Origin of the sequence: Sphingomonas sp. SKA58 (genome assembly GCF_000153545.1) — a bacterium.
GTDB classification, from domain to species: Bacteria; Pseudomonadota; Alphaproteobacteria; order Sphingomonadales; family Sphingomonadaceae; genus Sphingobium; species Sphingobium soli.
The window spans coordinates 1,172,329-1,227,451 of the sequence record NZ_CH959307.1 but is presented as its reverse complement, the minus strand read 5'-3'; the positions used below and the strand labels follow the sequence as shown (position 1 = coordinate 1,227,451).

Genomic DNA, 55,123 nt, shown 5'->3' with positions numbered 1-55,123 from the left:
AGAGCCAGGCGGACATCTTCATCGGCGGCCGCGTGCTCGATCCCCATGCGCTGGGCCTTTACGCCGAAGCGCTGTTCCTCACCCAGATTTTCGTCAGTAAATTCGTGCCCCCTCTCAACGACGTCGCCTTTCCCGCCTATGCGCGAATGCAGAAGGATGTGAGCCGCGTCTCCTGGTCCTTCTGCAAGGCGGTAAAGCTGCTGCTGCTGCTGACCTGCCCCATTTACCTTGGCATGGCGGTGACGGCAGGACCGCTGGTGGAAACGCTGTTCGGGGAAAAATGGCTGGCCATGGCCCCCTTCGTCACCATATTGGCGCTCGCCATGCCGTTCATGACGGTGCAGGTGATGTTCGCGCCGGTCAGCAATGCGCTCGGCCGCCCCGGCACCACCGCGCGAATCGCCGGGGTCGGCGCGGTGCTGATGCCGGCGGCCTTCCTGATTGGCATCCAATATGGGGCGATCGGCCTGGCCTGGGCCTGGCTGGCCGCCTTTCCGCTGCTGACGCTGGTGACCGCGCGCCTCGCTGGCGCGCCCATGGGCCTGCGCCTTGCCGACCTCGCACTGGCGGCGGCGCCGGGCCTTGGCTGTTCGTTGCTGATGGCCGGCGTCGTGCTCGCCATCGATTCTGCGCTGCCGGTTCTCCCTGCCCCGCTGCGGCTCGCCATTCTGGTTCCGGCCGGCGGCCTCGCCTTTCTGGGCGCGCTGCTGCTGTGTGCGCGCGGGACACTTCGGGAACTGATCGCGCTGGTGATCCGCCGCAAGCCGCCGGTTCAGGCCGCGGCCTGACCCGGCAGCCCTCCGGCGATCAGACGGTCTGGATATAGTCGCGCATTGCCGCGGCTTCCGATTCGATGCTGTCGATTCGGAATTTGACCAGATCGCCGATCGAGATCATGCCCGCCAGTGCGCCATCGACCACCACCGGCAGGTGACGGATGCGCCGCTTCGTCATCAGCGACAGGCCCTGCATGACCGATGTCTGTTCATCGATGGTGATGGCGGGCGCGGTCATCACCTCGCCCACACTATGGTCCAGTGCGGACGGTCCGTCCTGCGCCACGCGATAGACCAGGTCGCGCTCCGAAAAAATGCCTACGACCTGGCCATTGGCGACCACGGGCACGCAGCCGATTCGCTGGTCCGCCAGCAATCGGACGGCGCTCAGCACGCTGTCGCTGGGCTCGACCTGGATGACGTCGTTCCCCTTGCGCTGCAAAATCGTTGCAATGGTCATGGCCTGCTCTCCTTGTTCGCCTGCGTCCGCCGGTCCTGTTATTCTGTTGCGCGATGAACGAGCCGCCAGCCGGGCGTTGGCGACCCAAATCGCGTCCGGCGCTTGATGATCCCACGATCGCACCCCAAAGAAAAGGGATGACACGCAAGCAAGCGCTCGACGACCCGCAGATCGCCGCGACCGCCTGGGGCCGGTTTCGCCGGATCATGGCCTGGATGGCGGCCGGCGGCGCGGCCTGCGTCGGCGCGGCGCTGCTGTTTCTCTATTGGTGGACGGGTTCGCTGCCGATCCATATGGCGATCGCGACCACATTGGGCGTATGGCTGACCTTCATGCTGGGGACGGGGCTGATGGCGCTCGTCTTCCTGTCCAGCGGGACCGGGCATGACGAACAGGTAATTGACAGGGCGAAGGACGAGGTGCCGCTGGATGACTGAAACTACGAAAGACGACCGGGGCGAAGCCGTGCTGCGCGTGATGCCGCGATTGGCCGATATCAACGCCAACGGCCATATTTTCGGTGGCTGGGTGCTCAGCCAGATGGATATCGCCGGCGGCATCATCGCCCATCGCCTGGCGCAGGGACCGGTCGCCACCGTCGCGATAGAAAGCATGAAGTTCATCGCCCCGATTTTGCTGGGCGATATCGTGTCGGTCTATGCGCGCGAAGAGCGGCGCGGACGGACATCGCTGGCGATCCGCATCGACGTCGTGGCGACGCGCGGAATCGCGCAGGAAGAAGTGCCGCTCACCAGCGGCGTCTATACCTTCGTGGCGCTGGACGCCGATCACCGACCCCGGCCCTTTCCGACCGCCTGACGGTTCAGCGGTCGAGCCGCTCATCATAGCGATAGTCTGCCTTGCCTTTCGCCGGCACGACTATGCGCCAGATCCAGCCACTGCCGCGCCGCTCCAGCCCTTTTGGCCGGGGCGTAATATCCTGCGCCAGGGTGACTTCGGCGGTCACGGGCTGCGCCCGCGCATTGCTGACGCTGACGATCCAGCGTCGGCGCTTGGCGCTTTCCTGCGCGATTGTCGCGGCGATCCGCACATCGGGGCTCTGCATCAGGTCATAATCGATCCGCTCGCCCGCGGCCTTGTCCGCCACGTCCGCCTCCCCCGCCAACAGCCGTTGCCCCGCCACGTGTTCGAACAACGCGACGCGGCCTGCGGGCATGGCGATTCCCAGGCCATCCTCCGCCCGGTTCCGCAAGCGCAGGCGCAGCGTCATCGGCAGCGATGGCGTCGCCCCGCGCACCGTGGCGGCATAAAGCCGCTCTGCCGCCACGCCCGGTTGCCTTAGCAGGGCCACCTGCTTCTGCCCGCTCGGCGCGACATCGACGGCAAAGGGAATGCGGTAGAGTTTCAAATCGCCGACATCTTCGGGCGGAGGCGGAGGTGGCGGAGGTGGCGGAGGTGGCGGCGGTGGAGCCGGCGCCGCCAGCCGCGCGCTCGTCACGACGATATCCTCCGCCCGCTCCATCCGCTGCGCCATCGCCACCGGCGGCAATCCCCAGCGCGGGTGGGTGCTGGTGCCGTCCATCGGCCAGCAGCGTAAGCTGAGCGCACCGGCTGCCTGCCGCCGCAGCAACGCCCGCGCCTCCCGGTTGGGATGCCCGGCGATCACCGCGACCTTCGCATCGGCAAAGCCCGTCACGCCCCCATTGGCCAGCGTCAGCCACGCCATCAGGTCGATGCGACCGTCCGCGCGCCGCTCGGCGACATAATTGGCCGCCCAGTCGAACCCCTGCGCCAGATAGGTGAGCTGCACGGTCGCGCGCGTCGGCCGATCGGCAGTCGCGATCACCGACAGCGTCGGGCGCGCCGACAGGTCGGCGGGGGCCTGCGGGTAAAGCATCCGTTCGGGCAGGCCACTGCACCCCAATGCCTCATAACCCTGCGCCGTGCGCACGATCACGCCGCCCGCCGGCCCTGCGGTGATGACCGCATCCTGCTGCGTTACCTTGCCCGTGGCGCGATCGGTGCGGCGCAGCGTCACGCTGCGCTTGAGATAGGCGTCGACCAGTCCTGCGGGCGACAACAGCCGGTCGTCGCGATTTTTCTCCCACACCCCCTGCGGCAAGCCGGACAGCACGGCCGTTTCCGGCATCAACCCTTCGGCCACGCCCTCGAACCGGATCACGCTTTCGCCCTGCGGCAGGTCGATGGTGCGGGTTTCCGTGACGAGCGCATAGCCGCGCGGCCATTGCGGGTCGATCGCGCCGCGCACGCGGCCAGGCTGGCGATAGATGGTCAGCGCCACCGTATCGGGCCGTGGCGACACCAGCGTTTGCGCCCGCGTCATCGCTGGCACCACCGCCGCTAACGCCAGCGCAAGGACAAGGATCAGCCGCCCGGCCATCATGTCGTCGCGCTCAATAGCGCGAATCGAACGTGACCAGCAGTTCGGCCGACCCATTGGCCGCCACAGGCACGCTCCATTCCATCCGCTCCGCCGACACGCGCCGTCCCTCCAGGCTCTGCTGCACCACGCGGGTGTCGCCCCACAGGCCCAGCTGCGCCAGGTCAACCGTCACCGCCTCCGGTCGCGCGTTCGTCAGCGTATAGCGCATGCGCGTTTCCCACCGGTCCGCGCCCTTGCGGGTGCGCTGCTCGACGGTCGGGCGGACCTTGACGTCGAAGGCCTCGCCGGTGCGCAGCGCCATGGATGATCCCATCGGCGTATGGTCGATGCGATTCTCGCCGATGAACTGCGGATCGCCGCGCGCATCGCGCATATAGACGCGGATCGTCCCGGCGGGCAGTTGGTCGCCCAGGCCGCCCTGTCTTGACGTTGAAAATTTGAGCACGCTCGACGCGCTCATCGGCTCGGCGGAACTGCCCAGCCACCCGTTTACATATTCATAGGTCGCCCGCGCCGGTGTGCCCTGCACATCCAGGAAACTCACCTGCTTCTGCTGCGCGTCGGCGATCGTCGTGCGGGCGGCCAACGGATAGAGATAATAGTCACCCAGCCGCTCGCGCGTCCCGCTTTCCGTTCCGGCGGCATCGATCGCGCCCGCGCCAGCAGCAAAGCCGCGTTGCCGGCCGCCGCCATTGGCGGGGTCGCCCGCCACCAACAAAGTGCGCGCGTTGGTGAAGGTCGTGCCCGTATTGTTGGTGAGCGTCACCCATCCCTGCATGTCCATCGCCTGCTTCGCCGCGTCGAACATCGCGACATAATCGGCGGTCCAGCCCAGATTGGGGGTCAGGTAGGACAGGCGGGCAGGCACCGTGCCGGCGCGGTCCGCTTCCACCGTCACGGACAATGTCGGGCGCGCGCGCAAATTGGGCGGCACCCGGTCGAATACCACCCGCACCGGCAGGCCGTCGTCGCGCAGCACTTCGATCCGGCTGCCGATCTGGAGCACAATGCCGCCATTGGCCGCCAGCACCTTCGCCCGTTCGCGCGTTTCCGCCCCGGTCGCGACATTGGTGCGCACCAGCGTCACCTCCTGCCCCACCGCCTTGTCCATCAGCTTGTCGGGCGACAGCAGGTCGAAATCGAAATTCTGTTCGACGATGGACAGGCCCGGCCCCGACAGATTCACCGTCTCGGGCCGGATGCGCGCCGATACATCGGGAAATTCGATGCGGTTGCGGCCCTGCGTGACCGGCAGTCGCCGTTCATCCTGCACCAGCGACTGGCCGCCATTATAGATGGTGACGGCAATATCCCCCTGCGCGCTGGCGCCCACCGGGTCGCTTGCGACCTGCGCATGGGCGCTTGCCGACATCAGGGCCAGCAGCAACGGGACGGGCAGGCGCGCAGCGATCATCTCTCTCTCCGGTCTTTGCGTCCGCCTTGTGCCGGATCGCGCGCGACTTGGAAAGCGGGCAGCAAAAAGGGGACGATGCGCGCTCGCATCGTCCCCCGATGTCGCCGCCAAATAGCGGGCGATGCTGTTATTCAGCGGCCTCGGCCGCCTTCGCGCGCGGCCGGCGCGTGCGCTTCTTGGGTGCGTCTTCGGCTGGCGCGTCTTCATCATTGTCCGCCCGCGCGATCGAGGGCGGCAGGATCGTGGCGTCCATCCCATGCGCGTCATCGGCGGCCTTGGCGGCATCGACCTTGCGCGGACGGCCGCGACGCGGCTTTGGCGCTTCGGTTTCAACGGCAGAAGCCGCAGCGGGCGCGGCCTGCGCAGCCTCGCTCATCGCGTCGGCGGGGGTGCCGGTCGGGCCTTCGACGCCGCGTTCCATCCGGGTCGATGCATCGACGTCACCGCCCTGCTGATCGCGGCGGGTGCGGTCGCGCCGGTTGCCGCGCGCCTCGCGCTCGTCATCCTGCCGACCGTCCTGGTCTCTGGCCTGATCCCTGCCCTGATTGCGCGATTGATCGCGGCCCTGATCCCGCGCCTGGCCACGGCCCTGATCGCGCGATCCGCGCTCGGACTGGTCGGCGCGTCCATCGTCGCTACCATAATCGGCGCTGTCGAATTCATCGCCGTCTTCGCTATAGTCATCGTCATTGCGACGATAACGCTGCTGCTGTTCTTCCTGGCGGGCGCGATTGTCGGCCAGCACGCGGAAATAATGGTCGGCGAACTGCAAATAATATTCGGCATTCACGCGGTCGCCGGCCATCTGCGCATCGCGGGCCATATTCTTGTATTTCTCAAGAAGCTGGGCCGCATTGCCGCGCGCGCGGTTGTCGATGCGGTTGCCATTGTCGCCGCCGCCCCGGTTGCCACCATTGGGTCGACCGTTATTGTTCCGGCCGCGATTGCGACGGCCGGATTGCCGGTTGTTGATCAAGACATGGTCCTTGCGTTCGCTATGTCAAAACTCACTGAAGACACTGTTCAGTCGCCATCCCCAAGCACGGCCATCCATTTGGCCGAATATGGCTCCGCCGGGCCTGCCCGGATGATCCGGGCCAATTGCCTGGCCGCCACCGGCGCTAGCGCAGCGAACGCCGTCATGACTTTAAGGAGCGTAAAAAACGGCCTTTTCTGTCCATGGCCATAGTAGCCAGATCACGAGATGGAGCCGTTCCTAAACCCGATGTAGTGGCTTTCCCGGCATAAACCAAGCGATTTTCGTTTTCCTGCGCGTAAATCGCCCATTGCCGATCATGTCCGCGTAGCGATGACGCAGCGATCAAGCCCCGCCAGGTCACGGCGGATCGCGACGTTCAACCCCTGCGCCGCCACCAGCGCGCCGACGCTGTCGCCCTGCCTGTGGCCAATCTCAATCGCCGCCATGCCGCCCGGCGCGATCAGGCGTGGCAGGTCGGGCGCGATGCGGCGATAATCGTCCAGCCCGTCCACCCCTGCAAACAGCGCGCTGGCCGGTTCGCGCAATACATCGCCGCTCAGTGGCTCATCCACGCCAATATAGGGCGGGTTGATGAGCAGCAGGTCGAACACCCCCTCCACCCCCGTCGCCCAGTCCCCGGCGCGAAATTCGGCGCGCGCGTCCAGATCCAGCCGCGCCGCATTGCCCCGCGCCACCAACAGCGCGCCCGCCGACGCGTCGATCCCCAGCCCGCGCGCCTGCGGCCATTGCGCCAGCGCCGCGAGCAACAGCGCGCCAGACCCGGTGCCCAGGTCCAGCACCGTCTGCGGACCCTGCGCCCCGAAATAGTCGACCGCCGCCTCAATCAGCGTCTCGCTGTCCGGGCGCGGGATCAGCGTGTCGGGCGTCACAGCCAACGTGATCGTCCAGAAGTCCCGCATGCCAATGATATGCGCGACCGGCTCTCCGGCCGCCCGCCGCGCGATCAGCGCCGCGAAATCGGACGGCACGCCCAAATCGCGTTGCCGCATCAGCATCTCTCCGCGCGGCAGGCCCAGCGCGTGCGCCATCAGCAATTCCGCGTCCAGCCGCGCCGTGTCGCTGGAACCGGCAAGACTATCGGTGGCGGCGCGAAGCGCGTCCGGGATGCTCCCGCTCGTCAGGCACAGGGGGGAAGACCCCGTCAACTCACCCCGTCCAGCTGCGCCAGCCGCGCCGCTTCATCCTCGGCCGTCAGCGCGTCGATCACTTCGGAAAGGCCCGGCCCTTCCAATATTTCGGGCAGCCGATGCAGCGTCAGGTTGATGCGATGGTCGGTGACGCGCCCCTGCGGGAAATTATAGGTGCGGATGCGTTCGGACCGGTCGCCCGATCCCACCATCGCCTTGCGCGCTCCCGCCTGCTCATTCTGCGTGCGTTCGCGCTCGGCTTCGTACAGGCGCGCGCGCAGCACCTGCATCGCCTTCGCCTTGTTCTTGTGCTGCGACCGTTCATCCTGCTGCGTCACCACGATGCCGGTCGGCACATGGGTGATGCGCACCGCCGAATCGGTGGTGTTCACATGCTGCCCGCCCGCGCCCGACGCGCGATAAATGTCGATCTTGAGGTCCGCGTCGGCGATTTGCACGTCCACCTCTTCGGGTTCGGGCAGCACCGCGACGGTCGCGGCGCTGGTATGGATGCGCCCTCCGCTTTCCGTCACCGGCACGCGCTGCACCCGGTGCACACCGCTCTCGAACTTCAATTTCGCAAAGACGCCCGCGCCATTGATGCTGGCGACCACTTCCTTGAAGCCCCCCTGTTCGGATGCATTGGCCGACAGCATCTCCATCTTCCATCCCTGCGTATCGGCATAGCGCTGATACATGCGGAACAGGTCGCCGGCGAACAGGGCCGCCTCGTCCCCGCCGGTGCCGGCGCGGATTTCCAGCATGGCGGGCCGCGCATCGGCCGCGTCGCGGGGCAGCAATTGCAGCGCCAGCGCGCGCTCGGCGGCGGGCAGCTGGCTTTTGAGCAGCTGCATTTCCTCCTGCGCCATGTCGCGCATGGCCGGGTCCGCCTCCTCGCCGCCGGTCATCATTTCCAGCGCCGCCAGTTCCTGCCGCAAGCGCCGCAATTCGCGCGCCGCCGCCGCCACCGGCTCGATCTCGGCATATTCCTTGGAGAGCCGCACGAACTGATCGGGCGCCAGATCGGCGCGCGTCATCGACGCCTGCACCTCGTCCCGGCGCGCCTCGATCTGCGCAATACGTTCGGCGGAAATGTGCATCAGAGCGCCGTCACGGTTCCGACCAGCGCATCAAGCGCCACCGCCTGCTGCTCACCAGTGCCAAGGTTGCGGACAGCCGCTTCGCCCTGCGCCAGTTCATCATCACCAAGGATGATCGCCCAGTCGGCGCCCGATGCATTGGCGCGCTGCATCCGCTTCTTCATATTGCCGCGATAGCCCATGTCGCAGGCGATGCCGGCGCGGCGCAGGTCAGCGATGATGCCGGTCGCCCGTGCTTCGGCCGCCTCTCCCATGGGAATGAGCACCACGCTTGGCTTCTCAACCTCTGGCGCATCCACCAGCATCGCCAGCCGCTCGATCCCCGCCGCCCAGCCGACCGCCGGCGTGGCGGGGCCGCCCAGATTCTCGATCAGCCCGTCATAGCGCCCGCCGCCCAGCACCGTGCCCTGCGCGCCCAGCCGATCGGTCACGAACTCGAACGCCGTGTGGCGATAATAATCCAGGCCGCGCACCAGCCGCGCATTGCGCTCCCACGCCACGCCTGCCGCGTCCAGGCCCGCCGTCACCTTTTCGAAAAAGCCGCGCGCCTCATCGGTCAGATAAGCGTCGATATCCGGCGCGCTGTCGGCGATCGGCCGGTCGCGCGGGTCCTTGCTGTCCAGGATGCGCAGCGGGTTCTTCGCCAGCCGCTCAACGCTGTCTTCCGACAAATCGCCCCGGTTTGCTTCGAAATGCGCGATCAGCGCCGCGCGCCAGGCGTCCCGGCTCGCCGCGTCGCCCAGCGTGTTGAGCGTCAGCGTCACGCCCTCGATCTTCAGCTCGCGCAGCAGCTGATCGCCCATCACCAGTAATTCGACATCCGCGCCCGGCTCACCCGCGCCGATGATTTCGGCGTCCAGCTGGTGGAACTGGCGGAACCGTCCCTTTTGCGGCCGTTCATAGCGGAACAGCGGCCCATGCGTCGCCACTTTCAGCGGCGCATATTGCTGCCAGCCTTCGGTGATATAGGCGCGACTGATCCCGGCGGTGAATTCGGGGCGCAGGGTGATGCTGTCACCACCGCGATCCTCGAACGTATACATTTCCTTGGACACGACATCGGTGCTTTCGCCCAGCGACCGGGCGAACACTGCCGTCGCCTCGAACACCGGCACCTCGACCCGCTGGAACCCATAGAGCCGGCGCACGCGATCGAAGGTCGCGACCACATGCGCGAACCTCTCCTGGAAAGCATCGGGCGTACCGCCCAGCATGTCCTGCGTGCCGCGCACCGGGCGCGGGGTATCTATTCTGGCCATGGGGCAGCGCCTTTAACGGCATTTCAAGTCCAAGGAAACGCGGTTTTTCGGTCCCCTGCCCTTGAGGGCGTATCTCCGTTCGGTCAGGGGTGGACGCGCGCGCGCGCAGCCGCCATGCTTGGGCCATCCGGGCCGACCGGCCTGTCCATCTTTCGGAGACCTCCATGATCCGCAGCCTTGCTGCCGCCCTTTGCCTGTCGACAGGCCTCGCCACCGCGATCGTTACGCCGCTCCATGCGCAGGACGCGGTGCGGTCCAAACCGACCGCCCTGCACGTCAATGACGCGACGCCCGCGCCGCGCGACACGCCCTATCCCGGCACGATCAGGCTGGAGGTCGACGCGACCGACACCACCCAGCGCATCTACCGCGTCAAGGAAACCATCCCCGTCGCCCAGGCCGGGCCGATGACGCTGCTGATGCCCCAATGGCTGCCGGGCAACCACGCCCCGCGCGGCCAGATCGAAAAGCTCGCCGGCCTCACCATCACCGCCAATGGCCAGCCGATTGAGTGGGTGCGTGATCCGCTCGACGTCTACGCCTTCACGATCGACGTGCCGCAGGGCGCGACCGAGATCGTCGCCTCCTTCCAGTTCCTGTCCGCCACCCAGCCCAATCAGGGCCGTGTCGTCATCACGCCCAAGATGCTGAACCTCCAGTGGGAACAGGTGTCGCTCTACCCGGCGGGCTATTATACCCGCCAGATCCCGGTGCAGGCGACCGTCACCTATCCCGCCGGCTGGCAGGCCGCGACCGCGCTGCGCGGCACGAAGACGGGCGATACCGTCGCCTATGAAACCATCGACTATGAAGCGTTGCAGGATTCGCCCGTCTTTGCCGGCCGCTATTTCAAGCCGGTGGACCTGGGCCATGACGTGACGCTCAACATCGTCGCCGACGATGCCGACGAACTCGCCTACAAGCCCGAACAGATCGCCAAGCATAAAAAGCTGGTCGACGAAGCCGGCGCGCTGTTTGGCGCCTATCATTTCAATCATTATGACTTCCTGCTCGCTATCACGGACGAAATGGGCGGCATTGGCCTGGAACATCAGCGCAGCTCGGAAAACCAGGTCGAACCGGGCTATTTCAAGGATTGGGATTCGGACAAGGCGCTGCTTGACCGCAACCTTCTCCCGCATGAATTCACCCATAGCTGGGACGGCAAGTTCCGCCGCCCCGACCTGCTCTGGACGCCCGATTTCCGCACGCCGATGCAGGATAATCTGCTGTGGGTCTATGAAGGCCAGACGCAATTCTGGGGCTATGTGCTGGGCGCGCGGTCGGGCATGTTCACCAAGCAGGAAACGCTCGACGCCTATGCCAATATCGCCGCGCGGCTCGACACGGCGGTCGGCCGGCAATGGCGTCCGCTCGAAGACACGACCCATGATCCCATCATATCCGCGCGCCGCCCCAAGGGCTGGAGCAGCTGGCAGCGGTCGGAGGATTATTACAATGAAGGCCTGATGATGTGGCTGGAGGCCGACGCCATCATCAGCAAGGCGACCCGCGGCCGCAAGGGGCTGGACGATTTCGCGAAGGCCTTCTTCGGCATCAAGCCGGGCGACTGGGGCCAGGTCGTCTATAATCGCGACGACGTCATCGCGACGCTCAACGGCATCGCCCCCTATGACTGGGCCGGCTTCTTCCAGAAATATGTCGATCGCACCACCGGCGAAACACCCAAGGGCGGTTTCTTCATGGGCGGCTACAAGCTTGTCTACACCGAAGAGCCCAACAGCTTCACCAAGGCGGCCGAAACAGCGGGCAAATATGTCGACCAGGGGTCGGGCATCGGCGCGATCGTCAAGAATGACGGCGATATCAGCAGCGTCATCTGGGACAGCGCGGCGTTCAAGGCCGGTCTGGTCGTGGGCGCCAAGATACTGGCGGTCAACGGCAACGAATTTTCGCCCGAAGACTGGAAGGCGGCAATCACCGCGGCAAAGGACGGCAAGACGCCGATCCAGATCATCGTCAAGCAGGACAAATATTACCGCACTTTGTCGCTCGCATATTCAGGTGGCTTGCGCTATCCGCGCCTCGAAAAGACAGGAGAGGGTGAAGGCAGCCTCGACCGGCTGCTCAAGCCAAGAACATGACTCACCCCCAGCGAAACGTGTAGGAAAAAGGCGTTTTCATGAATATCGAACTGATCTCCGTTGGCGATGATCCGCCCAACAACCTCAATGTCGTCATCGAGGTGCCGGTGGGCGGCGAGCCGGTCAAATATGAGTTCGACAAGGCGTCGGGCGCGCTGTTCGTGGATCGCATCCTGCACACGCCGATGCGCTATCCGGCCAATTACGGCTTCGTGCCGCATACGCTGTCGCCCGACGGCGATCCGCTCGACGCGCTGGTCGTCGCGCGGTCGCCCTTCATCCCCGGTTGCGTCGTGCGCGCCCGTCCGATCGCGGTGCTGAACCTGGAAGACGAAGCGGGCGGCGATGAAAAGCTGGTGTGCGTGCCGGTGGATTCGACCTTCCCTTATTATTCCAATGTGGGCGAACGCGACGACCTGCCGGAAATCGTCTTCCAGCAGATCGAGCATTTCTTCACCCATTATAAGGATCTGGAGAAGAAGAAGTGGGTGCGCATCGGCACCTGGGGCGGCGCGGAAGACGCACGCCAGATCACGGTGGAAGCGATCGAACGCTATCAGGCGGCGAAAAAGACCGCCTGAACCACGCCCGTCAGGTTTAGAAAAAAAGGCCGCGCGGTCCCGCACCGCGCGGCCTTTTTCTGTCTAAAGCGCGCTGCGCGCCTTAAATCAGCCGGTCCGCCTCCATCGCCAGCGCGAAACTGTCGCGCCCGCGCGGCAGGCGCGCATGCAGCCGCGCGTCCGCCTCCACCAGCCGCGCAACCCCCGCCTCCAGCTGGCCCTCGTCCAGCGTGAAGGGCAGGCGCAGGAATCGCTCGAACGCGCCGCCCACGCCAAAGCGCGGCCCCGCCGCCACCCGCACGCCCAGGCTTTCGGCCAGCGCGGCGAGCGCGGTCGCCTCCGCGCGCGGCAATTCGGCCCAGAGCGACAGGCCGCCCGCCGGCGATTCGACCCGCCAGTGCGGCAGATGCGTGGCGATCAGGCCCAGCAGATGGTCGCGCCGGTCGCGCAGTGTCTGCGCCCGCGCGCCCAGCCCGACATCCGCATCGATCAGCTGCGCCACCGCCAATTGCTCCACCACCGGGCTTGCCATATCCATCGTCGTGCGCAACCGCCCCAGCGCCGCGACCGTCTGCGCGTCCGCCCGGATCCATCCGACGCGCAACCCGCCCCAGAAAATCTTGCTCGCCGACCCCAGCGAAATCACCTGCCGCCCCGATGGGTCGTGGCAGGCGACCGGCGGCGGCGGCGCAAAGTCCAGCCCCATCGCCACCATCGTTTCATCGACGATCAGCGGCGTGTGCGTGCGCGTGGCCGCCGCCACCAGCGCGCGCCGTGTGGCCGGGTCCATCGACCGCCCGGTTGGATTGTGGAAATCAGCGATCACATAGGCAAAGCGCGGCGCGGTCTGGCGGAACGCCGCCTCCATCGCGTCAATATCCCACCCCTGTTCGGGCAGGCCGACCGGCACCGGCACGACATGGGCGCGCTGCAACGCCTGGATGACGTTATGATAGGTCGGATGGTCGATCACCGCCCGGTCGCCCGGCCCCGCCAACCACTTCAGCAGCAGCGAAAATCCCTGCTGCGCACCGTTCGTGACCATGATCTGGTCGGGCGAGGTCGGGCAACCGCGCCGCTCATAATGGGCGGCGATCGCGCGGCGCAGCACCATCAGGCCGAAAGGATCATAGCCCAGATCGCCCAGATAGGCAGGCAGCGCCTCGACTGCATGGGCATAGGCGCGGGCGACACCGGGCGCGGCGGGCAATGCCGCGTGGGTCCAGTTGAGCAGGTTGCCGCCGCTCGTCCTCTCCGGGTCGGCGGCCGGCGTCGTCGCATGACCGGCGGGCAAGCGGGTGACGCTGCCCGACCCCTGCCGGCTCTCCAGAAACCCCTCGTCGCGCAGCCGGTCGAAGGCTGCGGCAATGGTCGTGCGCGACAGGCCCAGCGCAGCGGCCAGTTCCCGCTCGCCCGGCAACCTCACATTCAAGCCGACCCGCCCGTCCAGCACCAGCATCCGCAGCGCCTGCGCCAATTGGCGATAGGCCGGCTCCGCGCTGTCCTGCGCGCGCCATGCGCCCAGCAGGCGCAACAGGGACGGCGGGCGAAGCAGCGAAGTGGACATGAACATTCCTCCGACTGAAGGGTCTATCCTGTCCAATTATCCAAAACTGGCCTTGATGGAAAAGGCCAGTTGCGCCAAAGCTGCCCTTTCTTTCAAGCCATGATCGCCGGTCTCGCGCACGATCCTTGACGCCGGCCTGCTCGCTGGCATGATCCCCTAACCTCGCGATCCGGGAGCTACCCCATGCGCCGCCTGCTTGCCATCCTCCTCGCCCTGCCGCTTCTCGGCGCGACCAGCCCGGCGCCCGATGCGTCAATGCCCGCGCGCCCCGCGCTCGCGCCGCTCGCCTTCGAACAGATCGCGCGCCCCGGAACGAAAATGCCGCGCTTCATGGTCGACGCCGCCTGGCCCGCCATGCCGCCGGACCTATTGCTGGGGCAGGTGAGCGGCGTCGCGGTCGGCCCCGACGACAGTGTCTGGGTTGTCCATCGCCCCCATTCGCTCACCGCCACCGATACGGGCCTGGCGCAAGACCCGCCAATCGCCGTCTGCTGCAAGCCTGCGCCTCCCGTGGTGCGCTTCGCCAGCGACGGCCGCTATCTCGGCGGATGGGGCGGCCCCGACAGCGCGCCCAGCGTCGATGGCGTCACGCAGTGGCCCTCAAGCCTGCACGGCATCTTCGTCGACAAGGCCGGGACAATCTGGTTCGGCGGCAATGGCAAGGGCGATCATGTCGTGCTGAACTACAGCGCCGATGGCCGCCATATCCGCAGCTTCGGTCGCCGCGACAGGACCGGCGGCAATGACGCGACCGACCTGCTCGGCAACCCGTCGGACGTCAATCATAGCGAGGACATGGTGCTGATTTCGGACGGCTATATCAATCGCCGCGTCATCGGCTTCGACGCAAAGAGCAACGCCTATAAGGGCCGCTGGGGTGCCTATGGCAAGCCACCGGTCGCCCCCACCCGCACCGGCGATTTCGACCAGAGCCATGCCGTCGACCCTAGCAAGGTCGCCGATCCCAAGGCCCCCATCTTTGCCGATATCGTTCATTGCGCGGTGCCGACCCGCGACGGCCATGTCTATGTCTGCGATCGCAACAATAACCGGGCGCAGCTGTTCAAGCGGGGGAAGGACGGCAGCCTGACCTTCGTGCGCGATCTCGTCATCGCAGGCGACACCGGCGGCACCCACAGCGTTACCGACATCGCCTTGTCGCCCGACCCGGACCAGACCTATCTTTATGTCGCGGACATGATGAACGGCCGCATCTGGATCTTGCGCCGCGCCACCCATGAAGTGCTGGGCGCGATCGGCCGGATCGGGCGGCAGGCGGGCCAGTTCACCTGGCTGCACAGCATCGACACCGACAGCCAAGGCAATCTCTACGCGACCGAAGTCAATACCGGCCGCCGGGTGCAGAAACTGGTCTTCACCGGCATCGAATAGAGAGGCATTGGACAGGCGGGTGCGGGCGACCGGGCATTCCGGCCGCCCCTGCCACTCAGGCCTTCTTGGCGGTCAGATGCTGGCTCAGATGCTTGTTCATCTCGAACATGCTCACTGATTTCTTGCCGAAAATCTTTTCCAGCTTGGCGTCGGCATTGATCTGCCGCCGGTCCTTGGCGTCCTGCAGGTCATGCTTCTTGATATAATCCCAGACCTTGCTCACCACCTCGCTGCGGGGCAGGTCCTTGTCGCCGACAATTTCGGCCAGCTCCGGGGAGGGCGTGACCGGCGCAGTGATGCCGCCGCGCGCGCCGCCGGCCTTCTTGCCGGTCGCCTTGACCGTCTTCTCGGCGGCCTTGGTTTCGTCCTTGCCGCGTTTTTCCGCCGATTTCGCCACGTCATGCTCCTCACCTTGGGGGGTCGATAGCCATATACGCGGCGCGCCGCCATTGGTTGCGGCCCGCGCGGCCGCGCCTATTTGTGGACCAGCGTGCCCGCGCCCTGATCGGTAAAGATTTCCAGCAGCATCGCGTGCGGCACCCGGCCGTCCAGGATGACAGCGGCATCGACCCCGCCTTCGACCGCGCGCACGCAGGTTTCCAGCTTCGGGATCATGCCCCCGCTGATCGTGCCATCGGCTTCCAGCCCATGGATCGCCGCCGGATCGAGATCCGACAGCAATTGACCCTGCTTGTCGAGCACGCCCGCCACATCGGTCAGCAGGAAGAAGCGCGACGCCTTCAATTCCGCCGCGATCGCGCCTGCCATCGTGTCGGCGTTGACATTATAGGTATGCCCGTCCGCGCCGATGCCCACCGGCGCCACCACCGGGATGATGCCGTTATTGGCCAGCGTGTCCAGGATCGACCGGTCAACCGAAACCGGGTCACCGACAAAGCCGAGGTCAACATTGCGCTCGATGCCCGAATTGGGGTCCGCCTCACGCTTGCCCAGCACCTTTTCGCAGACGACCAGGCCGCCATCCTTGCCCGAAATGCCCACCGCCTTGCCGCCGGCACCCGCGATCCAGCCCACGATTTCCTTGTTGATGGACCCGGCCAGCACCATTTCGGCGATCTGCGCGGTTTCCTTGTCGGTGACGCGCAGGCCGCCGATGAACTGGGATTCGACGCCCAGTTTCTTTAGCATCGCGCCGATCTGCGGTCCGCCGCCATGGACGACGACGACATTGATGCCGACCGCCTTCATCAGCACGACATCCTCGGCGAAATCGCGCGCGGCTTCAGGGTCGCCCATGGCGTGCCCGCCATATTTGACCACGAAGGTCTTGCCGGCATAACGCTGCATATAGGGCAGCGCCTCCACCAGGGTTTCGGCCTTGGCCAGGAGCGCGGGATCGGGGGCGTGCTTGCTGTTCATGCGCGCGCGCATAGGCCGATATGCCCGCACCCGCAAGAACCGCTATTCCATTAGTTAGCTAACTAATCAAAATGCCATGTCTGGATATGTCGGCTTTGTTGTCGTTTTCAGCTCTGCCGGTCCAGCCGCCGCCCCAGCCCGACCAGCAGATAGATGACCGGGGGCACCAGGATCGCCGACAGCAGCACCTTGGCCAGCATCTGCCCCAGCAGCAATTCGCCGATCGGAAAGATGCCGTAAAAGGCGATGGTCACGAACAGCAGCGTGTCGACGATCTGCGACAATATGCTTGCCGTCGCCGCGCGCAACCACAGCAGCCGGCTGCCCTCCCGCCCCTTGAGCGCCGCGAACAGCGTCACGTTCAGCGTTTGGGAAATGCCATAGGCGATGATCCCGCCCAGCCATATGCGCGGCGTGCCACCCATCATCAGCGCGAAGGCATCGGCCCGCGCCGGGTCCATGTCGCCGGCCGCCGGGGCCGCCAGCACCAGGATCGACAGCAGGATCGACGCGATCAGCGGCAGGAAGCCGATCTGCACCAATCGTGTCGCCACCGCACGGCCATGCAATTCCGCCACCGCGCTTGAAATCGTGACCAGCAGCAGAAAGGCAAAAATCCCCGCCTCCACCGCCAGCGGACCCAGCCCTACTATCGGACCGATGCCCGACAGCGGGCCAAGCGCCACCTGCTTGTTGCCCAGCACGCCCGCGATGCAGACCATGCCCCCATAAAAGATGGAAAAGAAGAAGAGCGATCGGCTGATGGGCGCGGGCGAAGTCGTCATCGGCCGCCCATATCGCCATTTGCGCGGCGGGGAAAGAGCGCGGGGCTTTACACCCCCGCTCAAAGCCTGCCGATCAGAAGACCGGACCCTGCACCGGTCCCGACGGCTTGGCCGCGCCGCTGTCCTTCGCTGCGTCCAACGCATCGGCCAGCCCCGGCGTGCGATTGTCGCGCGCCGCATAGTCGCGCGCCGACATGCCCGCCAGGCTGTCGCGCTTGTCGACATTGGCCCCCTGCGCCACCAGCAGGCGCACCAGCCCCACGTCACGCAACTGCACCGCGCGGATCAGCGGCGTCTCGCCATTGTCGTTTGGCTTGTCGACCTGCGCCTTATAGGCCAGCAGCGTGCGCACGCCTTCCTCGAACCGGGCCTGCACCGCGTCCATCAGCGGCGTGTTGCCGTCATTGTCGGTCAGGTTGGGATTGGCGCCCTTGGACAGCAGGAATGTCAGCCAGCTATTGTCGCGCCGCGCCACCACGATGTGCAGCGCATTTTCGCCGCTGGTGACGTCGCGGCTGTTGATGACGGTGGAGCCGGGCTTCTGGATGAAGTCCGTCACCTTCTGTCCGTCGCGATCCTTCACCGCTTTGAGAAAGTTGTAATTATCCGAAAACTGCGCCTGCGCGACGCCGGGCGCCATCATCGCCATAGCGGCCGGAACCAGGAAAGCGGAAAGGAAGGTCTTCGTCATGCTGCGCCCTGTCTATTTGCAAATCGGCTTCTAGCAGGGCATGGCTGGCGATGCCATGAACAAAGCCATCTTGACCTGCGCCCTGCCGATGCTCGCCCTGCTTTCCGCCTGCGATATGGGGGGCGGCAACGCCGCATCAAACAATGGCGCAGCCCAAGGCGACCTTGCCGGCGCGCGCATCGGCGGCCCTTTCACCCTTACCGATCAGGACGGAAAACAGGTCCGCTGGGATGACTTCAAGGGTCAGTATCGCCTCGTCTATTTCGGCTATACCTATTGCCCGGATATCTGCCCGGTCGACCTGCAACGCATCATGCAGGGCTTTGCCCAGTTTGAAAAAGCCAGTCCCCAACTGGCCGCCAAGGTGCAGCCGATGCTGATCAGCGTCGATCCGGCCCGCGACACGCCCGCCGTGCTCAAAACCTATGTGGCCGCCTTTCACCCCCGCCTCATCGGCCTTACCGGCACGCCGGACCAGATCGCCAAGGTCGCCAAGGATTTCGCGGTCATCTACGGCAAGGAAGAGAGCGCGGGCGCCAGCGACTATTTGGTGAGCCACAGCCGCACCCCTTATCTGTTCGGCCCCGATGGCCAGCCGATCGCTCTGGTCCCGGTGGATGACCCCGCCACCGCCGACGTGGACGAAGGCGCGCCGGACAAGGTCCGCGCCTTCCTGCACCAATGGATCAAATGACCCCCTTCTGGGAAAAGCCGCTGGACCAGCTGGATCGCGCGCAATGGGAAGCCCTGTGCGACGGCTGCGGCAAATGCTGCCTGCACAAGGCGGAGGATGAAGATACGGGGCGCATTTATCCCACCAATGTCGCCTGTCGCCTGCTCGACCGCCAGAGCGGCCAGTGCAGCAATTACAAGGATCGCCGCCGCTTCGTGCCCGATTGCGTGCGGCTGACCCCGGCCAAGGTGCGCAACCTCGGCTGGCTGCCGCGCACCTGCGCCTACCGGCTGCGTGGGGACGGCCTGCCCCTGCCCGACTGGCATTATCTCGTCAGCGGCGACCGGGAAGCGGTGCATCGCGCCGGCGAATCGGTGCGCGGCTGGACCGTGGCGGAGGCGGATGCAGGCGATTGGGAACATCATCTTGTCGACCGCGAGCTTTGAGGGCGACGCCGCGATCCTGATCGATGGCGCGCCCGTGCCGGTGCGCATCCGCCGCTCGGCCCGCGCCCGCGCCTATCGGCTGACGCTGGACAGCGCCCGTGGCGGCCTTCGCCTCTCGCTGCCCGCGCGCGCGAACCTGAAAAAGGCGCTGGCCTGGGCGCAGGACCATGAAGCATGGGTGCGCGCGCAACTGGCTAAGCAACCGGCCATCACCCTACTCGCCGATGGCGCGACCTTCCCGCTCGAAGGGCGCGATATCACCATCTGCTGGATCGCAGGCGCGACCCGCACGATTCGGCTGGAGGGCGACCGTCTCCTGCTGGGCGGCCCGGCGGAATCGGTCGGCGCGCGCGTGCAACGCTGGCTGGTCGCGCGGGCGCGGGCCGTGCTGGAAACCGAAAGCCATGCGATCGCGCGCGATCATGGCCTCATCGTCGCATCGGTGGGCGTGGGTGATCCGCGCAGCCGCTGGGGCAGTTGCGCCGCCTCTGGCGCGATCCGCTATAGCTGGCGGCTGATCCTCGCCCCGCCCGACGTGCGCCGCGCCACGGTCGCGCACGAACTGGCGCATCTGCTGCACATGGACCACAGCTCCGCCTTCCACGCCGCGCATCGCCGCATCCTGGGCGCTGATCCCCGCCCCGCGCGCGCCTGGTTGCGCGCCCATGGCGCCAGCCTCCACCGCTACCGCGCCTGATCCATGGCCCGCCGCAAACGCTATCTCGTCGCCACCATGGCCGATGGCTATGTGAAGCGTATCGGCCCTACCGCCGACCCGCTCACCCATTATTGGCGGATCGTCGCGCAACTGGAAAATGGCAGGACCGAGGTGTTCTGGGGCCACACTCGCTCGCTGGCCGAAGCGAAGAAGCTGAAAGCGCCGGCCGCCGATGGCGCGAAGATGCGCGGCTGGACCAGCTATGTCTTCGAAATCGCCGAACTGGTCGAAGAGCCGCGCTGAGCGCGGGAGGCTCCTACCCCCGATGCGGCCAGGCGCCCGTTTCGTCCCCGGCGCACATATGCTCCCCGTCGCGCGGATAGGGCAGGCCGCAGGCGGGGCAGGCGACATGGTTGCCCGGTTTCAGCCCATGACCCACCGACACCCGCTCGTCGAAGACATAGCATTCGCCCTGCCAGCGGCTGTCAGCTTCCGGCATCTCCTCCAGATAGCGCAGGATGCCGCCTTTCAGGTGATAGACATCGTCGAAGCCGCGCGCCTTCACCAAAGCGGTCGATTTCTCGCACCGTATCCCACCGGTGCAGAACATCGCGATCTTGGGCGCCCGCCCCTCGGCGCGCAGCCGCTCCGCCAGCCCATCGAACCAGGCAGGAAAGTCGCGAAAGGACCGCGTCGCCGGATCGATCGCATTTTCAAATGTGCCGCAGGCCACCTCATAGGCGTTGCGCGTGTCGATGACGATCGTGTCGGGATCGGCGATCAGCGCGTTCCACTGCGCCGGGTCCAGATAATCGCCCGCCTGTGTCGCCGGGTCCAGATCGCCCGCGCCCAGCGTCACGATCTCCGCCTTCACCTTGACCTTCATGCGCGCAAACGGCGCGGCATCGGCGCGCGCATATTTGACATCGAGATCCGCGCAGCCCGGCAGCGTGCGGATATGATCGACCAGCGCGGCGATGGCGTCATCGCTGCCTGCCACCGTGCCGTTGATTCCCTCGCCCGCGACGATCAGCGTGCCGCACGTGCCAAGATCGCCGCACAACGCCCGCAACTGCGCGGCGATCGCATCGGGATCATCGAACCGGGCGAAGCGATACAGGGCGGCAATGGCGTAGGCGGACGGGGTGGCGGGCGATGTGGCGGGCATGGCAGCGCCTATAGGCCTGTGCGCCGCCACTTGAAAGCCGCGACGGACAAGCGCATAGGCGCTGGATGGTTCCCCTTTCGTTCGCAGGAGAGGCATTTCTGGCCCTGCCGGAAGCCGCGCTCTATTGGCCCGCGCGCCGCGCGCTGCTGGTCGCCGACCTGCATTTCGAAAAGGCGAGCTGGTATGCCCGTTTCGGCCAGTTCCTGCCCCCACATGACAGCCAGGCCACGCTCGACATGATCGACGCGCTGGTGGCGCGCACCGGCGCGCAGGCGGTCTATTCGCTGGGCGACAGTTTCCACGACAGCGACGGCGCCGCCCGGCTCGACCCACAGGCGCGCGATCGGCTGGCGGCCCTGACCGGTCGGTTGGACTGGACCTGGATCACCGGCAATCATGACATTGGCGTGGCCGCAATGCCCGGTGGACGGCGCGTCGCCCAGGCGCAAGTCGGCGGCATCTGGCTGCGGCATGAGGCGCAGGTCGGTGATCCAGACCCTGAAATTTCCGGCCATTTCCACCCCAAGCTGCGCCTGTCGCTGCGCGGCCGCCATGTGTCGCGCCGCTGCTTTGTCGGATCGGCGACCAAGCTGATCCTGCCCGCGCTCGGCGCGCTCACCGGCGGGCTGGATGCCGGCCATGGCGAGATTCGCCGCGCCGTCGGGCCGGGTGCGGCCGCGCTCGTGCCCGTCGCGGACCGCCTGCTGCGCTTTCCGCTTTCGTAAAGCGACGTTACGGAAAGCAAAGCGCAAATGTTGCCACTGTGCAACAGCGCCGACATGGATGCATCTCGCATCTGCGTAAAAGCCCCGGAAAAGCGGGCAACTCTTGCCAATCCCCTGCTGTGGCAGCATAATCGCACCCGAACCCGAAGCGCCGAAAAGCCGCGCGGGCCAGGAGAGGATGATATGATGCTGACAGACAAGAGTCTCTGGCTGACCACCACCGGCGCGCTGGCGCTGGGCATGCTTGCCCCCGCCGCGCTGGCGCAGGACGCCGCTATACCGCAGGCCGCGGCCGACGATCCGGCCGCTGACATCATCGTCACCGCCACCCGCCGCGCCAGCCCGCTGTCGGACGTACCGATCGCGGTGTCGGCCGTGGGCGCGCAGGCGATGCAGAATAGCGGCGCCAGCGACATTCGTACGCTGAACCAGCTCGCGCCCTCGCTGCTCGTTTCCTCCACCGGCTCCGAAGCCAATGCCTCGGCCCGTATTCGCGGCATCGGCACTGTCGGCGACAATCCAGGCCTGGAAAGCTCGGTCGCGGTCTTCATCGACGGCGTCTACCGCTCGCGCACGGGCGCTGGCCTTAACGAACTGGGCGAAATCGAGCGGGTGGAAGTGCTGCGCGGGCCGCAGGGCACGCTGTTCGGCCGCAACGCATCGGCCGGCCTCATCAACATCATCAGCAAGGCGCCCGAACGCGAATTCCATGCCAAGGGGGAAATCACCTACGGCAATTATGATTATTGGCGTCTGTCAGGCCGCGTCACCGGGCCGATCAGCGACAGCATCGCGCTGGCGCTCGATGGCGTCTGGAGCAAGCGCGACGGCTTCTACAAGCTGGTCGACGGCACCGGCGCGACCGTGGGCGACACCAATGACCGCGACCGCTATTTCCTGCGCGGGCAGGCGCTGATCGAGCCCAATGACGCCCTCTCCATCCGCCTGATCGGCGACTATACCAATCGCGACGAAAGCTGCTGCGGCGCGGCCTATATCGAATCGCGCGAACGGCTGCCCGCCGCCGGCGGCGGCTACACCGACGCGCCCTTCAACCGCATCGCCGCGATCCTGGCGGGCCAGGGCAGCGTCATTCCCGCCGACCCCTATGATCGCGAACTGTCGATCACGCCGGGCCGCGACTATGTCAGCAAGCTGAAGGACTGGGGCGTTTCGGGCGAAATCAACTATGATTTCGGTGGCGCCAAGCTTACCAGCATCACCGCCTATCGCGACTACAAATCCCGCGACTATGGCGATTATGACTATAATCGCGCCGACCTCCTCTATCGCGATCCCAACACCTATCGCCAGTTCAAGACCTTCACCCAGGAATTGCGGTTGCAAGGATCGGCGTTCAGCGACGCGCTCGATTGGCTGGTGGGCGGCTATTACGCCAATGAACGGCTGACGTTACAGGACAATATCCGGTTCGGCGCCGACTATGGCCGTTTCGCCGCCTGCCGACTGATGGCCGGGGCCGGGGCGACCAGCAATTTCACCGCGCAGCAGCTTGCCGCCTGCGGCAGCGGCCTCGCCATCCAGCCGCTGATCGCCGGCACGCAGGCCAATCTGAATTCGGGCCTCACCGCCGCCTTCGTCAATGCCGGCCTGCCCCCGGCCCTTGCCGCAGCACAGGCAGACGCGATCTCGACCGGCCTTGGCAATGGGTTGCGCGCGCTCGCCGCCATTCCCGGCGGCACCGGCGACACCGCGTCCATCTACCGGCAGAAGAGTGAGAATTGGGCGCTTTTCACGCATAATATCGTCCACCTCACCAACCGGCTCGATCTGACACTGGGCCTGCGCTACACCCATGAAAGCAAGCGCTTCTCGGCCGATTTCAATAATAACAACGCCACCTGCGCTGCGCTTCAGTCGTCCGCGCTGCCGGGCATCGCGACCAATCCGCAACTGGGCAGCGCCGCCGCATTGGCCGGCGGCATCCTGACGCTCGGCTGCCTGGGCAACGGATCGACCAGCCTTAACGCGCTCGACCTCAACGACCGCATCAGTGATGGCGAATTTTCCGGTACGGCCGTGCTGTCCTGGAAGCCGATCGACGATCTGCTGCTCTATGGCAGCTATTCGAAGGGCTATAAGGCCGGCGGCTTCAACCTTGATCGCTTCCAGCTGGGGTCGACCGGCCTCAACGCCATTCCCGCCGTCTTCGCGCCCCGCACCAATGCCGATGTCACCAGCCTGCGATTCGCGGCCGAAAAGGTCGACGCCTTTGAAATCGGCCTCAAATATGCGCAGCCCAAATGGAGCGCGAACATCGCCGCCTTCCGGCAGGAGTTCAAAAATTTCCAGCTCAACACCTTCAACGGCACCAGCTTCGTCGTACAGAATATCAATGGCTGCGACAGCGCGCTCAGCGCCGCGCGCACCTGCGACAGCGGCGATGTGGGACCGGGCCTCATCAGCCAGGGCGTGGAACTGGAATTGTCGGCCAGCCCGGCGCGCAATGTCCGTGTCTCCGGCGGCCTCACCTATGCCCGCGCCAAATTCGCCAATCGCCTGGTCGGCAGCGGCGACGGCAGCGTGCCGCTCGATCCCGCCTTGTTCCTGCTGCCCGGATCGATCAATTCCAACGCGCCGCAACTCGTCACCACCGCCAGCGCCGCCTGGACGCCGCAGCTTGGCTCCAGCGGCCTTTCCGCGCTGTTCTATGTCGATGGCCGCCTGACCAGCGACTATAATACAGGGTCCGACCTGTTCCCCGAAAAGCGTCAGGATGGCTATGCCATCGTCAATGCGCGCGTCGGCATACGCGGCAAGGATCAACGCTGGGCGATCGAATTCTGGGGCCAGAACATCTTCAACCAGGATTTCACCCAGGTCGCCTTTTCCAGCCCGCTCCAGTCAAGCAGCCCGGCGACATCAACCACCGGCCAGTTCGCCGCCGGTGCGCCGATCGCGAACCAGCTGATTTCGGCCTATCTCGCCGAACCGCGCACCTATGGCATCACCCTGCGCGGCAGTTTTTAGAGTCGCATCCTCCCCTGGCAGGGAAGGTGGCAGGGCGAAGCGCTGACGGAGGGGTGTCCTGCTTTTTAAGAGGGTGACACCCTTCCACCACTCCCCACCATGGGGAGGATCGAAAGACGGGCTTATCCTCCTGAATTGCGGATCATCCCCCGCCCGCTCCCCGGCACCGGGCGGGCGGGCGCGGGGCGCTCGCCGAACAGCGCTGTGCCCACGCGAATGTCGGTCGCGCCCAGCATGATCGCGGTTTCATAGTCGCCAGACATGCCCATGGACAGGCGCTCCAGCCCCTCCTCCCGCGCCATCTTGGCCAGCAACGCAAAGAAGGGCGCTGGCTCCACATCGGCGGGTGGCACGCACATCAGGCCCAATATCGGAATGTCGGCATCGCGCGCCGCCGCGATCAGCGCCGGCGTATCGGCGATCGGGCATCCGCCCTTCTGCTCCTCCGCACCGATATTGACCTGGATGAAGCAGGGCACGCGCCTGCCCGCCCCATCCATCGCCCTGGCCAGCGCGGTCAGCAGCGACGGCCGGTCCAGACCATGGATCACGTCGAACAGCGCCACGGCCTCGGCCGCCTTGTTCGATTGCAGCTGCCCCACCAGATGCAGTTCGATATCCTCCTGCGCCTCGCGCAGCGCCGGCCATTTCTGCTGGCTTTCCTGCACGCGATTTTCCCCGAACACGCGCTGTCCGGCGGCTATCAAAGGCCGAATGGCATCGGCGTCATGCGTTTTGGACACCGCGATCAGGCGAATGTCGTCGGCGCTGCGATCGGTCAGGCGGGCGGCGCGGCGCATGGCGTCGCGCACAGCGGCCAGCCGCTGGGCGGCCGGATCGGCGGGGATGCTGGCGGTCGTCATGCGCGCTGCTATAGGGATGGCCATGCACCGCCGCCACCGCAAATCGCTGCCCGGTCTCTGGCTGATGACCGACGAACGCGTGGCCGATGACCGGTTGCTGGCCGCCGCCCGCGCGCTCCCCCGTGGCCGGGCGGGCATCATCCTGCGCCATTACCGCACCCCGCCCGCCCAGCGCCGCGCGCTGTTCGACGCACTGCGCGCCATCGCCCGGCGGCGGCGGCTCATCCTGCTGCTCGCAGGCCCAGTGCGCGCGGCGGCGGCCTGGCGTGCCGATGGCTGGCATGGCCGCGATTCCCGCCGCCCGCCCCGCCCCTTGCTGCACAGCGCGCCCGCGCATGACAGCCGGGAAATCAGGATGGCGCAGCGCGCGGGGTCCGACCTTCTTTTCCTCTCCCCCCTCTTTCCCACCCGCTCGCACCCAGGCGCGCGGTCGCTTGGTCGCGCGCGTTTCGCGGCGCTGGCCCATGCCACGCCCCTGCCGGTGATCGCCCTGGGCGGCGTGACCGCCCGGCACCGGCGCAGCCTCGCCGCGCTCAGCGCCGCGGGCTGGGCAGCGATCGATGGACTGACAAACAACTGAACCATCACGCCGCCATCCCTGCAAAGTTTCTTGCGCCAGCCGACAGTTTCGCATTGCATTGCAACAAGGCGTGGCGTTTGATCGCGCCATGCTCAAGGCCGCGCTGCACCACCTCACCGCTTATTCCTACAGCCGGCCGATCCGGCTCGGCCCGCAGGTCATCCGCCTGCGCCCCGCGCCGCACAGCCGCACCAAAGTTCCCAATTATGCGCTGAAGATCGAACCGGCGAACCATTTTCTCAATTGGCAGCAGGACCCGCATGGCAACTGGCTGGCGCGCATCGTCTTTCCCGAACCGGTCGATCATTTCTCGATCGAGGTCGACCTGCTCGCCGATCTCGACATCATCAATCCGTTCGATTTCTTCGTGGAGCCTTATGCGGAAAATTACCCTTTCGCCTATGACGACCAGCTGAAGACCGACCTTGCCGCCTATTTCGACGTGGAGGATCAGGGGCCGCTGTTCGACGCACTGGTCGCCGAACATCAGGGGCATGAAGGCCGCACCGTCGATTTTCTTGTGGAGGTCAACCGCCGCCTGCAACAACGGGTGGGCTATGTCATCCGCATGGAAACCGGCGTCCAAACGCCGGAGGAGACGCTGGACATCGGCACCGGCTCCTGCCGCGATTCCGCCTGGCTGCTGGTCCAGCTGCTCCGCCGGCTGGGATTCGCCGCCCGCTTCGTGTCGGGCTATTCGATCCAGCTGGTCGCGGACGTGGAACCGATCGAAGGGCCAAAAGGGGTGACGCAGGACGTGGTCGATCTTCACGCCTGGGCCGAAGCCTATGTGCCGGGCGCGGGCTGGGTCGCGCTCGACGCCACCAGCGGCATGTTCGCTGGCGAAGGGCATATCCCGCTCTGCGCCACGCCCCATTATCGCTCCGCCGCGCCGATCAGCGGCATGGCCGAACCGGCCGAAGTCGATTTCCGTTTCGAAATGTCGGTCAGTCGCATCGCCGAAGCCGTGCGCATCACCAAGCCCTTCACCGATACACGCTGGGATGCGGTCATGGCCTTGGGCGAACAGGTGGATGCCGACCTAGAACGCCAGGACGTGCGCCTCACCATTGGCGGCGAACCGACCTTCGTCGCGCAGGATGGCGGGGACGCGGGCGAATGGAATGGCGACGCTGTCGGCCCGACCAAGGCCGCCTATGCCGACCGGCTGATCCGCAAGCTGCGCAGCGACTTTGCGCCCGGCGGCCTGCTGCATCATGGGCAGGGCAAATGGTATCCCGGCGAAAGCCTGCCGCGCTGGGCCTATGCGGTCTATTGGCGGCAGGACGGCGTGCCGCTCTGGCGCGACGAAAGCCTGATCGCGACCGACACGCCGCCCGAAGGTGCGCGCCAGACCACGGCGGAGGATGCCCGAACCTTCCTCGCGGCGCTCGCCGGCAATATGGGCTTTTCGGCCGACTATACCCACCCTGTCTATGAAGACCCGGCGGTCTGGATGGTGAAGGAGGGCGATCTTCCCATCAACACCGACCCGCAGGATCCGGCCATCGCCGATCCCGAAGCGCGCGCACGCATGGTCAAGACCTTCGAACGCGGCCTCGATAAGCCGGTCGGCTATGTCCTGCCAGTCCAGCGCTGGCAAAGCCAGGCTGCGACGCCGCGCTGGCAGAGCGAGATTTGGCAGCTGCGCCGGGGCAAGCTGTTCGCGGTGCCGGGCGATTCGGCGCTCGGCTATCGCCTGCCGCTGGGTTCGCTGCCGCATGTGCCCGAATCGGACTATCCCTATATTCATCCCCGCGACACGAGCGAACCGCGCGGGCCGCTCGCCGACGCCCGCGCGCAAGTGAGCGAAGCGGCCAGCCGTGAGGAAGCGCAGCGCGTCCAGCGCGTCGCCGATGCCGAAGGCGGCGCGTCCGCGCAGGACCGGGTCGAACAGGTCATCATCGAAGGCGCGGTGCGCACCGCCATCACGGTCGAACCGCATGGCGCGCACCTGTCCGTCTTCCTGCCCCCGGTCCGCGAACTGGAAGATTATCTGGAATTGATCGCGCAGGTGGAGCGCGTCGCCGAAGCCACCCGCATCCCCGTCAGGATCGAAGGCTATGCGCCACCCCCCGACCCGCGCCTCAACGTGCTCAAAGCCACGCCCGACCCCGGCGTGATCGAAGTCAATGTCCACCCTGCCGCCAGCTGGCGGGACACGGTCGATATCACCGAGAAACTTTACGCCGCCGCGCGCGAATGCCGGCTGACGGCCGACAAATTCATGGTCGATGGCCGCTCGATCGGCACGGGCGGCGGCAATCATATCGTGCTCGGTGGGCCGACCCTCAATGATTCGCCCTTCATCCGCCGCCCGGACCTGCTCAAGAGCTTCGTCCTCTACTGGCAGCGGCACCCCTCGCTCTCCTATCTCTTCTCGGGCCTGTTCATCGGCCCGACCAGCCAGGCGCCGCGCATCGACGAAGCCCGGCATGACGGGCTCTACGAACTGGAGATCGCACTCGCACAGGTGCCCGATCCGACGCGCGAGGGCGAGGACAAGCTGCCGCCGCCCTGGCTGGTCGACCGGCTGTTCCGCAACCTGCTGGTCGACGTGACCGGCAACACCCACCGCACCGAAATCTGCATCGACAAGATGTTTTCGCCCGACGGCCCGACTGGACGACTGGGTCTTCTGGAATTTCGCGGGTTCGAAATGCCGCCCGAGGCGCGGATGAGCCTTGCGCAACAATTATTGCTGCGCGCGCTCACCGCCTGGTTCTGGCGTCACCCGCAACAGGGCGGCTTCGTGCGCTGGGGCACGGCGCTGCATGATCGCTTCATGCTGCCCCATTGCGTCTGGTCCGATTTTCTGGAGGTGCTCGCCGACCTGCGCGGCGCGGGCTATGATTTCGACCCCAACTGGTTTGAAGCGCAGCGCCAGTTCCGCTTCCCCGTCCATGGTCAGGTGGATGCGGGCGGCGTGGGCATCGAAATCACCCAAGCGCTCGAACCCTGGAACGTGCTGGGCGAAACCGGGGCGATCGGCGGCACGGTGCGCTATGTCGATTCATCGACCGAACGGTTGCAGGTACGCGCCACCGGTCTGGTCGCGGGGCGCCACATCGTCGCCTGCAACGGCCGCCGCGTGCCGATGAGCCCCACCGCCGTGCCGGGCGAAGCGGTGGGCGGCGTGCGGTACAAGGCGTGGACACCGGCCAATTGCCTGCACCCGCAACTTCCGGCCAACGCACCGCTTACCTTCGACGTGTTCGACAGCTGGAGCGGCCGGTCGCTGGGCGGCTGCGTCTATCATGTCGCGCATCCGGGCGGACGCAATTACGATACATTGCCGATCAACGGTTATGAGGCTGAATCCCGGCGCAAGGCGCGATTCCAGGATCATGGCCATACACCCGGACCTGTCGACATGCCGCCGGCCGAACTGCCCGGCGAATTCCCCATGACGCTCGACCTGCGCCTGCCCCGCCAGCCGGGCGCATGAACCAAGCGGACGCCCTCGCGCCTTCGCTGGGGGCAGGCAACTGGGCCGACGCCTATCTCGCCGCCGCACCGCGCGGCGACCTGTTCGCCGATGCCGACCCGGGCACGGCCGGGCACTGGCGCGCGATGCTGGAGCGGCTGTCCGCGCAGGCGAAGGGCGATCCGGCGACGCTGGCCGATCATGTCGCGCGTCAGGCCGCCGATCAGGGACTTGCCTTTCGCCTCACCGGCGATGAGCAGGAACGCGCCTGGCCGCTCGGCCCGCTGCCGCTGCTGATCGACGCCGCGCAATGGACTCACATCGAATTGGGCCTCATTCAGCGCGCCCAGTTGCTCGAACGGATCGTCGGCGACATTTACTCCACCCAGTCGCTGGTGCGCGACGGGCATCTGCCCGCCAGCGTCATTACCGGCAGCACCCATTATTGGCGGGTGATGACGGGCGCCGCGCCGCCCAACGGCCATGTCCTTCATTTCTACGCCGCCGATATCGGCCGGGGCCCGGGCGGCGAATGGCGCGTGCTCGCCGACCGGGTGCGCACGCCTGTAGGCGTCGGCTATGCGCTGGAAAACCGCCTCGCTTTCTCGCGCGCCACCGGCGACCTGCTCGGCGCGATGAACGCGCGCCGGCTCGCCCCCTTCTTTTCCGACCTGCGCCGGGGCCTCGCCGCCGACTGCGCCCGCTCGGACCCGCGTATCGGCCTGCTCACCCCCGGCCGTTTCAACCAGAGCTATGCCGAACAGGCGCATCTCGCCCGCTATCTCGGCCTCATGCTGGTGGAAGGCGACGACCTCATCGTCTCCGATGGGCGCCTGTTCGTCCGCACCATCCAGGGGTTGAAGCGCGTCGATGGCCTGTGGCGCTGGATGGACAGCCGCTTTCTTGATCCGCTCGCCTTCGACGGCCAGTCGCGGATCGGCGTCGCCGACCTCTTTGACGCCTGCGCGCGCGGCGGGCTGATGGTCAGCAACTGGCCGGGCGCGGGCGTCATCGAATCGCGTGCGCTCGCCGCCTTCCTGCCGCAACTGGCCAGGGCCGTGCTGGGCGCGGACCTGATCCTCCCCAATATCGCCACCTGGTGGTGCGGCCAGCCGCGCGAGCGCGATCATGTGCGCGCCCGGCTCGATCAGTTGGTGATCGGCTCCGCCTTCGATCAGCCCGCTGCCGGCCTACCCGAAGCGCCGTTCCTGCCCGGCGCGACGCTCGACGCCGACCAGCGCGCGCGCTTGCTTGACGCGCTCGACCGGCGGCCGATGGACTATGTCGGGCAGGAAATGGTGAAGCTGTCCACGACGCCCGCAATCATCGACGGACAGCTCACCCCCCTGCCCTTCACTCTGCGCATCTTCGTTGCGCGTGACGGCGCGGGGCAGTGGCGCGTGATGCCCGGCGCTTTCGCCCGCCTCGCCGCCCATGGCGACATCCGCGCGGCGCTAATGGGCCGGGGCGACATCTCCGCCGACATGTGCGTGATCGATCGCCGGCCGGTGGCGGCCGAAAGCCTGCTGGGGGGCGGCGCGCCCGCCATCCGCCGGATCGGCGGCATGTTGCCGGCCAAGGCAGCGGACAATCTCTTCTGGCTCGGCCGCTATATCGAACGGACCGAGGCGACGCTGCGCCTCATCCGCGCGGTCGCCGGCGGCTCGATCGAGGCCGATCTTGGCCCCTCGCTCGCCAGCCCAACCATGGGACGGCTGGTCGGCCTGCTTGCCGCCTGGGGCGCGGTGCCCGCCGGCTCGGGCGCGCCGGGGGCCGCCATCGGCGCGCTCTGCGCCACCGCGCTGGGCGATGCGCGCCAGCCCGGCAGCGTCCGCGCGCTGATGGCGACCGTGGCCAATATCGGCGAAGGCCTGCGCGATCGCCTGGCGAGCGACGTCTGGCGGCTTGTTCGCCTGCCGCTGCCCGCCTTCGAAGGCGCGGTCACGGAAACGCTGCTCGACGCCTCGTCCCGCATGATCGAGCGTATCTCGGCGCTCTCTGGCCTCGCGGCGGAAAATATGGCGCGCGGCGATGGCTGGCGCTTCCACGACATGGGCCGCCGGCTGGAACGCGCGATCAACGGGTGCCGGCTCATCAACCAGTTCGGTGGCGATCAGGCGTCGGACGATGATCTCACTGTCCTCCTTGACCTGATGGACAGCCAGATCAGCTACCGAACCCGCTATCTTGCCGGCCCCGCGCTCGCGCCGGTGCGCGACCTCATCGCGCTGGAGCCCTACAATCCCCGAGCGCTCGCCTGGCAGGCGCTGCGCCTCGCCGAGCATGTCGCCGCCCTGCCAACGCTGCGCGCCGACGGCATGCCCGAAGAACCGCGCCGTATCGCCGACGCGCTGGTCGCGCAGCTTAAACCGCTGACCGGCGACATGCTGACAATGGATCATATCGCGGATGCCGAACGCCGGCTGCTCGCCCTTTCCGACGCCATCGGGCAGCGCTATTTCCTTCAGCTTCGCAAAACGGAAAGTGCCGAGATACTGGCATGATCTACCAGGTCCGCCATCGCACGATCCTGCGCTACGCCGCGCCCGTGCGCCTCGCCCGCTTCAACCTGCGCCTGCAGCCCGCGCCCTGGCCCGGCCAGTGGACGTCCGACTATCGGCTGGATGTCGATCCTGCCCCTGCGCTGGTCGAAACCCGTCCCGGCGGCTGGCCTGTCACCGTCGCCCGCCTCGTGATAGAAAGCCCGATCCGGCAGCTCAGCATCGAAAGCCGGTTCCGCTGCGGCGTGCAGGGCGGCGACATCACGCCGCTGGCCGCCGATCCGACGGTCGGCGCAGTGGCGCAAGCGGCGCTGGTGGACCGCACTATGGGGCCGACCGCGCCCGCCCATTATCTTTATGCCGGCGCGCGCACGCCGATGCTGGCGGCCATCGGCGATTGGTCGCGTGCACACCTTGCGGCCGATGCGCCCGTCGTCGCCGCCGCGCTGGACCTCGCGCTGCATATCCAGCATGCCTTCGCCTATCGCCCTGGGGTTACCGATGCCGACACGCCGGTCGCCGACGCCTTCGCCGCGCGCCATGGCGTGTGCCAGGATTTCGCCCATGTGATGGTGATCGCGCTGCGTCTGGCCGGCCTGCCCGCCGCCTATGTCAGCGGCTATCTGCGCACCCTGCCGCCGCCGGGCATGCCGCGCCTGGTCGGGGCCGACGCCATGCACGCCTGGGTCATGCTCTGGTGCGGGCCGACGCGCAGCTGGATCGGCTTTGATCCCACCAATGGCTGCATCACGGGCGACGGGCATCTCTTCGTCGCCATGGGCCGCGACTATGCCGATGTCGCGCCGATGGACGGCCTGTTCGTCGGCGGCGCGGGCCAGAGCCAGTCCGTCATGGTCGATGTCGCGCCGGAAGACGAACCGGCGCTCAGCTGATCGGCGCAAACAGCAGCGGCATGCCCGTCCGGGGCCGGATCGTCAGTCGGCTGATCGGCTCGGGCGTGAATCCTGCCGGCACGCTGATGGCGAAGCGCCGCACGACACTGGCGATCACCGTCATCACTTCCTGTTGGGCAAAGCCTGCGCCCACGCACACGCGCGGTCCCCGGCCGAAGGGGAACCAGGCCTGCTTCGCCATCTCGGCATTGGCCGGATCCTCGAACCGGTCGGGATCGAACGCATGCGGACACGCCCAATTATCCTTGTTCCGCTGCGTCAGCCACGGCGCGACCACCAGCATCGCGCCCGCCTCCAGATGCTTGTCGCGCATGTCCATCGGGCATGTCACTTCGCGCGGCAGGAAGGACACCGGCGGATAAAGCCGCAGCGTTTCCTTGAAGATATTGCGCAGTTGGCTCATGTCCTTGAGCATCGCGCCGGTCAGCGGCTGGCCGCCCGCCACCCGCGCCACCTCCTCGCGCACCCGCGTCTGGATGTGGCCGCATTCGCCCAGCATATAGAGCGCCCAGGTCATGGTGCTCGCCGACGTCTCATGCCCCGCCAGGAAGATGGTCGATACCTGCTCCATCACCTCTTCGCAGGTGAAATGCGCGCCCGTTTCGGGATGCTTCGCCTCGATCAGCGATTGCAGGATGTCCCGCGTCCCGGCCTCTCCCTCGCCATGAAAGCCCGCGTAGCGCGCCTCGACGATCGGCCGGAACACGTCATGGATCGCCCGCGCCGGACCTTTGGACCGTTTCTCGAACCAGCCGGCGGGCAGGCCATAGAGCCGCAGCATCGATGCGGAATGCGCCAGCCGCTGGAACCGGCCAAAGGCTGTATGGATGATGTTGGATCGCTCAGCGTCCAGCGTCTGGCTGAATAAGGTGCGGAATATGATATCGGCTGCCACATGGGTCATCATGGGGTCGATATCGACCGGCCCGCCGTCTCGCGCCGCCGCCTGGATCCGCGCGACCAGATCGTCCGCCGCCGCGACCATCAGCGGCATCGACCGGCCCAGCGCGGTATGGGCAAAGGCCGGATTGACCATGGCCCGCTGGCTTTCCCAATCCGCGCCATTGGCCGAAAAGACCGAATTGCCGATCAACGGATCAAGGTTGCGCACCAGTTCGCTATGCTTGGGAAAGGCGGTGCCGCCGCGCAATATCCTGTCCACCAGCGGCAGTTCGTTGGCGATATACATGGTCCGCCCCGGCAGGCGGATCTCGCCCATCTTCATGGTATAGCTTTTGTCGAACAGCACATGGATCCAGCTGTGCCAGCCGCGCAGGAACCGCTTTACCAACCCCCGCTTGTTCCTGGGCGGCCGGGGATAGGGCGGGGTGAAAATCTCGGTCATGCGATCGTCCTGAAGGCGGCAACGGCCTCATCCACGGTGCGGCGGCCCGCGGTCAGGCTGATGAAGTCCAGCGGCGACAGCCGGTCGCCCACGCGCAGATAGTCGAAATGCGCCTCATATTTGTTCGACCAGCCGCCATGATAATTGTGCGGCTCGTAAAAAAGATGGAAGCGCGGCGAGAGCATATCGACCCGCGCCGCATAAGCGGGGGCGACCAGCAGAAACGGATTCACGTCGAAATAGGCCGCGCCATCGGGCGGCGAACTGATGTCGACATAACGGAACGGCGCATCCGCCAGTGCTTTCAGATCCTCATGATACCAGCGCGCGTCGCGCCGCAGCGCAATCACCGGCACCACCTGCCCCAGCCCCAGCATCACGAACCGGTCGGGCAGCGTTCCGCCGCGCAGGGCGATCACCCGGCGCAACAGCCGCATGCCCAAAATCGTGCCGGCGCTGTGCGTCACCAGCTGCACCTCGTCCCAGTCGCCATCCAGCGCCGCCGCGATCCGCTGCGCGAAGGCGTCGATCCGCCCGTCCAGCGCCGCGCCCGGCCCCTGCGCCGCCAGCGAGCCATGATAGGTCATGAACCGCAGCAGCCAGGGCACGACCAGCTTGGCCAGAATGCGCCCGGACAATAGCGCGCTCACAGCGATGCCGATGATCGCCGCCGCCCACCAGGGCAAGGCCAGCGACAGGATCAGCGCCGGGACCAGCGCCAGCATCAGCGGGATCAGCACCGCCAATATAGGGGGATAGAGGATGGTGATGACCGGCCCCTTGCGCAGCCGCCGCATCCGCGCAAAATCCATGTGCCGGGCATGGCCCGCATAGGCGCGCGCCGATTTGAGCGCGAGAGACAGGGGATTGCGAATCCACACCTTGCCGATCACATCTTCCCAGCGCAGATATTCATAGTCAATTTCGACCCCGGCGGTCGCGTTCTCCACGCTCCAGCGCGCCGACACAGCCGCGCCCGCATCGCCCGCCTGCCGCCCGCTCACCGTCACGGCTTCGCCGGTCAGCGCGGCATAACGCGCCGCCTGCTCGCGATAGAGCTGGTGATAGAAACGGACGCCGCGCGGATCGAAACCGCCGAGGTAAAAGACTTTACGCTTGAACTTTTCCAACACCGCCGCCCTAATCGGGGCATGAACACGCCCGAACGCGATTACTGCTATTTCATCGACCACCGGAAATACAACCGCAATGTCGGCTGCCGGCGTCATGACAATCTCTATGGCATCAATGGCGGCGGCAGCGAGCGCGACCGCTGGCGCGCGGATCTGGAATTTTATCGCCATATGAAATCCAACGGCGATCCGATGGCGCTGCCCTCGCTGCTCGCCTGCCTCGCCTTTGGCTGGTTCTGCTGGAATTATCATCCCGGCAAGGGGCTGTGGCGCGGGCAATTGTTGCGCCGCTTTGCAAAAGCGCCCAAATGATCGCGCATGACCACCCCTCGCCATGTCGCAGTCGGCCCGATCACCATCGGCAACGACCTACCCTTCGTCCTGATTTCCGGCCCCTGCCAGATCGAAAGCCGCGACCATGCGCTGTTCATGGCCGACGCGCTGGCGCGCGCCGCCGAGCAGGCGGGCGTGCCCTTCATCTTCAAGAGCAGCTTCGACAAGGCGAACCGCACATCGGTATCTGGCAAGCGCGGCGTTGGCATCGACGCTGGCCTTGCCATCCTGGCGGAGGTCAAGGCGTCGCTCGGCTGCCCGGTGCTGACCGACATTCATGGCCCCGATCAGGTGGAGGCAGCCGCGCAGGCGGTCGACATCCTCCAGATCCCCGCCTTTCTCTGCCGCCAGACCGATCTGCTGCTGGCTGCCGGTCGCAGCGGCGCGGTCATCAACGTCAAAAAGGGACAATTTCTTGCCCCCTGGGACATGGCGGCGGTGGCACAGAAAGTCGCCTCGACCGGCAATGATCGCATCCTGCTCACCGAACGCGGCGCGAGTTTCGGCTATAATACATTGGTCAGCGATATGCGCGCGCTGCCGGTGATGGCGCAGACCGGCTATCCCGTGATATTCGACGCCACCCATTCGGTGCAGCAACCCGGCGGGCTCGGCTCAGCATCGGGTGGCCAGCGCGACTATGCGCCGCTTCTCGCGCGCAGCGCCGTGGCGGCCGGCGTCGCCGCCATCTTTGCCGAAGCGCATGATGATCCGGATAATGCGCCATCGGACGGCCCGGTCATGCTGCCGCTCGATTGGGTGGGCCCGATGCTGGACAAGCTCAAGGCGATCGACGCGATCGCCAAAGCCTGATCATATGGTTCGTTAGCTAACTAACGAAATGCCCTATGCTTGCATATGTCGCGCTTGCTGTCGCGAAAAACAGCCTGCGGCTCAGGGACGAACCTGCCCCGTCCCCCGAACGATCCACTTATACGTCGTCAGCCCCTCCAGGGCGACCGGCCCGCGCGCATGCAACCGCCCGGTCGAAATGCCGATCTCGGCGCCCAGCCCGAATTCGCCGCCATCGGCGAACTGGGTCGATGCGTTCCACATCACGATGGCGCTATCGACCGCGTTGAGGAACCGCTCGGCCCGCGCGCCGTCATCGGTGATGATGGCGTCGGTGTGGTGGCTGGCATGGGCGGCGATATGGGCAATCGCATCCTCCGCGCCATCCACCATCCGGATCGACACGATCGCGTCCAGATATTCGGTATCCCAGTCCGCCTCCTGCGCCGGCTTCACTCGCGCGTCCATGCCCTGCACCGCGTCATCGCCGCGCACTTCACATCCCGCCCCGATCAGCGCACGCACCAGCGCCGGCGCTTCGCGATAGGCCCGGTCGATCAACACTGTCTCGGTCGATCCGCAAATGCCGGTCCGACGCATCTTGGCGTTCACCACCAGCTTTTCCGCCATCGCCGGGTCCGCCGCGCCATCGACATAGCTGTGGTTGATCCCATCGAGATGCGCCAGCACGGGCACCCGCGCTTCCTCCTGCACCCGCGCGACCAGGCTCTTGCCCCCGCGCGGGACGATCAGGTCGACAAACTCCGCCGCCTTGAGCAGCGCGCCCACGGCCGCGCGATCGGTCGTGGGGACCAGTTGCACCACTTCGGCCGGCAGGCCCGCCGCAACGATCCCCTCCAGCATCGCGGCATGGATGGCGCGATTGCTTTCCTTCGCCTCGCTGCCACCGCGCAGGATCACCGCATTGCCCGCCCGCAGGCACAGCGCCGCGGCGTCAGCAGTCACATTGGGCCGGCTTTCATAAATGATGCCGATCACCCCCAGCGGCACGCGCACCCGGCTTAGCTCCAGCCCGTTGGGTCGCACCTGCCGATCAATGACCGATCCCAGCGGGCTGGGCAGCGCCGCGACCTGTTCCACGCCCGCGGCCGCGCCCGCAATACGATCCTCGTCCAGCTTCAGCCGGTCGAGCATCGCGGCGGACAGGCCATTAGCGGCGGCATTATCCATGTCCCGCGCATTGGCGGCGATGATCGCCGGCGCCTGGTCCCGCACCGCCTGCGCGGCGCGGCGCAGTGCATCGGCCTTTTGCGCGTCACTTGCCTGCGCAATGGTCACAGCCGCGCGGCGCGCCCGTGCGCCCATCGTCGCAATCAGCATTTCGGGGGTCTGTGTCAGGTCATTCATCGCATGTCTCGCCGGTCCATTGCGCGGCGGCTTAGCATGAAAGGCAGGCGAGCCAAAGGCCGGCGGCCGGACCATGGGTCGCATATGATCCGGCTGCCGACAGACAGCCAAGCTGTCACGCCGATCCTCCTAGCGATTCGCGCAGGTTTGCGCATACCCCAATGGGGGTAAGGCCCGCATCGCTACTGCGTCAGAAGACCCACGAGCCGCACCAGCTGCGCCTCCCGGCCGCATCCGATCTTGTCGTAGATGCTGCGCAACTGCACCTTGAGCGTCTCCGCGCTCACCATCCGCGCGGCGGCCACCTGCTGCCGGCTCTGGCCGGATGCGATCCGCACGGCAATATCCGCCTCTGCCGGCGTCAGTCGGAACATGCGGATCAGGATCTCCGCCTGACGATTGGCGGGCGCGCCGGTGCGCGCGACGATGATCGCGCGCGGAGCGAAGGGCAGTGCCCATGGGCGCGCAGGGAGCGGGTAGCATTCGATCGACAATTGAACATTGCCCTCCCTATCCGTCAGGATAACCGGATCTCCAGCCCGTGCCGGCACGCCCAGAACGGCGCGCACCGACTGGTTCAGCGCGCGGCTGTCTTCGCCTCGGTCGCACGACAAATATCCTTCGGCCAGCCGCAAGGCACCGGCGCACAGCAGCGCGTCTGCCGCCGGCGTCATGCCGCCTACCCGGCCAGCCGCGTCGATCAGCCAGCAGGCGCGGTCCATCGCCTCGAACGTGCCCGCCAGCAGCGCAAATCCTTGCCGTTCGACCGCCTGCTGCAATCGCACGGCCGTGCGGGCGTGATCCGCGATCTCCCCGAACAGGTCACGTTGTTCCTGCGTGGTGCGGCCGTCCTTCGCGGACCGCAGCAGGGCCAGCCCGATCATCGCGTCCCGCCCCTGATGCAGACGCGTCTGGCATCCGTCGAAAATGTCGAAATCGGCGCACAGGTCCAGATAGTCCGCTGCGTGCAAGCCTTGGCGCGCTATGTCGTAATGCGCTTCATGCACGATATCTGGCCTGTCCCGCAGCAGGTCGGCGCCGACCCGATAATTCAGGCCCGGCGATCCATGATCTATGGAAAGGCTGGCCAGTATGATGGCCGGATCGACATCACTGATCCAATTGAACGCAGCGCCTGCCGGACCAAAGCCCACCATCTGGCCATGGTGCGATCCGGTGGCCCGCGCCATGGCGCTCAGCGCCTCTTCCCACCGGTGCGGCTCCAGCGCGGCGCCTAGAAAAATGTCCGCCCATTGCGCGTCAGTCCCGACAGCCGATGCCATCGCCAGCCCCACATATTGCCCCGGACCGTCGTCCTCCACATAAAAGGCCGAGTCAATCGTTATGGCGGCGCGAACGTTGAAGCGGGCGTCGAGGAATTTTTACGGTGTTAGGCCGCCTGGGCCAGCGCCTCGTCACTGGTTGCGCGAATGACGCGGCAGGGCGGAATGTTACGCCATTCCAGCCGATCGCTGATCGCGCCGAAGACCGGGGTCAAAAGGCGCATCACAAAGCGGGAATATTGATAGATCAAAAACTCTCCGCCCGGCCGAAGCGCCGCACGCGTCTCGGCGCAGATCGCCGCGCCCACCCCGTCGGGCAAGGTCGAAAAGGGCAGCCCGGACACGACATAATCAGCCTGCTGATACCCTGCTTCGCGGATGAAGCGGCGCACATCGATTGCCGACCCATGCACCACGCGCAGCCGGGGGTCGTCTATCTGAGCGTCAAGCCAGGCCACGAAATCCAGATTGAGGTCGATCGCGATCAACGTCGCATCGGGGTGCATCCTCTCCAGGATCGGGCGGGTGAAGGTGCCGACGCCCGGCCCATATTCCACGAACAACCGCGTCCGTTCCCAATCTACCGGTTCCAGCACAGCGTCGACCAAGGCGCGGGACGACGGGATTACCGAACCGATCATGCCGGGATGCTTCAGGAACTGGCGGAAGAAGATGTTCCACTGCTTCAGGAAGGAGCCACTTCGGTTGCTTTTGAAACCTGTCTTATGCTTGTCCTTGAAGGGAAGGGACGCCATTAAAACCGCCTGTCTGTCATTTTCGTTTCGGACTCGCAAAATCAGGGTCCGCTGGCAAGCGGCTTTGCGGGTCATGGGGCGGTAACGTGCGGATGACGGAAGTGTTCATTCCATCATCCGCACGATCCTAGCGTTCTCGGGCGCGCAACATGCCGGGCGACACGAAGCCGATCGGATCCAGTTGCATCGCGTTCTGCTTCAGCGTCGCCTGAATTTGTTCATATTCCCGTTCCATCTCCGGCGTGACGGACGCGCGAGTTTCGTCCAGCGCCGCTTCGAAATGCGCCATTGTGACCGCATCGACGGACAGCGACTGACGCAGCGCAATCAGCCCCGCGCGCCGCGCGAGATCTTCCAGGTCCGCGCCGGTGAAGCGCTCAGTCCGATGCGCCAACGCATCCAGATCGACATCGTCGGCCAGCGGCATCTTGCGCGTATGGATGTCGAGGATGCGGCGACGGCCCGCTTCCTGCGGCACCGGCACATAGACGAGCTCGTCGAACCGGCCGGGCCGCAACAGCGCAGGATCGACCAGGTTCGGGCGGTTGGTCGCGCCGATCACGACCACGGATTGCAATTCCTCCAGGCCGTCCATCTCGGCCAGGATCGTGTTCACCACCCGCTCTGTCACCGCCGGTTCACCAAGCCCGCCACCCCGTGCCGGGACAAGACTGTCCAGTTCGTCGATGAAGATGACCGTCGGCGCCACCTGCCGCGCGCGCGCGAACAGGCGGGCGATCTGCTGTTCGCTTTCGCCATACCATTTGCTGAGGAGATCGCTCGACTTGGTGGCGATGAAGTTCGCCTGCGCCTCGCGGGCCACCGCCTTGGCCAGCAACGTCTTGCCGGTTCCCGGTGGTCCGTAGAGGAGGAAACCCTTGGCCGGACGAATGCCGATCCGGCGGAACGCATCCGGGTCCTTGAGCGGCAGTTCGACGCCTTCCTTGAGGCGCATCTGCGCATCGTCCAGCCCACCGATGTCAGCCCAACCGATGTTGGGTGCCTGCACCATCACTTCCCGCATCGCCGACGGCTGGACGCGCTTGATCGCGGACATGAAATCCTCGCGCGTGACCGACAGTTCCTCCAGCACGTCGGCCGGGATCGTGCCTTCCTCCAGATTGAGGCGCGGCATGAAGCGGCGCACCGCTTCGATCGCCGCTTCGCGGGTAAGCGCGGCCAGGTCAGCGCCGACAAAGCCGTAGGTCATGCGCGCCAGTTCGGTCAGGTCGACGCGATCGCCCAGCGGCATGCCGCGGGTATGTATACCCAATATCTCGCGGCGGCCGCGCTCGTCCGGCACGCCCACGACAATCTCCCGATCGAAGCGGCCGGGCCTGCGCAATGCTTCGTCGATGGCTTCGGGTCGATTGGTCGCCGCGATGACCACCAGGTTGGTGCGCGGCTCCAGCCCGTCCATCAGCGTCAGCAATTGCGCGACCAGACGCTTTTCCGTCTCGCCGGTCACATTGCCGCGTTTGGGCGCGATCGAATCGATTTCGTCGATGAAGAGGATCGACGGCGCCGCCTTGGCCGCCTCCTCGAAAATCTCACGCAGCTTCTTTTCGGATTCGCCATAGGCCGAACCCATGATTTCCGGTCCGTTGATCAGGAAAAATTCGGCTTCCGATTCATTGGCGACCGCGCGCGCAAGCCGGGTCTTGCCCGTGCCCGGCGGCCCATGCAGCAAGACGCCCTTTGGCGGGTCGACGCCCAGCCGTTCGAACAGTTCAGGATAGCGCAGCGGCAGTTCGACCATTTCGCGCAACTGGTCGATCGTCTCGGCCATACCGCCGACATCGTCATAGGTTACGTCGGCGCGACGGGATTCGCGCGGTTCCTCATATTCGGCGCGTAATTCAACTTCGGTGTCCGCGTCGATGTGAACGATGCCCTTGGGCGTTGTCGACACCACAACCAGCCGGATTTCCTGCAGCGCATAGGCCGGCGCGGCCAGCATCTGGCGTAGCTGAGGTGGCATATCGCCGGGCGGCACCTGCTGCTGGCCGGCGGTAGCGACAACATCGCCCGACGCGAGCGGACGTTGATAGAAAACCCGCTTCAAGGCCTCAGGATTGCCCTGAAGGCGCAGATTATTTTGTGCAGGCGCGAACACAACGCGCTGTGCCGCCCTGGGTTCGGCCTTGCTGATCTGGACGAAATCGCCGGACCCAACGCCCGCGTTTGCGCGCTGCAATCCATCGAGACGAAGAACGTCAAGCCCTTCATCCTCTTTGTACGGCCGCACCACGCGCGCGGGCGTATTGCGTTTGCCGACGATTTCAATGACGTCGCCTTCGCTCAACTGCAACTGGGCCATTACAGCCAAGGGCAGGCGCGCCAATCCGCGCCCCGCATCCTCCGGCCGCGCATTGGCGACCTGTATCCTGCGTCCGGTTTGTTCCTGATCAGCCACGCGGCTTCCCCATCGTTCGTGTCGAAACGAGATAGGGAACGCGAAGCCGGTCGGAAAGACCCTGTCGCCACCAAGAGAAAGAACAAAAAAAGGGCCAGCTCAATGAGCCAGCCCGTAAAGTTTTAGGAGAGGATGCCTGAAAGGCTCATTCTATGTGCGTCGCAACGAGATATTTCGCAAGTGCGAAATGAAGGATCAAGTTGCAAAAAATGCATCTTGCCATTTTTCGCATTTTCCTGCTCATTGTCGACAGGATGCTTGGAACCGGGAAGCGCGCCGTTCGATAAAGAGAATTGACGCGGCGCAGCGGATCGGCTTCGGAATAGTAACATAGTATGCGCAGATTGCCGCCCCTTACGGCCCTGGAGGCCTTTGTTCAGGTCGCTCGCCTTGGCTCCGTCAAGGCTGCTGCGGAGGAACTCGCCCTGTCGACGCCCGCGCTCAGCCGCCGGGTTCAGGCGCTCGAGCGATTCATCGGGCGGCCTTTGTTCGACCGCAAGCATCAGGCGTTGGAGATCAACATCGATGGCCAGCGGCTGCTCGACGATATCGCGCCAGCGCTGGATTCGCTCAGCCAGGCGCTGGAAAATATCCAGAGCGGCGGCAATCAACTGCGCTTGCGGCTGGCGGTCATGCCGCTGTTTGCGACACAGCGCCTGTTCCCGCATCTTGGTCGGCTGCGTCAGCAGCATCCGCAGTTGCACATCGACATCGAAACGACGCCCCACGCCGTTGCGCGGCTGGGTGAAGGACTGGACGCCGCGATCGTCCTGATGGCCAAAGACATTGACTCTGCGCTTTACGCGCATGAGCTGGACCATGAGCAGGTGTATCTGATCGGTCGCCGGCAGTTGCTGGAAGGGCCGCAGGCGCTCAAGTCCCCCGAGGAACTGGCGCAGCAGACGATCCTGCTCCACCGCGACATGGCCTTGTCCTTTGACGCCTGGAAGGAAGCGGCCGGCCTGCCCGACCTGCAACCGCTGGCCGTGGACAATTATGACTCGGGCCAGCTTATGCTGGAAGCGGCAGCGCAAGGGCTGGGCGTAGCCGTCATGCACGCCAGCCATTTCGAGCAGTCCAGGGACCCCCGGCTCGTGCGGCTGTTCCCCATTCATGTCGAAAGCCCCTATCGCTATTTCTTCGTGTGCCGGCCCCGCGCGCTTCAGACGCGCGCGGTGCGCATCTTTCGCGACTGGCTGGTGGCCGCTGAAATCTAGGCTGCACAAGGCAACAGGATTCTTGTTGCCGCGCATTTAAGCCTCTCCTTGCGCGGCCGTTATGAAGGTCATGATCGGGGCACCACCTTCCACCGCCAATGCGCAACATGGGCTGACCGACCGCCTGACCCGGTGGGCAAAGGGACTTTCCGGGCGAGCGGAAGAGTCGCAAGACGCGGAAACTGCGCCCCGGCCGCGGGCCGGCACCGCCGCCAATCGCGAAATCAACCGACGGCGCCAACTTTATGCCGACATTGGCGACTTCCTCTTCGCCCATGACCTGGATCTGACCGCCATAAATTTCAGTGTCGCGCTCGATTATCTGACCGGCGCGAATATCGGCGTCGAAAAAGCCATCCGCGCCGTCATGATGGAACGCGGCAAGATCACCAACGGCTGGCTCGAAACCCTGGCCGCTGAACAGCGCGCGGATGAGGTCACGCCCGAATCGCTCGCCACCATGTTGGACAAGGTGGAGGAAAATCTCGATCAGTTCACCGGCCTCATGCACGAATCGCGCAAGTCAGCGAAGGACTATGGCGCGGCATTGCAGGAGCAGGCGAAGGATCTGGCTGACGTTGCCGAGGGCGAGCCGGTGCTGGCGCGCCTGGTCGGGTTGACGCGCTCGATGGTGGAAAAAACACGGGCCGTGGAAACACAGCTGCGGGAAAACCAGAAGCAGACGCAGGCGCTGAAATCCAGTCTGGAAACTGCCCGCCGCGCCGCGGAGCAAGACCATCTGACCGGTCTCCCCAACCGCCGCGCCTTTGAAGCGCGGTTGCGGGACGAAGTGGCGGAGGCTCAGGCTGCGGACGAATCATTGTCCATCGCCTTCTGCGACATCGACCATTTCAAGGTGATCAACGACACGCATGGTCATGATACCGGCGACCGTGTGCTGAAATTCGTGGCGGGCTTGCTCGCCAAGGTGTCGGATGATCGCTGTCATGTCGCGCGCCATGGCGGTGAGGAATTTGTGATGCTGTTCCGGGGCAAGACAGCAGCGGAAACATGCGAAGCGGTGGATGACGTTCGCGAAGACCTAGCCAGCCGCAGCCTTGTCAATCGCACCAATGGCGAGCGGATGGACAGGGTCAGCTTTTCGGCGGGCGTTGCCAATGTGCTGGCCTATGACGATCCCCGCGCCGCGCTCAAGGCTGCCGATCGCGCGCTCTATCTGGCCAAGGAACATGGCCGCAACCGGGTTTACCTGGCCGCCGAAACAGAGTGACCATCCTTTCGGGCAGCAACGAAAGCCGCGAGAGTTTAGAAATCAGGCTTCTCATAATGCGGCGGCGGCGTGATGACCTCCATCCTCTCGGACAGGAGCGGACGAAATGACGGCCGTGACTTGAAACCTGCATACCAGCGTCGAACCGGTTCATGCCCGGCCCAATCGATACCGCCCAGATAATCAGCGACGGACAGATGTGCGGCCGCAGCGATATCCGCCAAGCTGAGCGTCCCTCCCGCCATCCAGCTGCGATGGTCTAGTAGATAGTCCATATAATCCATATGGACGTTTGCCCGCTTCATAGCTTCGCGCAGCACTCTGGCATCCGGCGGCGCGCGTTCGATCAGCCTTTTCTTCATGCGCTCATGCAAAAGCGGGCCGACCACGTCGCCATAGAAACTTTGGTCGAAAAAGGCGGTGAGTCGGCGGACTTCAGCGCGACCGGCAGCGGTGCCGGAAATAAGCGGCACTTTCTCCACCGTCTCTTCGAAATATTCGCAGATCGCCTGGCTGTCGAGCAGGGTAATGCCCCGTTCCTGATCCGTCATGACCGGAGTCAGGCCGGCGGGATTAAGATCCAGAAATTCGTCGCGCATCGCCCATGGCGATTCGCGCACCAGATCATAGCCAATGCCCTTTTCGCCCAGCAACAGCCGGACCTTGCGGGAAAAAGGACAGAGAGGAAATTGATAGAGCAGCCACATAGAGAGTGTCTGTTAGGCGCACGAGCGCCGCGGGGGAAGCCGCAAAGCGACGGCTGGCGTACCCTCCTGACAAGGACATTGGCCAAAAGGATGGCGTCCAGCGTCTGCCTCGCCCCTTTCGGCGAGGGAAAGCCGACGATAGAAGGGCGACGAAAACCGGTTTTGCCTTGGAAAGGATAGCTGATGCCCGAAGATTTCTTCCCCGTGCCGCAAGCCTGGGCCGAGGGAGCCTATATGGATCGGGGCAAGCGCGAAGCCGATTACGCCCGTTCGGTCGAGGACAGCGACGCCTATTGGCTGGACCGCGCAGGGCGGCTGGACTGGATGACGCCACCGACGCGGGCCAACGAAAGCAGTTTTGCAGAAGCCGATTTCGGCATCAAATGGTTCGCGGATGGCGTTTTGAACGTCAGTGTCAACTGCATCGATCGGCATCTCGACGAGCGGGGTGACCAGACCGCGATCATCTGGGAACCCGATTCCCCCGATGCCGAACCGCGCCGTTACAGCTATCGGCAGGTCCATGCCGAAGTGTGTCGCTTCGCCAATGTGTTGAAAGCAGCCGGCGCGAAGAAGGGCGACAGAATCACCATCTATCTGCCGATGATCCCGGAAGCGGCATTCGCTTTGCTGGCCTGCGCGCGGATAGGCGCGATCCATTCGGTGGTTTTCGGCGGCTTTTCCCCCGATGCGCTGTGTGGCCGCATTCAGGATTGCGACTCCACCATCGTTGTGACCGCCGATGAAGGATGCCGGGCAGGCAGAAAGGTGGCGCTCAAGTCCAATGTCGATGCTGCGCTGAAGGACTGTCCGAGCGTCAAGTCGGTGATCGTGGTAAAGGCGACCGGTGGTGACGTCGTCATGGCGGAAGGCCGCGACGTTTGGCTGCATGAAGAAGCCGAAAAGGTCGCGGCCGATTGCCCGGCCGAACCCATGCAGGCGGAAGATCCGCTGTTCATCCTCTACACCTCCGGGTCCACCGGGAAGCCCAAAGGGGTGCTCCATACGACCGGCGGCTATCTGCTTTGGGCCAGCCTCACCCATGAACTGTGCTTCGACTGTCGGCCGGGGGATGTCTATTGGTGCGCCGCCGATATAGGCTGGGTCACGGGCCACACCTATATCGTCTATGGGCCGCTCGCCAACGGGGCGACGACGCTGATGTACGAAGGCGTACCCAATCATCCTACGTCAGCGCGCATCTGGCAGATCGTGGACCGGCATCAGGTCCAGACCCTGTTCACCGCCCCCACCGCGCTGCGCGCGCTGATGAAAGAAGGCGACGATCATGTGAAGGCGACCAGCCGCGCATCACTACGCCTGCTGGGGACGGTCGGTGAGCCGATCAATCCAGAGGCCTGGCGCTGGTATCATCATGTGGTTGGCGAGGATCGCTGCCCGATCATCGACACCTGGTGGCAGACGGAAACGGGCGGAGCGATGATCGCGCCCATGCCCGGCGCCACCGACCTGAAGCCCGGATCAGCGACCCTGCCCATGCCTGGCGTGGTGCCGCAGATCGTCGATTCCGAAGGCAAGGTGCTGGATGGCGCGACCGAAGGCAATCTGGTCATCGCGCAAAGCTGGCCGGGGCAGATGCGGACGGTCTGGGGCGATCATGATCGCTTCTTCCAGACCTATTTCACGACTTTCCCGGGCAAATATACGACCGGGGACGGCGCACGGCGGGATGCCGACGGCTATTATTGGATCACGGGCCGGGTCGACGATGTCATCAACGTATCGGGTCATCGCATGGGGACGGCGGAAGTCGAAAGTGCGCTGGTGCTGCACGAAAGCGTAGCGGAGGCGGCGGTGGTAGGCTTCCCCCATGATATAAAAGGTCAGGGCATTTATGCCTATGTGACGCTCAACAATGATGATGAAGCCAATGACGAGCTGCGCAAGACGCTGATAAATTGGGTGCGCCGGGAAATCGGCCCCATTGCCACCCCCGATGCGATCCAGTTCGCGCCGGGCCTGCCCAAAACGCGGTCGGGCAAGATCATGCGCCGTATCCTGCGCAAGATCGCCGAAGGTGAAGTATCGGCGCAGGCGTTGGGCGACACCAGCACCCTTGCGGACCCTTCAGTGGTCGATAATCTTGTCGCCAATCGTCAGGGCGTGTGAGCGATCATGGCGATCACGGCCTTGTTGGCCCCGCCTGACACAAGAAGCGTGACGTGACCCGTTACAAAGGTGTCGCGCGCGCTTTGCACTGGATCATGGCAATGCTCGTCATCGCCAATCTAGTGCTCAGGTTCGCGCGTGAGGCACCGCTACGCATTTAGGGTGTCATACCAGTGCACAAAGTCGATCGGACTTACCGTGCTGGCGCTCACGCTTGGTCGCATCCTTTTGCGCCTTACGCATTGGCAGCCGCCCCTTTCCGAAGGAAATATCCTTATGGGAGAGGGGCGCGGGCGTCAGACCCGTTCGCCGGCGAGCAGGCGCGGGAGGGCGCCCGATTGACCCCGGGCTTCGGCCATGAACCGCCCCTTGAGCATGGGCGTGCGCTGGACAGCCGCCAATCCCGCCCGACGGACAAGGGAGGGCAATTTGCCGGGAATGTCGAACACACGCACCAGCCCGTCCATGGCGACGCTGGTCATCAAAGCATCCAGTCCGCGCCAACGCTGGTAGCGCGCGAGCAGTTGCGCATCGCCGGGGTCAAGGCCCAGGCGCATGCCCTCGACCAGCACCTCCACCAATGCGGCGACGTCGCGGAAGCCCAGGTTCAGCCCTTGACCCGCGATGGGGTGGATCGCATGGGCGCTGTCCCCGACCAGAGCCAGTCGCGTATCGGTGATGCGCGCGGCGTGATGAAAGCCCAACGGGTAGGAGGAGCGCGGTCCGGCGAGCCTGATGTCTCCCAGAAAACCGCCCATTCGCTTCTGAGCCTCGGCCAGCCATGCACGTTCCGACAATTTGAGCATGGCTGGCGCTTGGTTCGTCGGCACGGTCCAGACGACGGCCGACCGAGTCCCCGGCTGCATCGGCAACAGGGCGAAGGGGCCGCCGACATAGAAAATCTCGTAGGCGGTATTGGCGTGCGGCACGTCATGGTCGATCGCCGTGACCATAGCCGTGTGACTATATTGCCAGCGGGTCGTGCGGATGCCGGCGGCTTCGCGCGTGGGGCTGTTGCGCCCTTCAGCCGCAACCAGCAAGGGCGTGCAGATAGTCGCGCCATTCTGCAACGTCAGTGTTACCCCATCGCTGCTCCGATCGACGGTCGTCGCGCGATCGGGCTGATAGAAGGTCAGATTGTCGGCCTCCGCCGCCGTCCGCGCCAGCGCGATCCGCAGATCCCGGTTGGGAAACATCGTTCCCATCAGACCGTCATCGGCATCGGGCACGAAATCCAGTGCGCCCGGTTCCAGTCCGTCGCTGACCCAGATCCGGTCGATCGGGCAACCCTTGCCATCCAGATGCTGCGCCACGCCAATCGCTTTAAGCATCGCATAGCTTGTCGAACTGATCGCCGAAACCCGTCCGTCAAAACCCGCGGCGGTCGTATCAACAGGATCCGCAGGATCGACAATGGCGATTTTCACGCCATGGCCGGAAAGGGCGATGCCCAGGGTGAGGCCGACAAGACCCCCGCCCAGGATGACGACGTCGTAGCGTTCCATGCCTTGTATCTAGGTCCTGACGCCGGAAATGGGAAGACGGCCCCGCAGCGGACTTCGAGAAATCAGACCATGTGCACCCAGCCGGCCGGATCAGCGACGGTCCCGCGCTGAATACCGGTCAGTTCGGCGCGCAGCTTTTCGGTCACGATCCCGCCATCGCCGTTTCCGATCGTGAACTCACCGCTGCTGCTCTTGACCGTGCCGATCGCCGTGACGACTGCCGCCGTACCACAGGCAAAGGCCTCGCGTAGTCGGCCACTGGCGGCATCATCGCGCCATTGCATGAAGCTGTAAGGCTCTTCGCGCACATCATGACCGTTGGCGCGGGCCAGATGAATGATCGAATTGCGCGTGATGCCGGGCAGGATGGTGCCACCGAGCGGGGGAGTTATGATCGATCCGTCGTCCATGACGAAAAAGACGTTCATGCCGCCCAGTTCTTCGACCCACTTGTTCTCGGCAGCATCGAGGAAGACGACCTGATCGCAGCCATGGCTGATCGCTTCCTTCTGCGCGATCAGGCTGGCGGCATAATTGCCGCCACATTTGGCAGCGCCAGTCCCGCCCCGCGCGGCACGGCTATAATGTTCCGACACCCACAGGGTCACAGCCTTGCTGCCACCCTTGAAATAGGCGCCGGCGGGTGAGGCGATGACGCAGAATATATATTCGTTGGACGGGCGCACGCCCAGGAACGTCTCGCTCGCGAACAGGAAGGGGCGCAGATACAGGCTGCCCTCGCCTTCGGGAATCCAGTCCGCGTCGATCTTCACCAGTTCGGCGACCGCTTCTAGAAACAGGTCCTCGGGCAGCGCCGGCATTGCCATGCGCTCAGCCGATTCTGCGAAACGGCGAGCATTTTCCTCTGGCCGGAACATGGCGATTTGGCCATCGCCCAGGCGATAGGCTTTCATGCCTTCAAATATTTCCTGTGCATAATGCAGCACCGCGCAGGCAGGATCGATCTGGAACGGTTCGCGGGGACCCACCATGTGGCTGTGCCACCCCTGCCCTTCCGTGTAGCGGATGGTCACCATATGATCCGTGAAAATGCGGCCGAAGCCCGGATCGGCAAGCAGGATCGCGCGCTGGTCCGCTGCTACAGCCTGGCTGCTGCGAGTGACGGTGAAGCGCGATTTCTGCTCGACGTCCATGGAGAGGGCTCCTTGTGCATGGATTGGATGGGCCGCCTATGTCACAGAGCGGCGCGGGAAACAATTGGTCATCTATACTGACCTAATGCCCAGGGGCAGGGCCACCCCGTTCCCGATGGCCCCTTCACGACCGGCGGCCTGCTCGCTATCGCAAAACCATGCACTTTTTTTCCGATAATGCGACGCCTGTTTGCCCCGAGGTGATGGCCGCCATTGCGGCTGCCGACAGAGCGGATCATGGCTATGACGGCGATGCGTGGAGCGCACGGCTTGACGATGCCTTTTCCACGCTCTTCGAAACCGAAGTGCAAGCATTGTGGGTTGCGAGCGGAACGGCAGCAAATAGCATCGCACTCGCCTGTCTTTGCCCCCCTTATGGCGGCGTGATAGCGCATGAAGAGGCGCATATCGTCGTGGACGAATGCGGCGCGCCGGGTTTCTTCACCCACGGCGCGACGCTGATGCCGCTCCCGGGCGTCGGAGCGAAACTGACGCCGGACAGTGTGCGCGACCGGCTGAAAACGATCAGACCAGATGTGCATCAGGTGCCGGCGCGCGCCATCAGCATTACCAACGCCACTGAATACGGTCTCGTCTACGCGCCAGAGGAGGTCGCGGCGCTGGGGGATGTCGCCAAGGCGCATGACCTGGGGTTGCATATGGATGGCGCCCGGTTCGCCAACGCCGTGGCACATCTGGGCTGCGCACCGGCAGACTTGACGTGGCGCGCAGGCGTGAACGCCCTGTCCTTTGGGTGCGTGAAAAATGGCGGCATGATCGGTGAGGCGCTGCTCTTCTTCGGCGCCCAGGCGCAGGATCGGGCAGCAGAGGCTCGGCGCTGGCGCAAGCGCTCAGGGCATCTGTTTTCGAAAGGACGCTATCTTGCCACGCAGCTTCTGGCGATGATCGAAGATGGCCTGTGGCTTCGCAATGCCAGCGCCGCCAATGCAGCGGCCCAGGCCCTCGCCAAAGGGGCTGGCAATCGATTGATGCACCCTGTCGAGGCCAACGAGCTGTTCGTGCGCCTGACGGCAGAAGAGGCCGCGAATTTGCGTGCCCAGGACTTTGATTTTCACAACTGGGGAGAAGGCGCGGCGCGATTGGTCACGAACTGGTCGCAGGATGTGGCCGCCGTCGCACCGCTCGCTGCGGCGCTGGCCCGGCTGTGACTGTGGCTGACGCGGCTCCTGTGTCAACGAACACAACCAGAGGGATCTTGCTGCCCTTCGCGCTCGTCACGCTGATCTGGAGTTCGACCTGGATCGTAATCAGGGATCAGTTGGGCACCGTCCCTCCAAGCTGGTCGGTCTGCTACCGCTTTTTGCTGGCCGGCATCGCCATGGCGATATTTGCACGGATACGGGGCGTTTCGCTTCGCATCGGCGGGCCGGGCATGATGTTTGCCGGCCTGCTGGGCACCGCGCAGTTCATGCTCAACTTCAACTTCGTCTATCGCGCCGAACAGCACCTCACATCCGGTGTCGTGGCCGTCATCTATGCGATGTTATTGATCCCCAATTCGTTACTGGCCTATGTCACCTTTCGCCAGCCGGTAACACGCGGCTTCGTTCTCGGGTCGGCGATCGCCATGACGGGAATCGTGATGATGCTGGTCCACGAATATCGCGCTGCCGATGTCGCGCCGGACACTGTGCTGCTGGGCGCAGCCTTCTCGATCCTGGGGCTGCTGAGTGCTTCGGTCGCCAATGTCATGCAAGGCACCGACATTGCCCGGCGGCTCCCCATGATGGCGGTGCTGGCGTGGGCGATGCTGATTGGCGCGGTGGTCGATGCGGGCTTTGCCTGGGCCACGGCGGGCCCCCCTGTCATCGAGTTGCGGCTTGGCTATCTGGCCGGCATCGCCTATCTGGGCATTGCCGGATCGGTCGTGACCTTTCCGCTCTACTTCCGGTTGATCCAGACGATCGGCGCGGGGCGGGCCGCCTATACCGCCGTGCTTATCCCGGTGATCGCGATGCTCATCTCCACGCTGCTCGAGGGGTATCGCTGGACCGGCTTCGCTGCGCCCGGAGCGGTACTGGCCGTAGCTGGCATGGTCGTCGCCATGCGCTCGAAAAACCCTTAGCGTCGTCCTAGCTGATACCGTTGCTTGGCGCTATTCACCCGTTCGATGAGGGTGGATAGGGAGGATCCCTGAATCGTCCTGGCCTGCTGGGCCGACAGCATAAGCATCCGGTCAGAAATTGCGGCGAATGCCTGGTCGAAGCGGGTCATCATGCTATCCTTCTGAAGCGATGTCCGCTTGTCGCCAGAAGAGGTTAACAACGGCTAAACCATGTCCCGCCTGTCAGAGGCAGGCGCGCAAGCCCTCGACATAGGTCGGATAGTCCGGCGTCCAGCCCAAAAGACGCTTGGCCCGCCCATTAGCGACACGGCGGTTTTCGGCGTAAAAGCCCCGCGCCATGGGGGACAATTTCGCCGCGTCGAGCGACTGGAGCGGTGGCCACGGCAATGTCGTGAGATCACATGCCAATTCGATGACCCTGTTTTGGGAGCAAGGCAGATCGTCCGCCAGATTATAGACGCCGGGCGGCCCTCCAAACGAGGCGATAATGCCCTTCGCGATATCATCGACATGGATGCGGCTGAAAATCTGATTGGGCAGATCGATCCGATGCGCGCGCCCGGCGCGGACCCGGTCAAGCGCTGAGCGGCCCGGGCCGTAAATGCCCGGCAGACGGAAACGCCGCATGTCGGCCCGCAACGCGCCCCAGTCCCGATCCGCCTGCACCCGCGCAGTGCGGCGACCGCGCCCGATCGGCGCGCTTTCATCCACCCACGCCCCGTTCGTGTCGCCGTAGACGCCAGTTGAGGACAGATAGCCTGTCCAGATGGCAGGCGCGGTGGTGATGGCCGAGCCGTAGCGGTGCAGCACGGGATCCAGATCGCCTACGGGCGGCACGGACGACAGAATGTGACTGGCTGTGGCGATAGCGCAGAGCACGGCGTTGTCGTCGTCAAATGCGAGGATGCCAGCCTGAACGTCAGCGGCACGCCGAACGCCGGTGATGCGCCAGCCATCCCCACGCAACCGATCCGCCAGTCGCGATGCGCTATATCCCATGCCCAGGATAAGCATGTGCGGCATCAAACGATCAGCCGCCGAAGATCAGACCGTGAAGCTTTCGCCGCAGCCGCAACTGCCCTTGGCATTGGGATTGTTGAAAACAAATCCGGCGGTGAAGTCGTCCTCAACCCAATCCATGGTCGATCCGACAAGATACAGGACCGACGCGCCATCAATGTAGAAGGTGCCGCCGGGCGTTTCGATCTTCTCGTCGAACTTCGCCTCTTCGGTCACATAATCGACCGAATAGGCAAGGCCTGAACATCCGCGACGGGGGGTCGACAACTTGACGCCAATCGTGCCCGCGGGCGCCTGCGCCATCAGGTCGGCGATCCGCGCCTCGGCATTGGGAGTCAGGATGACGGCCGCGGGGCGGGCGCGCGCTTTGGTGTCCGTCGTCATTACAGCATTCCCAGTTCGAGCTTGGCCTCATCGCTCATCTTCTGCGGGTCCCATGGCGGGTCCCAGACGAGATTCACTTCCGCGTCGCCAACCCCCGGAACCGCGCCGACGCGCAGTTCGACTTCGCCCGGCATGGATTCGGCCACCGGACAATGGGGGGTCGTCAGCGTCATGGTGACGGCGACATGGCCTTCGTTGATATCCACGCCATAGATCAGGCCCAGATCATAGATATTCACCGGAATTTCCGGGTCGTAGATTTCCTTGAGCGCATCGATCACCGCTTCATAAACGTCGCCGCCCGGCTCACCGGCGGGCTGCGGCGCGGGTGCCTGCGTTAGAAATCCGTCCAGATAGTCGCGCTGGCGGGGAGCAGGCTCCGCAGCGTCAACCCGCGCCTTGGGTGGCGCGTCCACGGCGTCCACTTCCTCGACCATGATCCTGCGTTCGTCGGTCATCCGAAAATCTTCCTTACCCGCGCCAGGCCCTGCACCAGCGCGTCCACATCGCTATCATCACTATACAGGCCGAAACTGGCCCGCGCAGTCGCCTCCACGCCCAGATGACGCATCAGCGGCTGGGCGCAATGATGGCCAGCCCTGATGGCGACGCCGCCTTCGTCCAATATGGTACCGACATCGTGCGGATGCACCCCCTGAACCTCAAAAGAGAGGATTCCAGCCGAGCTTTCCGGCCCGAACAGCCGCACGCTGTTGAGGTCGTCCAGGGCGGACCGCGCCTTGGCGACGAGCGCGCATTCATGAGCGTGGATCGTCGCCAATCCGATGGCTTGCACATAATCGATCGCGGCTGACAGACCGACCACGCCTGTGATATGCGGCGTCCCCGCCTCGAACCGGGTTGGCGCAGGCGCATAGGTGGTCTTTTCAAACGTCACCTTGTCGATCATGGACCCGCCGCCCTGATAGGGAGGCATGGCGTCCAAAAGGTCCTGCCGCGCCCACAGCACACCGATGCCGGTCGGGCCGTAAAGCTTGTGGGCAGAAAAGACGTAGAAGTCGCAATCAAGCGCGGCCACATTCACGGCGAGGCGCGGGACGGCTTGGCATCCGTCGATCAATATTTTCGCGCCCGCCCCATGGGCGATATCGGCCGCGCGACGGCAGTCGAGCACGCTTCCCAGCACGTTCGAGACATGGGCCAGCGCCACCATCTTGTGCGCGGGCGTGATCATCGCCGCCATGGCATCGAGGTCTATGCAGCCATCCTGCGTGAGCGGCACGACATCGATCTGCGCGCCGACCCGCTCGGCCACGATCTGCCAGGGAACGATATTGCTGTGATGCTCCAGCGTGGACAGCAGGATGCGGTCGCCG

The 55,123-nt window shown here is 65.2% G+C and carries 51 protein-coding genes (2 of these 51 running past the window's edge); 23 read left to right on the top strand and 28 right to left on the bottom strand.

Annotated elements, in window-relative coordinates; translation table 11 throughout:
• On the top strand, nucleotides 1-788 hold the 3' portion of the coding sequence (locus SKA58_RS15380) for a lipopolysaccharide biosynthesis protein (protein WP_009823393.1). Its footprint begins 700 nt before the window's first position; 788 of the gene's 1,488 nt are visible here — the last part of the coding sequence; its start codon lies off the left edge, out of view; it ends in the stop codon at nucleotides 786-788.
• 19 nt (nucleotides 789-807) lie between these two features.
• Here the strand turns inward: SKA58_RS15380 and SKA58_RS15375 are convergent, their stop codons facing one another.
• Nucleotides 808-1,236 (bottom strand): CBS domain-containing protein, encoded by a 429-nt coding sequence (locus SKA58_RS15375; RefSeq protein ID WP_037543728.1) that lies wholly within the window; start codon nucleotides 1,234-1,236, stop codon nucleotides 808-810.
• 137 nt (nucleotides 1,237-1,373) lie between these two features.
• On the opposite strand from SKA58_RS15375, the gene SKA58_RS15370 reads away from it, so the two are divergent.
• Together SKA58_RS15370 and SKA58_RS15365 are read left to right on the top strand one after the other, a co-directional pair.
• The gene (locus SKA58_RS15370; RefSeq protein WP_009823391.1) at nucleotides 1,374-1,673 is read left to right on the top strand and encodes a hypothetical protein; all 300 of its coding nucleotides are present in this window, start codon (nucleotides 1,374-1,376) and stop codon (nucleotides 1,671-1,673) included.
• Nucleotides 1,666-2,055, top strand: a complete 390-nt coding sequence (locus SKA58_RS15365; RefSeq protein ID WP_009823390.1) for an acyl-CoA thioesterase — start codon at nucleotides 1,666-1,668, stop codon at nucleotides 2,053-2,055. Before SKA58_RS15370 ends, SKA58_RS15365 begins: the two co-directional genes overlap by 8 nt.
• 4 nt (nucleotides 2,056-2,059) lie before the next feature.
• Here the strand turns inward: SKA58_RS15365 and SKA58_RS15360 are convergent, their stop codons facing one another.
• The 6 genes from SKA58_RS15360 to hisS all read right to left on the bottom strand — a co-directional run bounded on the left by SKA58_RS15360 (nucleotide 2,060) and on the right by hisS (nucleotide 9,501).
• The gene (locus SKA58_RS15360; RefSeq protein ID WP_009823389.1) at nucleotides 2,060-3,601 is read right to left on the bottom strand and encodes a DUF4139 domain-containing protein; all 1,542 of its coding nucleotides are present in this window, start codon (nucleotides 3,599-3,601) and stop codon (nucleotides 2,060-2,062) included.
• Nucleotides 3,602-3,611: 10 nt separating this feature from the next.
• The gene (locus SKA58_RS15355; RefSeq protein WP_009823388.1) at nucleotides 3,612-5,015 is read right to left on the bottom strand and encodes a DUF4139 domain-containing protein; all 1,404 of its coding nucleotides are present in this window, start codon (nucleotides 5,013-5,015) and stop codon (nucleotides 3,612-3,614) included.
• A gap of 127 nt (nucleotides 5,016-5,142) precedes the next feature.
• Entirely contained in the window at nucleotides 5,143-5,991 is an 849-nt protein-coding gene (locus tag SKA58_RS15350) for a DUF4167 domain-containing protein (protein ID WP_009823387.1), read from the bottom strand.
• A gap of 317 nt (nucleotides 5,992-6,308) precedes the next feature.
• Nucleotides 6,309-7,160 (bottom strand): peptide chain release factor N(5)-glutamine methyltransferase, encoded by an 852-nt coding sequence (gene prmC, locus SKA58_RS15345; protein WP_371388781.1) that lies wholly within the window; start codon nucleotides 7,158-7,160, stop codon nucleotides 6,309-6,311.
• Nucleotides 7,157-8,242, bottom strand: a complete 1,086-nt coding sequence (prfA, locus tag SKA58_RS15340; RefSeq protein ID WP_009823384.1) for a peptide chain release factor 1 — start codon at nucleotides 8,240-8,242, stop codon at nucleotides 7,157-7,159. The genes prmC and prfA overlap by 4 nt, the downstream gene beginning before the upstream one ends.
• Nucleotides 8,242-9,501, bottom strand: a complete 1,260-nt coding sequence (gene hisS / locus SKA58_RS15335) for a histidine--tRNA ligase (protein ID WP_009823383.1) — start codon at nucleotides 9,499-9,501, stop codon at nucleotides 8,242-8,244. Before hisS ends, prfA begins: the two co-directional genes overlap by 1 nt.
• Before the next feature lie 164 nt (nucleotides 9,502-9,665).
• Here hisS and SKA58_RS15330 point away from each other — a divergent pair, with 164 nt between their 5' ends.
• Together SKA58_RS15330 and ppa are read left to right on the top strand one after the other, a co-directional pair.
• Nucleotides 9,666-11,606: a M61 family metallopeptidase gene (locus tag SKA58_RS15330; RefSeq protein WP_037543724.1), complete on the top strand. Its 1,941-nt coding sequence runs from the start codon at nucleotides 9,666-9,668 to the stop codon at nucleotides 11,604-11,606.
• Between the two features lie 38 nt (nucleotides 11,607-11,644).
• Nucleotides 11,645-12,187: an inorganic diphosphatase gene (gene ppa, locus SKA58_RS15325; protein WP_009823381.1), complete on the top strand. Its 543-nt coding sequence runs from the start codon at nucleotides 11,645-11,647 to the stop codon at nucleotides 12,185-12,187.
• A gap of 82 nt (nucleotides 12,188-12,269) precedes the next feature.
• On the opposite strand, the gene yczR is transcribed toward ppa, so the two are convergent.
• The gene (gene yczR / locus SKA58_RS15320; protein ID WP_037543721.1) at nucleotides 12,270-13,733 is read right to left on the bottom strand and encodes a MocR-like transcription factor YczR; all 1,464 of its coding nucleotides are present in this window, start codon (nucleotides 13,731-13,733) and stop codon (nucleotides 12,270-12,272) included.
• Nucleotides 13,734-13,916: 183 nt separating this feature from the next.
• On the opposite strand from yczR, the gene SKA58_RS15315 reads away from it, so the two are divergent.
• On the top strand, nucleotides 13,917-15,125 hold the full coding sequence (locus tag SKA58_RS15315; protein WP_009823379.1) for a hypothetical protein: 1,209 nt from the start codon (nucleotides 13,917-13,919) through the stop codon (nucleotides 15,123-15,125).
• Between the two features lie 55 nt (nucleotides 15,126-15,180).
• On the opposite strand, the gene SKA58_RS15310 is transcribed toward SKA58_RS15315, so the two are convergent.
• The 4 genes from SKA58_RS15310 to SKA58_RS15295 all read right to left on the bottom strand — a co-directional run bounded on the left by SKA58_RS15310 (nucleotide 15,181) and on the right by SKA58_RS15295 (nucleotide 17,981).
• Nucleotides 15,181-15,522 carry an SWIB/MDM2 domain-containing protein gene (locus SKA58_RS15310; RefSeq protein WP_009823378.1) on the bottom strand — a complete coding sequence of 114 codons (342 nt, stop codon included), beginning with the start codon at nucleotides 15,520-15,522 and terminating at the stop codon, nucleotides 15,181-15,183.
• A 77-nt stretch (nucleotides 15,523-15,599) separates the two neighbouring features.
• The gene (gene argB / locus SKA58_RS15305) at nucleotides 15,600-16,517 is read right to left on the bottom strand and encodes an acetylglutamate kinase (RefSeq protein WP_009823377.1); all 918 of its coding nucleotides are present in this window, start codon (nucleotides 16,515-16,517) and stop codon (nucleotides 15,600-15,602) included.
• A 95-nt stretch (nucleotides 16,518-16,612) separates the two neighbouring features.
• Nucleotides 16,613-17,290, bottom strand: a complete 678-nt coding sequence (locus tag SKA58_RS15300) for a queuosine precursor transporter (RefSeq protein WP_009823376.1) — start codon at nucleotides 17,288-17,290, stop codon at nucleotides 16,613-16,615.
• A gap of 73 nt (nucleotides 17,291-17,363) precedes the next feature.
• Nucleotides 17,364-17,981: an ankyrin repeat domain-containing protein gene (locus tag SKA58_RS15295; RefSeq protein ID WP_009823375.1), complete on the bottom strand. Its 618-nt coding sequence runs from the start codon at nucleotides 17,979-17,981 to the stop codon at nucleotides 17,364-17,366.
• Between the two features lie 40 nt (nucleotides 17,982-18,021).
• On the opposite strand from SKA58_RS15295, the gene SKA58_RS15290 reads away from it, so the two are divergent.
• From SKA58_RS15290 to SKA58_RS15275, 4 genes are read left to right on the top strand one after another with little or no spacing between them, the layout of a single operon-like run.
• Nucleotides 18,022-18,675 (top strand): SCO family protein, encoded by a 654-nt coding sequence (locus SKA58_RS15290; RefSeq protein ID WP_009823374.1) that lies wholly within the window; start codon nucleotides 18,022-18,024, stop codon nucleotides 18,673-18,675.
• A complete protein-coding gene (locus SKA58_RS15285) occupies nucleotides 18,672-19,100 on the top strand; it encodes a YcgN family cysteine cluster protein (RefSeq protein ID WP_009823373.1) in 429 nt (142 codons plus the stop codon). Before SKA58_RS15290 ends, SKA58_RS15285 begins: the two co-directional genes overlap by 4 nt.
• Nucleotides 19,057-19,797 (top strand): M48 family metallopeptidase, encoded by a 741-nt coding sequence (locus SKA58_RS15280; protein WP_009823372.1) that lies wholly within the window; start codon nucleotides 19,057-19,059, stop codon nucleotides 19,795-19,797. Before SKA58_RS15285 ends, SKA58_RS15280 begins: the two co-directional genes overlap by 44 nt.
• 3 nt (nucleotides 19,798-19,800) lie before the next feature.
• Nucleotides 19,801-20,061, top strand: coding sequence for a hypothetical protein (locus tag SKA58_RS15275; protein WP_009823371.1), 261 nt, complete (start codon nucleotides 19,801-19,803; stop codon nucleotides 20,059-20,061).
• 13 nt (nucleotides 20,062-20,074) lie between these two features.
• Here the strand turns inward: SKA58_RS15275 and trhO are convergent, their stop codons facing one another.
• On the bottom strand, nucleotides 20,075-20,926 hold the full coding sequence (gene trhO / locus SKA58_RS15270; protein ID WP_009823370.1) for an oxygen-dependent tRNA uridine(34) hydroxylase TrhO: 852 nt from the start codon (nucleotides 20,924-20,926) through the stop codon (nucleotides 20,075-20,077).
• A 65-nt stretch (nucleotides 20,927-20,991) separates the two neighbouring features.
• Between trhO and pdeM the strand changes: the two genes are divergently transcribed.
• Both pdeM and SKA58_RS15260 read left to right on the top strand, forming a co-directional pair.
• On the top strand, nucleotides 20,992-21,651 hold the full coding sequence (gene pdeM, locus SKA58_RS15265) for a ligase-associated DNA damage response endonuclease PdeM (RefSeq protein ID WP_009823369.1): 660 nt from the start codon (nucleotides 20,992-20,994) through the stop codon (nucleotides 21,649-21,651).
• Nucleotides 21,652-21,837: 186 nt separating this feature from the next.
• Complete coding sequence (locus SKA58_RS15260) at nucleotides 21,838-24,642, top strand: TonB-dependent receptor (RefSeq protein WP_037543716.1); 2,805 nt, start codon at nucleotides 21,838-21,840, stop codon at nucleotides 24,640-24,642.
• A gap of 122 nt (nucleotides 24,643-24,764) precedes the next feature.
• On the opposite strand, the gene SKA58_RS15255 is transcribed toward SKA58_RS15260, so the two are convergent.
• A complete protein-coding gene (locus tag SKA58_RS15255; RefSeq protein WP_009823367.1) occupies nucleotides 24,765-25,505 on the bottom strand; it encodes a YggS family pyridoxal phosphate-dependent enzyme in 741 nt (246 codons plus the stop codon).
• A 16-nt stretch (nucleotides 25,506-25,521) separates the two neighbouring features.
• On the opposite strand from SKA58_RS15255, the gene SKA58_RS15250 reads away from it, so the two are divergent.
• The 4 genes from SKA58_RS15250 to SKA58_RS15235 all read left to right on the top strand — a co-directional run bounded on the left by SKA58_RS15250 (nucleotide 25,522) and on the right by SKA58_RS15235 (nucleotide 32,906).
• Complete coding sequence (locus tag SKA58_RS15250; protein WP_009823366.1) at nucleotides 25,522-26,085, top strand: thiamine phosphate synthase; 564 nt, start codon at nucleotides 25,522-25,524, stop codon at nucleotides 26,083-26,085.
• A gap of 88 nt (nucleotides 26,086-26,173) precedes the next feature.
• Nucleotides 26,174-29,533: a transglutaminase family protein gene (locus SKA58_RS15245; RefSeq protein WP_037543714.1), complete on the top strand. Its 3,360-nt coding sequence runs from the start codon at nucleotides 26,174-26,176 to the stop codon at nucleotides 29,531-29,533.
• Nucleotides 29,530-32,016: a circularly permuted type 2 ATP-grasp protein gene (locus SKA58_RS15240; protein ID WP_009823364.1), complete on the top strand. Its 2,487-nt coding sequence runs from the start codon at nucleotides 29,530-29,532 to the stop codon at nucleotides 32,014-32,016. The genes SKA58_RS15245 and SKA58_RS15240 overlap by 4 nt, the downstream gene beginning before the upstream one ends.
• Entirely contained in the window at nucleotides 32,013-32,906 is an 894-nt protein-coding gene (locus tag SKA58_RS15235; protein WP_009823363.1) for a transglutaminase family protein, read from the top strand. The genes SKA58_RS15240 and SKA58_RS15235 overlap by 4 nt, the downstream gene beginning before the upstream one ends.
• Here the strand turns inward: SKA58_RS15235 and SKA58_RS15230 are convergent.
• Nucleotides 32,899-34,272, bottom strand: coding sequence for a cytochrome P450 (locus SKA58_RS15230; RefSeq protein WP_037543294.1), 1,374 nt, complete (start codon nucleotides 34,270-34,272; stop codon nucleotides 32,899-32,901). The genes SKA58_RS15235 and SKA58_RS15230 overlap by 8 nt on opposite strands.
• Complete coding sequence (locus SKA58_RS15225; protein ID WP_009823361.1) at nucleotides 34,269-35,402, bottom strand: hypothetical protein; 1,134 nt, start codon at nucleotides 35,400-35,402, stop codon at nucleotides 34,269-34,271. Before SKA58_RS15225 ends, SKA58_RS15230 begins: the two co-directional genes overlap by 4 nt.
• Before the next feature lie 21 nt (nucleotides 35,403-35,423).
• On the opposite strand from SKA58_RS15225, the gene SKA58_RS15220 reads away from it, so the two are divergent.
• Together SKA58_RS15220 and kdsA are read left to right on the top strand one after the other, a co-directional pair.
• Nucleotides 35,424-35,717 carry a hypothetical protein gene (locus tag SKA58_RS15220; RefSeq protein WP_009823360.1) on the top strand — a complete coding sequence of 98 codons (294 nt, stop codon included), beginning with the start codon at nucleotides 35,424-35,426 and terminating at the stop codon, nucleotides 35,715-35,717.
• 6 nt (nucleotides 35,718-35,723) lie between these two features.
• A complete protein-coding gene (kdsA, locus tag SKA58_RS15215) occupies nucleotides 35,724-36,551 on the top strand; it encodes a 3-deoxy-8-phosphooctulonate synthase (RefSeq protein ID WP_009823359.1) in 828 nt (275 codons plus the stop codon).
• A gap of 81 nt (nucleotides 36,552-36,632) precedes the next feature.
• On the opposite strand, the gene SKA58_RS15210 is transcribed toward kdsA, so the two are convergent.
• The 4 genes from SKA58_RS15210 to SKA58_RS15195 all read right to left on the bottom strand — a co-directional run bounded on the left by SKA58_RS15210 (nucleotide 36,633) and on the right by SKA58_RS15195 (nucleotide 42,352).
• Complete coding sequence (locus tag SKA58_RS15210) at nucleotides 36,633-37,898, bottom strand: glutamate-5-semialdehyde dehydrogenase (RefSeq protein WP_009823358.1); 1,266 nt, start codon at nucleotides 37,896-37,898, stop codon at nucleotides 36,633-36,635.
• Nucleotides 37,899-38,080: 182 nt separating this feature from the next.
• The gene (locus SKA58_RS15205; protein ID WP_037543712.1) at nucleotides 38,081-39,181 is read right to left on the bottom strand and encodes a helix-turn-helix transcriptional regulator; all 1,101 of its coding nucleotides are present in this window, start codon (nucleotides 39,179-39,181) and stop codon (nucleotides 38,081-38,083) included.
• Nucleotides 39,182-39,288: 107 nt separating this feature from the next.
• Nucleotides 39,289-39,936: a class I SAM-dependent methyltransferase gene (locus SKA58_RS15200; protein WP_009823356.1), complete on the bottom strand. Its 648-nt coding sequence runs from the start codon at nucleotides 39,934-39,936 to the stop codon at nucleotides 39,289-39,291.
• A 127-nt stretch (nucleotides 39,937-40,063) separates the two neighbouring features.
• Nucleotides 40,064-42,352, bottom strand: a complete 2,289-nt coding sequence (locus tag SKA58_RS15195; RefSeq protein WP_009823355.1) for a CDC48 family AAA ATPase — start codon at nucleotides 42,350-42,352, stop codon at nucleotides 40,064-40,066.
• A gap of 335 nt (nucleotides 42,353-42,687) precedes the next feature.
• On the opposite strand from SKA58_RS15195, the gene SKA58_RS15190 reads away from it, so the two are divergent.
• Together SKA58_RS15190 and SKA58_RS15185 are read left to right on the top strand one after the other, a co-directional pair.
• On the top strand, nucleotides 42,688-43,569 hold the full coding sequence (locus SKA58_RS15190) for a LysR substrate-binding domain-containing protein (RefSeq protein ID WP_009823353.1): 882 nt from the start codon (nucleotides 42,688-42,690) through the stop codon (nucleotides 43,567-43,569).
• Between the two features lie 70 nt (nucleotides 43,570-43,639).
• On the top strand, nucleotides 43,640-44,800 hold the full coding sequence (locus SKA58_RS15185) for a GGDEF domain-containing protein (protein WP_037543710.1): 1,161 nt from the start codon (nucleotides 43,640-43,642) through the stop codon (nucleotides 44,798-44,800).
• Between the two features lie 35 nt (nucleotides 44,801-44,835).
• On the opposite strand, the gene SKA58_RS15180 is transcribed toward SKA58_RS15185, so the two are convergent.
• Nucleotides 44,836-45,507, bottom strand: coding sequence for a glutathione S-transferase family protein (locus SKA58_RS15180; RefSeq protein ID WP_009823351.1), 672 nt, complete (start codon nucleotides 45,505-45,507; stop codon nucleotides 44,836-44,838).
• A 183-nt stretch (nucleotides 45,508-45,690) separates the two neighbouring features.
• Here SKA58_RS15180 and acs point away from each other — a divergent pair, with 183 nt between their 5' ends.
• On the top strand, nucleotides 45,691-47,637 hold the full coding sequence (gene acs / locus SKA58_RS15175; RefSeq protein WP_009823350.1) for an acetate--CoA ligase: 1,947 nt from the start codon (nucleotides 45,691-45,693) through the stop codon (nucleotides 47,635-47,637).
• Nucleotides 47,638-47,933: 296 nt separating this feature from the next.
• On the opposite strand, the gene SKA58_RS15170 is transcribed toward acs, so the two are convergent.
• Both SKA58_RS15170 and SKA58_RS15165 read right to left on the bottom strand, forming a co-directional pair.
• The gene (locus SKA58_RS15170) at nucleotides 47,934-49,142 is read right to left on the bottom strand and encodes a UbiH/UbiF/VisC/COQ6 family ubiquinone biosynthesis hydroxylase (protein ID WP_009823349.1); all 1,209 of its coding nucleotides are present in this window, start codon (nucleotides 49,140-49,142) and stop codon (nucleotides 47,934-47,936) included.
• Between the two features lie 62 nt (nucleotides 49,143-49,204).
• The gene (locus SKA58_RS15165; protein ID WP_009823348.1) at nucleotides 49,205-50,296 is read right to left on the bottom strand and encodes a branched-chain amino acid aminotransferase; all 1,092 of its coding nucleotides are present in this window, start codon (nucleotides 50,294-50,296) and stop codon (nucleotides 49,205-49,207) included.
• Nucleotides 50,297-50,454: 158 nt separating this feature from the next.
• Between SKA58_RS15165 and SKA58_RS15160 the strand changes: the two genes are divergently transcribed.
• Both SKA58_RS15160 and SKA58_RS15155 read left to right on the top strand, forming a co-directional pair.
• Complete coding sequence (locus tag SKA58_RS15160; protein WP_037543290.1) at nucleotides 50,455-51,465, top strand: threonine aldolase family protein; 1,011 nt, start codon at nucleotides 50,455-50,457, stop codon at nucleotides 51,463-51,465.
• Between the two features lie 47 nt (nucleotides 51,466-51,512).
• Complete coding sequence (locus SKA58_RS15155; protein WP_009823346.1) at nucleotides 51,513-52,382, top strand: DMT family transporter; 870 nt, start codon at nucleotides 51,513-51,515, stop codon at nucleotides 52,380-52,382.
• Here SKA58_RS15155 and SKA58_RS19930 read toward each other — a convergent pair.
• The 5 genes from SKA58_RS19930 to SKA58_RS15135 all read right to left on the bottom strand — a co-directional run.
• The gene (locus tag SKA58_RS19930; RefSeq protein ID WP_232209441.1) at nucleotides 52,379-52,531 is read right to left on the bottom strand and encodes a hypothetical protein; all 153 of its coding nucleotides are present in this window, start codon (nucleotides 52,529-52,531) and stop codon (nucleotides 52,379-52,381) included. The genes SKA58_RS15155 and SKA58_RS19930 overlap by 4 nt on opposite strands.
• Nucleotides 52,532-52,604: 73 nt before the next feature.
• Nucleotides 52,605-53,405: an epimerase gene (locus SKA58_RS15150; RefSeq protein ID WP_037543287.1), complete on the bottom strand. Its 801-nt coding sequence runs from the start codon at nucleotides 53,403-53,405 to the stop codon at nucleotides 52,605-52,607.
• A gap of 21 nt (nucleotides 53,406-53,426) precedes the next feature.
• The gene (locus SKA58_RS15145; protein ID WP_009823343.1) at nucleotides 53,427-53,786 is read right to left on the bottom strand and encodes a HesB/IscA family protein; all 360 of its coding nucleotides are present in this window, start codon (nucleotides 53,784-53,786) and stop codon (nucleotides 53,427-53,429) included.
• Entirely contained in the window at nucleotides 53,786-54,244 is a 459-nt protein-coding gene (locus SKA58_RS15140) for an SUF system Fe-S cluster assembly protein (RefSeq protein WP_009823342.1), read from the bottom strand. Before SKA58_RS15140 ends, SKA58_RS15145 begins: the two co-directional genes overlap by 1 nt.
• On the bottom strand, nucleotides 54,241-55,123 hold the 3' portion of the coding sequence (locus tag SKA58_RS15135) for a cysteine desulfurase (protein WP_009823341.1). It continues 323 nt past the right edge of the window; 883 of the gene's 1,206 nt are visible here — the last part of the coding sequence; its start codon lies off the right edge, out of view — the gene reads right to left on this strand; its stop codon occupies nucleotides 54,241-54,243. The genes SKA58_RS15140 and SKA58_RS15135 overlap by 4 nt, the downstream gene beginning before the upstream one ends.

Bases quoted from the DNA above. Each gene is read 5' to 3' on its own strand.
- SKA58_RS15375 (WP_037543728.1), bottom strand. From the start codon at position 1,236: ATGACCATTGCAACGATTTTGCAGCGCAAGGGGAACGACGTCATCCAG.
- SKA58_RS15370 (WP_009823391.1), top strand. From the start codon at position 1,374: ATGACACGCAAGCAAGCGCTCGACGACCCGCAGATCGCCGCGACCGCC.
- SKA58_RS15365 (WP_009823390.1), top strand. From the start codon at position 1,666: ATGACTGAAACTACGAAAGACGACCGGGGCGAAGCCGTGCTGCGCGTG.
- SKA58_RS15360 (WP_009823389.1), bottom strand. From the start codon at position 3,601: ATGATGGCCGGGCGGCTGATCCTTGTCCTTGCGCTGGCGTTAGCGGCG.
- SKA58_RS15355 (WP_009823388.1), bottom strand. From the start codon at position 5,015: ATGATCGCTGCGCGCCTGCCCGTCCCGTTGCTGCTGGCCCTGATGTCG.
- prfA (WP_009823384.1), bottom strand. From the start codon at position 8,242: ATGCACATTTCCGCCGAACGTATTGCGCAGATCGAGGCGCGCCGGGAC.
- hisS (WP_009823383.1), bottom strand. From the start codon at position 9,501: ATGGCCAGAATAGATACCCCGCGCCCGGTGCGCGGCACGCAGGACATG.
- SKA58_RS15330 (WP_037543724.1), top strand. From the start codon at position 9,666: ATGATCCGCAGCCTTGCTGCCGCCCTTTGCCTGTCGACAGGCCTCGCC.
- ppa (WP_009823381.1), top strand. From the start codon at position 11,645: ATGAATATCGAACTGATCTCCGTTGGCGATGATCCGCCCAACAACCTC.
- yczR (WP_037543721.1), bottom strand. From the start codon at position 13,733: ATGTCCACTTCGCTGCTTCGCCCGCCGTCCCTGTTGCGCCTGCTGGGC.
- SKA58_RS15315 (WP_009823379.1), top strand. From the start codon at position 13,917: ATGCGCCGCCTGCTTGCCATCCTCCTCGCCCTGCCGCTTCTCGGCGCG.
- argB (WP_009823377.1), bottom strand. From the start codon at position 16,517: ATGCGCGCGCGCATGAACAGCAAGCACGCCCCCGATCCCGCGCTCCTG.
- SKA58_RS15300 (WP_009823376.1), bottom strand. From the start codon at position 17,290: ATGACGACTTCGCCCGCGCCCATCAGCCGATCGCTCTTCTTCTTTTCC.
- SKA58_RS15295 (WP_009823375.1), bottom strand. From the start codon at position 17,981: ATGACGAAGACCTTCCTTTCCGCTTTCCTGGTTCCGGCCGCTATGGCG.
- SKA58_RS15290 (WP_009823374.1), top strand. From the start codon at position 18,022: ATGGCTGGCGATGCCATGAACAAAGCCATCTTGACCTGCGCCCTGCCG.
- SKA58_RS15285 (WP_009823373.1), top strand. From the start codon at position 18,672: ATGACCCCCTTCTGGGAAAAGCCGCTGGACCAGCTGGATCGCGCGCAA.
- SKA58_RS15280 (WP_009823372.1), top strand. From the start codon at position 19,057: ATGCAGGCGATTGGGAACATCATCTTGTCGACCGCGAGCTTTGAGGGC.
- SKA58_RS15275 (WP_009823371.1), top strand. From the start codon at position 19,801: ATGGCCCGCCGCAAACGCTATCTCGTCGCCACCATGGCCGATGGCTAT.
- trhO (WP_009823370.1), bottom strand. From the start codon at position 20,926: ATGCCCGCCACATCGCCCGCCACCCCGTCCGCCTACGCCATTGCCGCC.
- pdeM (WP_009823369.1), top strand. From the start codon at position 20,992: ATGGTTCCCCTTTCGTTCGCAGGAGAGGCATTTCTGGCCCTGCCGGAA.
- SKA58_RS15260 (WP_037543716.1), top strand. From the start codon at position 21,838: ATGCTGACAGACAAGAGTCTCTGGCTGACCACCACCGGCGCGCTGGCG.
- SKA58_RS15255 (WP_009823367.1), bottom strand. From the start codon at position 25,505: ATGACGACCGCCAGCATCCCCGCCGATCCGGCCGCCCAGCGGCTGGCC.
- SKA58_RS15250 (WP_009823366.1), top strand. From the start codon at position 25,522: ATGGCCATGCACCGCCGCCACCGCAAATCGCTGCCCGGTCTCTGGCTG.
- SKA58_RS15245 (WP_037543714.1), top strand. From the start codon at position 26,174: ATGCTCAAGGCCGCGCTGCACCACCTCACCGCTTATTCCTACAGCCGG.
- SKA58_RS15240 (WP_009823364.1), top strand. From the start codon at position 29,530: ATGAACCAAGCGGACGCCCTCGCGCCTTCGCTGGGGGCAGGCAACTGG.
- SKA58_RS15235 (WP_009823363.1), top strand. From the start codon at position 32,013: ATGATCTACCAGGTCCGCCATCGCACGATCCTGCGCTACGCCGCGCCC.
- SKA58_RS15230 (WP_037543294.1), bottom strand. From the start codon at position 34,272: ATGACCGAGATTTTCACCCCGCCCTATCCCCGGCCGCCCAGGAACAAG.
- SKA58_RS15220 (WP_009823360.1), top strand. From the start codon at position 35,424: ATGAACACGCCCGAACGCGATTACTGCTATTTCATCGACCACCGGAAA.
- kdsA (WP_009823359.1), top strand. From the start codon at position 35,724: ATGACCACCCCTCGCCATGTCGCAGTCGGCCCGATCACCATCGGCAAC.
- SKA58_RS15210 (WP_009823358.1), bottom strand. From the start codon at position 37,898: ATGAATGACCTGACACAGACCCCCGAAATGCTGATTGCGACGATGGGC.
- SKA58_RS15205 (WP_037543712.1), bottom strand. From the start codon at position 39,181: ATGGCATCGGCTGTCGGGACTGACGCGCAATGGGCGGACATTTTTCTA.
- SKA58_RS15200 (WP_009823356.1), bottom strand. From the start codon at position 39,936: ATGGCGTCCCTTCCCTTCAAGGACAAGCATAAGACAGGTTTCAAAAGC.
- SKA58_RS15190 (WP_009823353.1), top strand. From the start codon at position 42,688: ATGCGCAGATTGCCGCCCCTTACGGCCCTGGAGGCCTTTGTTCAGGTC.
- SKA58_RS15185 (WP_037543710.1), top strand. From the start codon at position 43,640: ATGATCGGGGCACCACCTTCCACCGCCAATGCGCAACATGGGCTGACC.
- SKA58_RS15180 (WP_009823351.1), bottom strand. From the start codon at position 45,507: ATGTGGCTGCTCTATCAATTTCCTCTCTGTCCTTTTTCCCGCAAGGTC.
- acs (WP_009823350.1), top strand. From the start codon at position 45,691: ATGCCCGAAGATTTCTTCCCCGTGCCGCAAGCCTGGGCCGAGGGAGCC.
- SKA58_RS15170 (WP_009823349.1), bottom strand. From the start codon at position 49,142: ATGGAACGCTACGACGTCGTCATCCTGGGCGGGGGTCTTGTCGGCCTC.
- SKA58_RS15165 (WP_009823348.1), bottom strand. From the start codon at position 50,296: ATGGACGTCGAGCAGAAATCGCGCTTCACCGTCACTCGCAGCAGCCAG.
- SKA58_RS15160 (WP_037543290.1), top strand. From the start codon at position 50,455: ATGCACTTTTTTTCCGATAATGCGACGCCTGTTTGCCCCGAGGTGATG.
- SKA58_RS19930 (WP_232209441.1), bottom strand. From the start codon at position 52,531: ATGACCCGCTTCGACCAGGCATTCGCCGCAATTTCTGACCGGATGCTT.
- SKA58_RS15150 (WP_037543287.1), bottom strand. From the start codon at position 53,405: ATGCCGCACATGCTTATCCTGGGCATGGGATATAGCGCATCGCGACTG.
- SKA58_RS15145 (WP_009823343.1), bottom strand. From the start codon at position 53,786: ATGACGACGGACACCAAAGCGCGCGCCCGCCCCGCGGCCGTCATCCTG.
- SKA58_RS15140 (WP_009823342.1), bottom strand. From the start codon at position 54,244: ATGACCGACGAACGCAGGATCATGGTCGAGGAAGTGGACGCCGTGGAC.